This is a genomic window from Bradyrhizobium oropedii (assembly GCF_020889685.1).
Lineage (GTDB): Bacteria > Pseudomonadota > Alphaproteobacteria > Rhizobiales > Xanthobacteraceae > Bradyrhizobium > Bradyrhizobium oropedii.
The window spans coordinates 1-50,814 of sequence record NZ_JACMYO010000047.1; the positions used below are offsets into that span (position 1 = coordinate 1).

At 64.6% G+C, this 50,814-nt stretch carries 42 protein-coding genes and 1 riboswitch; of the genes, 17 read left to right on the plus strand and 25 right to left on the minus strand.

The genetic code is table 11. The features are described from left to right. Both H8A95_RS15360 and H8A95_RS15365 read right to left on the minus strand, forming a co-directional pair. Positions 1-429 (minus strand): glutamate--tRNA ligase family protein (locus H8A95_RS15360; protein WP_229183899.1); only part of this gene is annotated, 429 nt, incomplete at its 3' end. Next, positions 429-1,295, minus strand: coding sequence for a nucleotidyltransferase domain-containing protein (locus H8A95_RS15365; protein WP_229183900.1), 867 nt, complete (start codon positions 1,293-1,295; stop codon positions 429-431). The genes H8A95_RS15360 and H8A95_RS15365, both read right to left, overlap by 1 nt. A gap of 111 nt (positions 1,296-1,406) precedes the next feature. On the opposite strand from H8A95_RS15365, the gene H8A95_RS15370 reads away from it, so the two are divergent. Then, the gene (locus tag H8A95_RS15370) at positions 1,407-2,060 is read left to right on the plus strand and encodes a DNA-3-methyladenine glycosylase family protein (RefSeq protein ID WP_229183901.1); all 654 of its coding nucleotides are present in this window, start codon (positions 1,407-1,409) and stop codon (positions 2,058-2,060) included. 128 nt (positions 2,061-2,188) lie between these two features. Then, complete coding sequence (locus H8A95_RS15375; protein WP_420839394.1) at positions 2,189-3,793, plus strand: glycoside hydrolase family 17 protein; 1,605 nt, start codon at positions 2,189-2,191, stop codon at positions 3,791-3,793. A 9-nt stretch (positions 3,794-3,802) separates the two neighbouring features. Here H8A95_RS15375 and H8A95_RS15380 read toward each other — a convergent pair whose 3' ends face one another. Next, the gene (locus H8A95_RS15380) at positions 3,803-4,690 is read right to left on the minus strand and encodes a LysR family transcriptional regulator (RefSeq protein ID WP_229183902.1); all 888 of its coding nucleotides are present in this window, start codon (positions 4,688-4,690) and stop codon (positions 3,803-3,805) included. A 186-nt stretch (positions 4,691-4,876) separates the two neighbouring features. Between H8A95_RS15380 and H8A95_RS15385 the strand changes: the two genes are divergently transcribed. From H8A95_RS15385 to H8A95_RS15405, 5 genes are all read left to right on the plus strand, one after another. After that, positions 4,877-5,848, plus strand: a complete 972-nt coding sequence (locus H8A95_RS15385) for an NAD(P)H-dependent flavin oxidoreductase (RefSeq protein WP_229183903.1) — start codon at positions 4,877-4,879, stop codon at positions 5,846-5,848. A 29-nt stretch (positions 5,849-5,877) separates the two neighbouring features. Next, positions 5,878-7,395 (plus strand): acyl-CoA synthetase, encoded by a 1,518-nt coding sequence (locus H8A95_RS15390; RefSeq protein WP_229183904.1) that lies wholly within the window; start codon positions 5,878-5,880, stop codon positions 7,393-7,395. A 104-nt stretch (positions 7,396-7,499) separates the two neighbouring features. Beyond that, positions 7,500-8,585, plus strand: coding sequence for a DUF2855 family protein (locus H8A95_RS15395; protein ID WP_229183905.1), 1,086 nt, complete (start codon positions 7,500-7,502; stop codon positions 8,583-8,585). Between the two features lie 110 nt (positions 8,586-8,695). After that, entirely contained in the window at positions 8,696-10,483 is a 1,788-nt protein-coding gene (locus H8A95_RS15400; RefSeq protein ID WP_229183906.1) for a flavin-containing monooxygenase, read from the plus strand. Positions 10,484-10,610: 127 nt separating this feature from the next. Continuing rightward, positions 10,611-11,588 carry a peptidyl-alpha-hydroxyglycine alpha-amidating lyase family protein gene (locus H8A95_RS15405; protein ID WP_229183907.1) on the plus strand — a complete coding sequence of 326 codons (978 nt, stop codon included), beginning with the start codon at positions 10,611-10,613 and terminating at the stop codon, positions 11,586-11,588. A gap of 165 nt (positions 11,589-11,753) precedes the next feature. Here the strand turns inward: H8A95_RS15405 and H8A95_RS15410 are convergent, their stop codons facing one another. After that, entirely contained in the window at positions 11,754-13,514 is a 1,761-nt protein-coding gene (locus H8A95_RS15410; protein WP_229183908.1) for a chloride channel protein, read from the minus strand. Between the two features lie 190 nt (positions 13,515-13,704). On the opposite strand from H8A95_RS15410, the gene H8A95_RS15415 reads away from it, so the two are divergent. Continuing rightward, on the plus strand, positions 13,705-14,262 hold the full coding sequence (locus H8A95_RS15415) for an HNH endonuclease (protein ID WP_139486795.1): 558 nt from the start codon (positions 13,705-13,707) through the stop codon (positions 14,260-14,262). 37 nt (positions 14,263-14,299) lie between these two features. On the opposite strand, the gene H8A95_RS15420 is transcribed toward H8A95_RS15415, so the two are convergent. Continuing rightward, positions 14,300-15,577: an MFS transporter gene (locus H8A95_RS15420; protein ID WP_229183909.1), complete on the minus strand. Its 1,278-nt coding sequence runs from the start codon at positions 15,575-15,577 to the stop codon at positions 14,300-14,302. Between the two features lie 90 nt (positions 15,578-15,667). On the opposite strand from H8A95_RS15420, the gene H8A95_RS15425 reads away from it, so the two are divergent. Genes H8A95_RS15425 through H8A95_RS15440 form a run of 4 tightly spaced genes read left to right on the plus strand, consistent with a single transcriptional unit; the run spans position 15,668 to position 19,291 of the window. Continuing rightward, on the plus strand, positions 15,668-16,171 hold the full coding sequence (locus H8A95_RS15425; RefSeq protein ID WP_229183910.1) for a MarR family winged helix-turn-helix transcriptional regulator: 504 nt from the start codon (positions 15,668-15,670) through the stop codon (positions 16,169-16,171). A 2-nt stretch (positions 16,172-16,173) separates the two neighbouring features. Then, positions 16,174-18,225: an FUSC family protein gene (locus tag H8A95_RS15430; protein WP_229183911.1), complete on the plus strand. Its 2,052-nt coding sequence runs from the start codon at positions 16,174-16,176 to the stop codon at positions 18,223-18,225. Beyond that, a complete protein-coding gene (locus tag H8A95_RS15435) occupies positions 18,222-18,428 on the plus strand; it encodes a DUF1656 domain-containing protein (protein WP_163157577.1) in 207 nt (68 codons plus the stop codon). The genes H8A95_RS15430 and H8A95_RS15435 overlap by 4 nt, the downstream gene beginning before the upstream one ends. Continuing rightward, on the plus strand, positions 18,425-19,291 hold the full coding sequence (locus H8A95_RS15440) for an efflux RND transporter periplasmic adaptor subunit (RefSeq protein WP_229183912.1): 867 nt from the start codon (positions 18,425-18,427) through the stop codon (positions 19,289-19,291). The genes H8A95_RS15435 and H8A95_RS15440 overlap by 4 nt, the downstream gene beginning before the upstream one ends. Before the next feature lie 71 nt (positions 19,292-19,362). Here the strand turns inward: H8A95_RS15440 and H8A95_RS15445 are convergent, their stop codons facing one another. Together H8A95_RS15445 and H8A95_RS15450 are read right to left on the minus strand one after the other, a co-directional pair. Continuing rightward, the gene (locus H8A95_RS15445; RefSeq protein ID WP_229183913.1) at positions 19,363-20,229 is read right to left on the minus strand and encodes a tetratricopeptide repeat protein; all 867 of its coding nucleotides are present in this window, start codon (positions 20,227-20,229) and stop codon (positions 19,363-19,365) included. A gap of 74 nt (positions 20,230-20,303) precedes the next feature. Next, positions 20,304-21,050, minus strand: a complete 747-nt coding sequence (locus H8A95_RS15450) for a FecR family protein (RefSeq protein WP_229183914.1) — start codon at positions 21,048-21,050, stop codon at positions 20,304-20,306. Positions 21,051-21,370: 320 nt separating this feature from the next. Between H8A95_RS15450 and H8A95_RS15455 the strand changes: the two genes are divergently transcribed. Continuing rightward, positions 21,371-24,904, plus strand: a complete 3,534-nt coding sequence (locus H8A95_RS15455; RefSeq protein ID WP_229183915.1) for a DUF5801 repeats-in-toxin domain-containing protein — start codon at positions 21,371-21,373, stop codon at positions 24,902-24,904. Between the two features lie 68 nt (positions 24,905-24,972). On the opposite strand, the gene H8A95_RS15460 is transcribed toward H8A95_RS15455, so the two are convergent. Further along, positions 24,973-26,733 carry an alkaline phosphatase family protein gene (locus H8A95_RS15460; RefSeq protein ID WP_229183916.1) on the minus strand — a complete coding sequence of 587 codons (1,761 nt, stop codon included), beginning with the start codon at positions 26,731-26,733 and terminating at the stop codon, positions 24,973-24,975. A gap of 405 nt (positions 26,734-27,138) precedes the next feature. Between H8A95_RS15460 and H8A95_RS15465 the strand changes: the two genes are divergently transcribed. Continuing rightward, positions 27,139-28,470: a cytochrome c peroxidase gene (locus tag H8A95_RS15465; RefSeq protein WP_229183917.1), complete on the plus strand. Its 1,332-nt coding sequence runs from the start codon at positions 27,139-27,141 to the stop codon at positions 28,468-28,470. Positions 28,471-28,482: 12 nt separating this feature from the next. On the opposite strand, the gene H8A95_RS15470 is transcribed toward H8A95_RS15465, so the two are convergent. From H8A95_RS15470 to H8A95_RS15485, 4 genes are all read right to left on the minus strand, one after another. Further along, a complete protein-coding gene (locus tag H8A95_RS15470; RefSeq protein WP_229183918.1) occupies positions 28,483-29,169 on the minus strand; it encodes a hypothetical protein in 687 nt (228 codons plus the stop codon). Positions 29,170-29,289: 120 nt separating this feature from the next. Beyond that, on the minus strand, positions 29,290-31,353 hold the full coding sequence (locus H8A95_RS15475) for a phospholipase C (RefSeq protein ID WP_229183919.1): 2,064 nt from the start codon (positions 31,351-31,353) through the stop codon (positions 29,290-29,292). A 239-nt stretch (positions 31,354-31,592) separates the two neighbouring features. Further along, positions 31,593-32,969, minus strand: coding sequence for a cytochrome c peroxidase (locus H8A95_RS15480; protein ID WP_229183920.1), 1,377 nt, complete (start codon positions 32,967-32,969; stop codon positions 31,593-31,595). Further along, positions 32,966-33,751, minus strand: coding sequence for an EfeM/EfeO family lipoprotein (locus H8A95_RS15485; RefSeq protein WP_229183921.1), 786 nt, complete (start codon positions 33,749-33,751; stop codon positions 32,966-32,968). The genes H8A95_RS15480 and H8A95_RS15485 overlap by 4 nt, the downstream gene beginning before the upstream one ends. Positions 33,752-33,869: 118 nt before the next feature. Here H8A95_RS15485 and H8A95_RS15490 point away from each other — a divergent pair, with 118 nt between their 5' ends. Continuing rightward, a complete protein-coding gene (locus H8A95_RS15490; RefSeq protein ID WP_229183922.1) occupies positions 33,870-34,487 on the plus strand; it encodes a prepilin peptidase in 618 nt (205 codons plus the stop codon). A gap of 1 nt (position 34,488) precedes the next feature. On the opposite strand, the gene H8A95_RS15495 is transcribed toward H8A95_RS15490, so the two are convergent. From H8A95_RS15495 to H8A95_RS15540, 10 genes are read right to left on the minus strand one after another with little or no spacing between them, the layout of a single operon-like run. Then, positions 34,489-35,130 (minus strand): hypothetical protein, encoded by a 642-nt coding sequence (locus H8A95_RS15495; RefSeq protein WP_229183923.1) that lies wholly within the window; start codon positions 35,128-35,130, stop codon positions 34,489-34,491. Further along, positions 35,130-35,693 carry a type II secretion system protein GspM gene (gene gspM / locus H8A95_RS15500; RefSeq protein WP_076865371.1) on the minus strand — a complete coding sequence of 188 codons (564 nt, stop codon included), beginning with the start codon at positions 35,691-35,693 and terminating at the stop codon, positions 35,130-35,132. Before gspM ends, H8A95_RS15495 begins: the two co-directional genes overlap by 1 nt. Beyond that, positions 35,690-36,763 (minus strand): PilN domain-containing protein, encoded by a 1,074-nt coding sequence (locus H8A95_RS15505; RefSeq protein WP_229183924.1) that lies wholly within the window; start codon positions 36,761-36,763, stop codon positions 35,690-35,692. The genes gspM and H8A95_RS15505 overlap by 4 nt, the downstream gene beginning before the upstream one ends. Continuing rightward, the gene (locus H8A95_RS15510) at positions 36,763-37,698 is read right to left on the minus strand and encodes a type II secretion system minor pseudopilin (RefSeq protein WP_229183925.1); all 936 of its coding nucleotides are present in this window, start codon (positions 37,696-37,698) and stop codon (positions 36,763-36,765) included. Before H8A95_RS15510 ends, H8A95_RS15505 begins: the two co-directional genes overlap by 1 nt. Further along, the gene (locus H8A95_RS15515; protein ID WP_229183926.1) at positions 37,698-38,420 is read right to left on the minus strand and encodes a PulJ/GspJ family protein; all 723 of its coding nucleotides are present in this window, start codon (positions 38,418-38,420) and stop codon (positions 37,698-37,700) included. The genes H8A95_RS15510 and H8A95_RS15515 overlap by 1 nt, the downstream gene beginning before the upstream one ends. Further along, positions 38,417-38,869: a prepilin-type N-terminal cleavage/methylation domain-containing protein gene (locus tag H8A95_RS15520; protein ID WP_420839391.1), complete on the minus strand. Its 453-nt coding sequence runs from the start codon at positions 38,867-38,869 to the stop codon at positions 38,417-38,419. The genes H8A95_RS15515 and H8A95_RS15520 overlap by 4 nt, the downstream gene beginning before the upstream one ends. Continuing rightward, positions 38,802-39,266, minus strand: a complete 465-nt coding sequence (locus tag H8A95_RS15525; RefSeq protein WP_163157103.1) for a type II secretion system protein — start codon at positions 39,264-39,266, stop codon at positions 38,802-38,804. The genes H8A95_RS15520 and H8A95_RS15525 overlap by 68 nt, the downstream gene beginning before the upstream one ends. Positions 39,267-39,288: 22 nt before the next feature. Next, positions 39,289-39,807 (minus strand): type II secretion system major pseudopilin GspG, encoded by a 519-nt coding sequence (gene gspG / locus H8A95_RS15530; protein ID WP_229183928.1) that lies wholly within the window; start codon positions 39,805-39,807, stop codon positions 39,289-39,291. A gap of 17 nt (positions 39,808-39,824) precedes the next feature. Continuing rightward, entirely contained in the window at positions 39,825-41,036 is a 1,212-nt protein-coding gene (locus tag H8A95_RS15535) for a type II secretion system F family protein (protein ID WP_229183929.1), read from the minus strand. 4 nt (positions 41,037-41,040) lie between these two features. After that, entirely contained in the window at positions 41,041-42,717 is a 1,677-nt protein-coding gene (locus tag H8A95_RS15540; protein ID WP_229183930.1) for a GspE/PulE family protein, read from the minus strand. A 334-nt stretch (positions 42,718-43,051) separates the two neighbouring features. On the opposite strand from H8A95_RS15540, the gene gspD reads away from it, so the two are divergent. Continuing rightward, positions 43,052-45,439 (plus strand): type II secretion system secretin GspD, encoded by a 2,388-nt coding sequence (gspD, locus tag H8A95_RS15545; protein WP_420839392.1) that lies wholly within the window; start codon positions 43,052-43,054, stop codon positions 45,437-45,439. Positions 45,440-45,461: 22 nt separating this feature from the next. Beyond that, positions 45,462-45,989, plus strand: a complete 528-nt coding sequence (locus H8A95_RS15550; RefSeq protein WP_420839393.1) for a tetratricopeptide repeat protein — start codon at positions 45,462-45,464, stop codon at positions 45,987-45,989. A gap of 6 nt (positions 45,990-45,995) precedes the next feature. Here the strand turns inward: H8A95_RS15550 and H8A95_RS15555 are convergent, their stop codons facing one another. From H8A95_RS15555 to H8A95_RS15565, 3 genes are all read right to left on the minus strand, one after another. After that, positions 45,996-47,507, minus strand: a complete 1,512-nt coding sequence (locus H8A95_RS15555; protein WP_229183931.1) for a cytochrome b family protein — start codon at positions 47,505-47,507, stop codon at positions 45,996-45,998. Between the two features lie 2 nt (positions 47,508-47,509). Beyond that, on the minus strand, positions 47,510-49,792 hold the full coding sequence (locus tag H8A95_RS15560) for a TonB-dependent receptor (RefSeq protein WP_229183932.1): 2,283 nt from the start codon (positions 49,790-49,792) through the stop codon (positions 47,510-47,512). A 106-nt stretch (positions 49,793-49,898) separates the two neighbouring features. Beyond that, positions 49,899-50,094, minus strand: a riboswitch (cobalamin riboswitch). A gap of 237 nt (positions 50,095-50,331) precedes the next feature. Continuing rightward, on the minus strand, positions 50,332-50,814 hold a 483-nt coding region (locus H8A95_RS15565), incomplete at its 5' end, for a GTP-binding protein (protein ID WP_229183933.1).

A 50,814-nucleotide genomic window follows, 5' to 3' on the forward strand; every position in this document is an offset into this window, starting at 1 on the left:
CCGGTCGCGCGCCTCGGCCGACAGCGATTTCGCCGTCCCCGGATAGAGCGGCGCGCCATCCGGATCGCGCGGCCACGCGCCGCCGGCCTCTCTCTCGGCGACCAGCCGCGCGATGTCGGCGCGGCTCTCGAAACTCGGATAGACCAGCCCCTGCGCCGACAGGCGGTCGATCGCCGCGCCGTAGGCGGCAAAATGCTCCGACTGCCGCCGCACCGGGGTCTCCCAGGTGATCCCAAGCCAGGCGAGATCCTCATAGATCGCCCGCTCGAATTCCGGTCGGCAGCGCGACGCGTCGATATCCTCGATCCGCAGCAGCAAGCGTCCGCCCGCGTCACGCGCCAAATCGTGGTTGAGCAGCGCCGAATAAGCGTGGCCGAGATGCAGGTGGCCGTTCGGACTCGGGGCAAATCGGAAAACGGGTGGCGGCATCAGATCGAGCCGATGCGACGAAACATGTCGGAGGCGGCTCCTGACTCCCGTTCCAACCGCTCGACGACCATTCGGTAGAACCGTCCGGCCTCCAGCATCATCTCCTCGGAGGTCTCTGCCCCGCCGTTCTCGAACGCGTTACGTGCAATTTCGAACTCCGAATCGATGAAGCTCGCAACCGCAGGCGACAGCGGCGTGGCTCCCAGTTCGTGCGTGACAGCCTTGCGGGCCATAAGTTCACGCACTTCCTCCGCCAACTCCGCCGGAGGCGCGCATTCCGCCATCAGTGTGGGGAAATGCATCGGTGCCACAGCCTCAGTCGGATGCATCCGCAGCCAGCGCAGCGCCGCCGCCGGCCGTAACGCATAGAAGACCTTCTTCTGCGGAATGCTGCTCTCGTCAGCGAAATAGACCCTGCGCTGCCGTTCACCGAGATGCAGGTAGTGGCGGCAGATCGCCTCCCGGCTTGCCGCATGCCGTGCAAACGCGAGAAAGCTGTCGCGGAACCAAGCCTGCCCGCGATAGACCACAGGAGAGCACAGCCATTCCACAATAACCGCGTTGCCTTTCAGCAGCAGTTGGAGCGCCTTGCGCAAATCCCAACCGTTCGCGTCCAGATCGCCCTCAAGCGGAAGCTCGATCACGTCCCGCACCGTCCAGGGCGTAATGTGATCGATGGCGCGGCGGACATAAACGAAGCGGCAATCGTAGTCGCTATCGGGTGACGAAAAGCCCCACGCACGGCTCCCACTCTCGACAGCCAGCGGCAAGTAAACGTGGTGTTCATACGCGATGCGATCGAGCATCGCATCGATCGCCGCAACCTTTCCTGCGTCCATGTCGGCAGGAATGCTTCTCAAGCTCATCGAGCACTTCCGAAATCAATGAATGTTGTCATACTCTGAAATCTCCTGAACCGTCCACAAGGCGTGGAGCCCGAGCTGTTGCGAGCGCCCGTCTGAGGAAGCCATCCCGCAATGCTGATTCATCTCCAAACCCAGGCCGACCTCGACGAAGCGGTCCAGAAGCTGGTCGACCAGGACCGTCGCCTGCGCCCGATCCTCGAATCGACCGGCATGCCGGCGATCCGGCAGCGGGAGCCCGGGTTTCCGGGGCTTGCCGCGATCATCTGCGGCCAGCAGCTCTCGACCGCGAGTGCTGCGGCGATCTGGGGACGCGTCAGCAAGGCGTTCGATCCGTTCCACCATGAAGCGATCCGCAAGGCGCGCGCCGACCGGCTTGGCCGGCTCGGGCTATCGGCGGCCAAGATCAAGACGCTGAAGCACATTGCGCGCGAGCTCGCCGAGGAGCGGCTGAACCTCGACGTGCTCGCCAACGAGGAGGCCGATGCCGCGCACAACACGCTGACCGCGCTGCCCGGAATCGGCCCGTGGACCGCCGACGTCTATCTGCTGTTCTGCCTCGGCCATGGCGATGCCTGGCCCGCGGGCGACCTCGCCGTGCAGGAGGCGGTCAAGGTCGGGCTTGGGCTGAAGGAGCGGCCGACGCCGAAGCAGATGGCGCCGCTTGCGGAGCCGTGGCGCCCGCTGCGCGGCGCCGCCGCCCATCTGTGGTGGGCCTATTACCGCGTGCTCAAGAATCGCGAGGGTGTGATCGCCGGTGCGAAGTAGAGTGTCGTCAAGAAAAACGCACCAATGGTATGATCGCGTGATATAGCATCAGCAACGGATATTTATTCAATTTGCCTGCCTCGCCCATTTTGCACACCCAGCACATCCTTCCTGCAAGGAGGACAGACCTGGTTTCTCTCCGCATCCCGCTGACGCTTCTCTCGATATCGCTCGGCGCTGTCGCCGCGGTCTGGTGGTGGCTGGGCATCCCGGTCAACCTGGTGCGCGCGCCGATCGATCCGAACGATAAGGTTCAGTGCATCTCCTACGCCCCGTTCCGAAACAATCAGACATCACTTTCGCCGGAAACGCAGGTCTCGCCGGAACAGATCGCGGAGGATCTCGCCCAGCTTGCGAAGATTTCCCACTGCATCCGGACCTATGCGACCGATCTCGGTCTCGATCAGATTCCCGGACTCGCGGCCAAGGCCGGGCTGAAAGTCATCCAGGGCATTTTTCTCGACCGGGACCGCAAGAAAAACGCGGCGCAGGTTGAAACGGCGATCCGCCTCGCCAAGGAATACCCGGACACGATCATCGCGCTCGTGGTCGGCAACGAGGTCCTGTTACGCAAGGAGATGTCGGCGTCCGACCTCGCCGCCCTGATCCGCTCGATCAAGGCGCAGGTCTCGATCCCCGTCACCTATGCCGACGTCTGGGAGTTCTGGCTGAGCAACCGCGAGCTGGCCGACGTCGTCGACTTCGTCACGATTCACATCCTGCCGTACTGGGAGAATATTCCGATCGCAGCGGAACACGCCGCCGCGCACGCCGACGAGATGCGCCGGCAGGTCGCGGCGGTTTTTCCGGGCAAGGAAATCTTCATCGGCGAAATCGGTTGGCCGAGCGAGGGACGGATGCGCGAGTCCGCGCTGCCGTCGCGCATCAATCAGGCACGGGTGGTCTCGGAGGTGCTCGACCTTGCCCGCCGCGAGCATTTCCGCGTCAACCTGTTCGAGGCCTATGATGAAGGCTGGAAGCGCGAGATCGAGGGCACCATCGGCGGATCCTGGGGCCTGTTCGATTCCGAAGAACGCACGCTGAAATATCCGGCTGGCGTGCCGATCAGCAATTTTCCGTCCTGGAAATTGCAGATGGGCAGCGGAATGGCGCTGGCGATCCTGGTGTTCGGCGCGGCATGGCTGACCTTGCGCCGCAAGCCGAGGACGCCCGGATTCGCATCATGGCTTGCGGTCGGAGTATCGGCGACCACCGCCGGGATCCTGTTCGGGGTCGCCGCCCAGCGGATGATCTATGAAAGCTACGGAACGGGCGGCTGGCTTATTTGGGGCTCGCTTCTGGTGGCGGCAACCGCCTCGCCGGTGTTCGGCGCCAACGCCCTGATGTCGGGTCGCGCACCGCCCAGTTTCCAGGAGTTGTTGGGGCCGAAGGGCTACCACACCGAAACGGTTCTGGTGACGTTGCACGGATTGGCCCTGATCGTCACCGTCGTGATCGGGACGGCGGCGGCCGTCGGCCTTGTGTTCGATCCGCGCTTCATCGATTTTCCGTTTGCGCCGCTCACCATGGCGGCGGTGCCGTTTGCAGCGATGACGCTGCTCAATCCTCCTACGAAGGGAATCCGCCCGCTGGCGGAATCGATCTTTGCCGGCATCTTTGTCGGAGCCGCCGTCTATACGCTCCTCAACGAAGGGCTCGAGAACTGGCAGGCGCTGTGGACTTGCGCGGTCTTTGTCCTGCTTGCGGTGACGCTGTGGCGGGCGCGGACCTGAACCTGCGTTCTAGCCGCGCAGCCTGACGCGGTCCTCGCGCGCGCAGTCGGTGACGAAGCCGATCACGGCCCGCACCGAGGGAAGCTCGACCAGATCGGGATGGGCGAGCAGCCAGAGATCGGAGAGGCTCGAGAGCTTTTGCGGCGCGACCCGAACCAGATCGGGATAATCGGCGCCGACCAGGCAGGACAGCGCGCAAATCCCGAGCCCGGCCCGCGCCGCCGCCAGCATGTCGCCCTGCGAGGAACAACGCATCACCAGCGTGCCCTGCCGTGTGATGACATCGCTCCACCGCGCCAGCCGCACATTCGAGGCTTGGTCGGCAAACCCGATCACGCTGTGGCCTTTCCATTCATCCGGCCGCTCAGGAAGCTTGCGCCCGGCCGCATAGAGGCGCGAAGCATAGAAGCCGGCGCCGAGCCGCCCGATCCTGCGGCCGATCAGGTTCTCGTCTCCCGCATCGACCGGCCGCAGCACCACGTCGGCCTCGCGGCGGCGTACGCTCGTCGGAAACGGATGGGTGATGATCTCCAACTGGATGTTGGCATGATCGCGCAGGAACGGACCGAGCCGCGGCATCAGCCAGTGCGCGGCAAGCGTCGCGCCGATCGAGAGTTTCACGACGCCACGGGCTTGCTCACCGGTCGCAGACGCCGAGGCTTCCGCGCGCAAGGCCGCCGCGGCCATCGCTTCAGCGTGCTCGCGGAACTTGCGGCCGTGCGAGGTCAGTGACAACCCATCGTTGGAACGCGCGAACAGTCGGGTCCCAAGCTGCTTCTCCAGCGCCGCGACGTTGCGGCCGACGGTGGGGTGGCTGATGCGCAGCCGCCGGGCAGCCGCGGCGAGGCTGCGCGTCTCCGCCACCGCGACGAACGTCTTGCAAAGCTCCCAGTCCATGCCGCTCGCCTTCCCAGCGCGCCACCGTTCATTTCTGGCCTATCTGCCGTTCAATATTGAACGTCATAACGCAGCCGTCCAGCCTTATATTGCCGCGCAAGAGAGCCTGGCGCTCCAGCCATCACAACGCATCGCGATCCGCTCCGGCTACCCGGCCGGGCGGTCCACCCATGGAGGATCCGAGACATGTCGCTGCCTGCTTCGCTCGCCAACAAGCTTGAACTGCCGGTCGTCGGCTCCCCGCTGTTCATCGTCTCGGGACCGGAGCTCGTGATCGCGCAGTGCAAGGCCGGCATCGTCGGCTCGTTCCCGGCGCTGAATGCCCGCCCGGTCGAGAAGCTCGGCGAGTGGCTGACGCAGATCGAGAACGAGCTCGGCGAGTACCAGGCGCTGCATCCGGAGAAGAAGGTCGCGCCCTACGCGGTCAACCAGATCTGCCACGCCTCCAACGACCGGCTGATGCACGACATGGAAACCTGCGTGAAGCACAAGGTGCCTGTGATCATCACCTCGCTACGCCCGCCGTCCGAGATCGTCGAGGCCGCGCATTCCTATGGCGGCGTGGTGTTCCACGACGTCATCAATGTGAAGCACGCGCGCAAGGCCGCCGAGCAGGGCGTCGACGGATTGATCCTGGTTTGCGCCGGCGCCGGCGGCCATGCCGGCACGCTGTCGCCGTTCGCGCTGGTGCGCGAGGTCAAGCAATGGTTCAAGGGCACGATCCTGCTGTCGGGCGCGATCTCCGACGGCTGGAGCATCGCATCGGCGCTCGCGCTCGGCGCCGACCTCGCCTATGTCGGCACCCGCTTCATCGCCACCGAGGAAGCCAACGCCGACATCAGGTACAAGCAGGCGCTGACCGAATATGCTGCGCACGACATCGTCTATTCGAACCTGTTCACCGGCGTGCACGGCAACTACCTCGGACCGTCGATCGCGGCCGCCGGGCTCGATCCGGCCAACCTGCCGGTCGCCGACAAGACCAAGATGAATTTCGGCTCCGGCGGCAACACCAAGGCCAAGGCCTGGCGCGACATCTGGGGTTCGGGCCAGGGCATCGGCCAGATCGTCGACGCCCCGCCGGTCGCCGAGCTGGTGGCGCGGCTGAAGGCGGAGTACACCGAGGCCCGCAACGATTTCCTGCGGGCCAGCGCCTGACCTTGGACGATCGCCTGGAGAAGCGCAGCATGATCATCAGCGGCGACAGACAGATCAGCTATGGCGACATTCACGCCCGCATCGCGCGGGCGGCCACCGGCTTCCGCGCGCTCGGCGTACGCGACGGCAAACCGGTCGGCATGATGCTGCGCAACGATTTTGCGCTGTTCGAGGTGGTCGCGGCCTCAGCCGCGCTCGGCAGTCCGGTGGTGCCGATCAACTGGCATCTGAAGGCCGACGAGGTCGCCTACATCCTCACGGACAGCGGCGCCGACACGCTGGTTTGCCACGCCGACCTGCTGCCGCAGATCCGCGACGGGCTGCCGCCGGGAATCGCATTGCTGGTTGTGACCACGCCACCCGAGATCGCCACGGCCTATGGCGTCGCACCGGCGCTCACGCGCGTGCCTGACGACCTGACCGATTGGGACATCTGGCGTGAGACGCACCAACCGCTGGCCGACGCACCGATCGGCGCAGCGCCGATGTTCTACACCTCGGGCACAACCGGACTGCCGAAGGGCGTCAAGCGCAAGCCGATGCGGCCCGAGCAGCAGGCGGCGGCCGCGCGCGTCGGGGCCCTCACCTACGGCGTCAAGCCGAACGAGGACCAGGTGATCCTGATGAACGGCCCGATGTACCATTCGGCGCCGCACTCCTATGGCATGCTCGCCTTTCGCAACGGCTGCACGATCGTGCTGGAACCGCGCTTCGATCCCGAGGATCTGCTGCAACTGATCGAGCGCCATCATGTCACGCATATGCACATGGTGCCGACCATGTTCGTGCGGCTGCTGCGGTTGCCCGAGGAGACGCGCCGCCGCTACGACCTGTCGTCGCTGCGCTTCATCGTGCATGGCGCGGCGCCCTGCCCGGTCGACGTCAAGCGGGCGATGATCGAGTGGTGGGGACCCGTCATCAACGAATATCTCGGCTCGACCGAGACCGGCATCCCGGTCTGGCACTCGGCCGCCGAGGCGCTGGCCAAGCCCGGCACGGTCGGCCGCGCGATCGAGGGCGGCATCGTCAAGATCTTCCGGCCCGACGGCACGCAATGCGACATCGGCGAGCCCGGCGAGATCTTCATGCGCCAGACCGCGATCTCGGATTTCGATTACCATGGCAACGCCAAGGCGCGCGCCGAGGCCGACCGCGACGACCTGATCAGCGTCGGCGATGTCGGCTATCTCGACGCGGACGGCTATCTGTTCCTGTGCGACCGCAAGCGCGACATGGTGATCTCGGGCGGCGTCAACATCTATCCCGCCGAGATCGAGAATGCCCTGATCGGAATGGCAGGCGTCCGCGACTGCGCGGTGTTCGGCGTTCCCGACGACGAGTATGGCGAGCGGCTGTTCGCCTGCGTCGAGCCGGAGGCAGGCAGCGCACTGTCGGCTGCAGCGATCCAGGATTTTCTGCGCGGCAAGCTCGCCAATTTCAAGGTGCCGCGCGACATCCGCTTCATGGACGCGCTGCCGCGCGAGGCGACCGGCAAGATATTCAAGCGCAAGCTGCGCGACCTCTACCGCGAGGGTCAGCTCAGCTGAGCAGGGCGACCGCGGAACAAACGGCGTTTGAAACTTAGTTGCTGTTGCAAAAGGCCGGCAATCGACGCAACGATGCGCCCGCATCCGAAGCTGGGATCATCGCCATGAACTCGACCGACTTCATCGTCATCCGCAACGACCTGCGGCAGTGCAAGGTGATCGAGACGCAGCTGCCCGATGCCGCGGCGCTGCCGGCCGACGCGCTGCTGGTGAAGGTCACCCGCTTCGCCTTCACCGCCAACAACATCACCTACGCCGTGATCGGCGAGCAGCTGAAATACTGGCATCTGTTCCCGGCGCCCGAAGGCTACGGCATCATCCCGGTATGGGGCTTTGGCGAGGTGCTGGCCTCGAAGCATCCGGCTGTCGCAGCCGGAGAAACGCTGTTCGGCTATTTCCCGATGGCGACCCATCTGGTGATCGAGGCGGCCGACGTCAGCAAGCGCGGCTTGCGCGATGGCGCCGCACACCGGCAGGAGGTCTCGCCGGTCTACAACAACTATGCCCGCGTCTCCGGCGATCCCACTTATGCCGGCCGGCAGGGCGATTTCCGCGCACTGCTGCTGCCTTTGTTCATGCTGTCGTTCCTGGTCGACGACGCCCTCGCCGAGAACGCGTTCTACGGCGCACGCCGCGTCATCCTGTCGTCGGCCTCGAGCAAGACCGCATTCGGCCTCGCCCATCTCCTGCACAGACGCAGCATCCCCGTGATCGGGCTGACCTCCAAGGGCAATGTCGATTTCGTCAGCTCGCTCGGCTGCTACGACGAGGTCGTCACCTATGACCAGGTCGCCACGATCCCGTCGGCCGAGCCGGTTGCCTATGTCGACATGGCCGGCAACAGCGCGCTGCGCGAGAGCCTGCACCGGCACTTCGGCGCGCAAATGGTCTATTCCGGCCGGGTCGGCCTCACGCATCGCGCGAGCGAGCCGGACGAGCCGACGCTGCCCGGCGCCAAGCCGGTGTGGTTCTTCGCGCCGGACCAGATCCGCAAGCGCGCCAAGGAATGGGGTCCCGGCGGCATCGACCAGCGCTTCGGCGCCGCATGGACGGAGCTCGTGCCGCATCTGCCCAACTGGCTCGATGTCGTCGAGCGCCGCGGCCCGGCCGCGGTGCGCGAGGCCTATCTCGATACCCTGCAAGGCCGCGTTCCGCCGGATCAAGGCTTGATCCTGTCGCTGGCCGAATAGGCGCTATCCCGTCACGCCCTTTCTGCAGCCTCGCCAATGGGTATAGGCTTGCAGCCAAGGGAACGCCGCCAAGAAAATGTCACCAAGCGGCCGATGACGAGAAACGCCCAATGCTCGACAAGACGGACGATATTTCGGTCGCCGCCGACAATTGGCTTGTGCAGTTCGAGGATGCGCTGGCCGGCCCCGACGATGTGCTGCTGAAGCCGCTGTTCCATCCCGACAGCTACTGGCGCGACGTGCTGGCGCTGAGCTGGAACATCCAGACCGTCAGCCGCGCCTTTGCCATCATCGAGGAACTGCCCGCGCATGCGCGTCGCACCGCGCCGTACGACTTCCGCATCGATGCCGATCGTGCCGCGCCGCGCCGGGTGATGCGCGCCGGCACCGACGCGATCGAGGCGATCTTCAAATTCGAGACGGCCATTGGCCGCGGCCATGGCATCGTGCGACTGATCGCCGACGCAGCCGATGGCGACCGCTTGAAAGCCTGGACATTGCTGACGGCACTCGAGGAGCTGAAGGGCTTTGAGGAGCAGCAGGGCCACAACCGGCCGCGCGGACAGGCCCATTCCCGCGACTTTCGTGGACCGAACTGGCTCGACCTGCGCAAGGCATCCGCCGAATATGCCGACCGCGATCCTGATGTGCTGGTGGTCGGCGGCGGACAGGCCGGGCTTGCGATCGCCGCGCGGCTGCAAGCGCTCAAGATCGACGCGCTGATCGTCGACCGCGAGGCGCGCGTCGGCGACAATTGGCGCAAGCGCTATCATGCGCTGACCCTGCACAACCAGGTGCAGGTCAATCACCTGCCTTACATGCCGTTCCCGCCGAACTGGCCGACCTACATCCCGAAGGACAAGCTCGCCAACTGGTTCGAATCCTATGTCGACGCGATGGAGCTGAACTTCTGGACCGGTACGGAATTCGCCGGCGGCAGCTATGACGACGCGCAGGGTCGCTGGAATGTCGAACTGCGCCGCGCCGATGGCTCGACACGGAAGATGCAGCCGCGCCATGTCGTGATGGCAACCGGCGTCAGCGGCATCCCCAACCTGCCCGATATCCCTGGCCTGAAGAATTTTGCCGGCAAGGTCATGCATTCCAGCCGCTACGAGGACGGCGAGACCTGGATCGGCAGACGTGCGCTGGTGGTCGGCACCGGCAACAGCGGCCACGACATTGCGCAGGACCTGCACTCCTCCGGCGCCGAGGTGACGCTGGTGCAGCGCTCCTCGACGCTGATCACCAATATCGAGCCGTCGGCGCAGCTTGCCTATGCCGCCTACAATGAAGGGACGCTCGAGGACAACGATTTGATCGCGACCTCGATGCCGCTGGCGCTCGCCAAGCGCAGCCACGTGCTGATCACCGAGCAGTCGAAGGAGCTCGACAGACCGCTGCTCGACGGCCTGGCGCGCAAGGGCTTCAAGCTCGATTTCGGCGACGGTGGGACGGGTTGGCAGTTCAAGTACCTGACCCGCGGCGGCGGCTATTATTTCAACGTCGGCTGCTCCGATCTCGTCGCAAGCGGCGCGGTCAAACTGCAGCAATTCGCCGATATCGAGACTTTCGTGAGCGAAGGCGCGCGGCTGAAGAACGGCGAGACGATGGCGGCCGACCTCATCGTGCTCGCGACCGGCTACCGGCCGCAGGAGGAGCTGGTGAAGAAGCTGTTCGGCGAGGCGATGGCCGCGCGCGTCGGCCCGATCTGGGGCTTCGGCGACGGCCAGGAGCTGCGCAACATGTACACCCGCACGCCGCAGCCCGGCCTGTGGTTCATCGCCGGCAGCCTCGCGCAATGCCGCATCAACTCGCGTTATCTCGCGCTGCAGATCAAGGCGATCGAGGAAGACCTGTTGCCGCGCGACGTCGGGCCGGTGGCGAGCCTACCATAACCGATCGTCATTCCGGGGCGCGCGCAGCGCGAGCCCGGAATCCATCAAGCCACAAACTCTGCGGATAGATGGATTCCGGGCCTGCGCTACGCGCATCCCGGAATGACGAAAGCAAGGAGACGAGTCAATGCCAACCATCCTCGGCACCGGCGAGCACCGTTATCGTGTCGTCGAGAACTTCGCGAGATTGCCCGATGGCTGGAGCCTGACGGATGTCGCCTCCGTCGCGGTCGACAGCAAGGACCGCGTCTATGTCTTCAATCGCGGCGAGCATCCGATGGTGGTGCTCGACCGCCAGGGGAATTTCATCCGGAGCTGGGGCGAAGGCGTGTTCTCGCGCGCCCACGGCCTGCACATCGACGCCGACGACAATCTCTATTGCACCGATGACGGCGACCACACTGTGCGCAAATGCTCAACCGACGGCAAGGTGCTGCTGACGATCGGCATCCCGAACAAGCCGGCGCCGTTCATGAGCGGCGAGCCGTTCCACCGCTGCACCCACACCGCGCTGTCGCCAAAGGGTGAGATCTACGTCTCGGACGGTTACGGCAATGCCTGCGTCCACAAATACACGCCGGACGGCAAATTGATCAAAACCTGGGGCGAGCCCGGCACCGATCCCGGCCAGTTCAACATCGTGCACAACATCGCGACCGATGCCGACGGCTTCGTCTACGTCGCCGACCGCGAGAACCACCGTGTCCAGGTGTTCGACGGCAACGGCAGATACGAGACGCAGTGGAACAACCTGCACCGGCCCTGCGCGCTATGCTGCTGCGGTGGCGGCAAGCAGCCGAACTTCGTGATCGGCGAGCTCGGCCCCGGCATGGCGGTCAACCGCAAGGTGCCCAATCTCGGCCCGCGGCTGTCGATCGTCGATCACACCGGCAAGCGCATCGCCCGGCTCGGCGGCGAGCACGGCCCCGGCGTCGAGACCGGCAAATTCCTGGCGCCGCACGGCCTGGCGCTGGATTCGCGCGGCGACATCTATGTCGGCGAGGTCGGCGTCACCGACTGGAAGACCAGCTTTCCGGACACCGAGATGCCCGCCGCGGTGCGCGTGACGCGGTGCCTGCAGAAGCTGGAGCGGGTGACGGGGTAGCGTCGAGTACCACCCTCACTCCGTCACCCTGAGGAGCGCGCATTGCGCGCGTCTCGAAGGGTCGACGGCCCGGCTGGTGGCCGTGCATCCTTCGAGGCTCGCTGCGCTCGCACCTCAGGATGACGGGTCTAACAGCTTTGCGACGGGCCAGATTGCCGCCGAAAATCAAACCTCGCCGATCACCTCGCGGCGGCGCTGCTCGGATTCTTCCGCATAGCGCCGCATCGCGTGGGCTTCGGTGAGCAGGCCGATCGGCCGCCGGTCGCCATCGCCCTCGATCACGGCGAGCGACTCCGCTTCGGCCGCATCGAACACCGCGATCGCCTCCTGCACGTTCATGCCGGGATGCAGCACCACGTCGGCATAGCGCAGGATGGCGGCAAGATCCTTGCCGGCCTCGAGATCGGGTGCGTGCGCTTCCGCCACCAGCGCCAGCCCTGCGTAGCGTCCCTCGCCGTCGAGCGCGACGACCTGGGTCTTCGAGCCCGGCGGAAATTCCTCGCGGAACGCCTCGATCGGCATTGCCGCGGCGACCGTGATCATGTCCTGGCGCATCATCTTGCCGACGGTGAGATCGCGGATCCAGCCGATATCGGCGGCGCTGCGGATGGTCTCGCCGCGCAGATGCAGCCGCCAGGTCGCGAACGAATAGCCGAACAGCTCGCGCGTGATCGTGGTCGAGATGATGACCGCGACCAGCACCGCGGTGGTGAGCCAGAGGTTGCCGGTGGATTCCAGCGCGATGAACGACATCGTCAGCGGACCGCCGATCACCGAGGCCGACAGCGCGCTCATGCCGATCACCGCATAGGCATTGGGATCGAGGTTGAGCCCCGGCCACACAATGTCGACGCCGGCCGCAAACAGCCGGCCGCCGAGCGCGCCCATGAACAGCGTGGCGAAGAACAATCCGCCGCGAAAGCCGGAGCCGAGCGAGACGATCGAGGCGATCGCCTTCAATACGAACACGCCGGCGATGAAGGTGAGCGGCATCGCCACGATGCCGGCGAAACGCAACGCGCCGTGGCCCGACGACATCACCTGCGGTGTCAGCAGCGCCATCGCGCCGACCGCAAGCCCGCCGAGCGCCGGCCGCAGCGGCGTCCAGAGCCGGGTCTTGGTGAGCAGCGCCTCGCACAGCGTCACCCCGCGCATGATCGCAATGCCGGTCAGCGCTGCGACCATGCCGAGCAGCGCGGCAATCGCAAGATCCCGCCCGAGCACGTCGCCGACGGTTCCGACACCGACGCCGAGCGGCAGCGGCTCGAAGGCATGGGCGACGAAGTATCCGGTCACCGCCGCCACGCCGACCGGGGTCAGGCTCGCCGGCGTGTAGCCGCCGATCACAAGTTCGAAAGCATAGAATGCGCCCGCCAGCGGCGCGCTGAAGGCCCCGGCGATCGCCGCCGCCGCGCCGCAGCCGACCATGATTCGCTGGTCGTTGCGGCGGAGGTGAAAGCCGCGGCCGAGCGAGGCGGCCAGGCCGCTGGACAATTGTGTGTAGCCGGCCTCGAGCCCGACCGAGCCGCCGACGCCGCTCGACCAGATCGTCTGCAGCGCCACGATCACGCTGCCGCGGAACGACATTCGCCCGCCATACAGCGCGTTGGCCTCGATCGGGTCGATCTCGCGGGCCGGGCGGACCCGGAGCAGCAGCAGGAACGCAATTCCCAGCAGCAGGCCGCCGACCGTGGGAACCAGAAGCGCACGCACCGGATCGATGCTCATCTGGCTCGACAGCCGTTCGCCCAGCGGGATATTGAACAGCACCGAATGCAGCACCGTGACGAGGCTGCTCATGACCGCCACCACGAGGCCGCCAATGGCGCCGATCAGCACCGCCAGCACCACGAGACTCGTCTCGTGCGCGCGGACGAATGCACGCAACCGGCGCGGGGCCTCGAGATAGCTTGTGGTCGTGGTCATCGGCAGGGGTCCGTCACTGGCCGAGGGGTTTGCGGCTCCCTTTACGGGCCTCGCGGGCAGGAGGCAATCGGGGCAGGAACATGGCAGGGGACGGCGGATAAGCTGCTCATTGCTCTTCACAATCCCGTCACGCTGCCTGTAGTATGTGAGTGCATGCTGCTTCGCAGCTAATGGGAGTCAGGAGCGTTATTTGAACGCACATGTCTCACAAGGCGGTTGGCCGGTGCTGGTGCTGAATGCGGACTTCCGGCCGCTGAGTTATTACCCGCTGTCGCTCTGGTCCTGGCAGGACGCGATCAAGGCGGTGTTCCTCGATCGTGTCAACATCGTCGAATATTACGACCGGGCGGTCCGAAGTCCGTCCTTCGAAATCCAGTTACCGAGCGTCGTATCCCTCAAGTCCTTCGTCAAGCCGACCACCCACCCCGCCTTCACCCGGTTCAACGTTTTCCTGCGCGACCGATTCAGCTGCCAATATTGCCTGTCGGCCGACGACCTCACCTTCGATCACATCATCCCGCGCAGCAAGGGTGGCCAGACCACCTGGGAGAACGTCGTCGCCGCCTGCTCGCCGTGCAATCTGCGCAAGGGCAATCTGACGCCGCAGCAGGCCAAGATGTTTCCGAAGCAGACGCCCTATGCACCCACCGTGCATCAGCTCCACCGCAACGGCCGGCTGTTCCCGCCGAACTATCTGCACGAGAGCTGGCTCGATTATCTCTACTGGGATACTGAGCTCGATCCGTAGATCAATCGGCGGCTCAGGGACCGATTCGAGCACAGCATTACCCGCCTGCATGTTCTGGAAGCGCTGCCGGCCGCCATGCGGGGCACTCGGGCGCTGGCTGCCCCGGCGGGAGGAGTTGTCCGGCCAGGACCACGCCGAATATTGCAATCGCCGCCATCGCTAGCGTCCAGCTGACATATAACTGGTGACCGATCAGCGCACCGCTCAGCAGCGGCGCGCAGATGTTGGCGCCCGACATCAGCGATTGGTTGAGGCCCATGATCATGCCTTGCCGGTTGATCGCCGTGCTGCGCGACAATTCGGCGGTCAGCGTGCTGCGTGCGAACATCATGCCGACGATGATCAGCGTCAGGAAGGCCACAAGCAGGCTGATCCGCTCTACGAATGCCAATCCCGAAAGCCCGATCGCCATGCAGGCAAACGCGGCCAGGACAATGACCCGGTCAGACGCGAAAATGTTCGCACGCGTGATCAGGAGGCATTGCACGACCATGTTGATGAAGCCGGCATAGGCGAATACGGCGCCGAGCTCGCGTGCGCCGAAGGAATGTCCATCCCAGCTGAACCGCGCCGACAGGAACAGGCCGATCTGCGACAGGAACATCGAATTCACGAAGAAGAACACGATGAGCAGGCCGAGCACGCGCCACGCATAGCGTAGCCCGACGATCATGCGCGCCGGCGTCGGCTCGGGCACCCGCTGCTGGTAGAGCGGCTCGGCGGCCGGATGGTCCGGCGACAGCAGAACGATGGTGGCAACAATGCTGATCAGGGACAATGCCGCGGCAGCCCATACCGGTACGGTGTCGCCGTAATGGACAAGGAGGCCCGAGAGCGCAGGGCCGACCAGCAGGCCGGTCCCGATTGCGCCGCTGGTCATGCCAAGCGCCTGCTTGCGGGCCTGCGGCGCACTGTGCTCGGCCGCATAGGCGTGAGCCACCGAGATGTTGCCGGATGTCAGCCCGTCGATGATCCGGGCCAGGAACACAAGCGTCAGATTGCCCGCAACGGCGAGCAAGACGAAGCCGATGCAGGTGCCAATCTGACTCACGACCAGCACGTTGCGGCGGCCGTAGCGGTCGGAGAGCACGCCGACAATCGGACCGGCGATCAGCTGGCAGACTGCATAGACCGAGATCAGCGCGCCGATCACGAATGGCGTCGCGCCAAGCCGTTGCGAGTAGAACGGCAGCAACGGCAGGATGATGCCTAATCCCGTGGCGTCCACGGCCACGACGATGAAGGTCGGGAACAGCGCAAGGCTGCCCTCGCCCCGAAATTCTTCGCCCGTTCCTGCCGTGGAGCTCTTGCCCATTGCCGCTTGCTCGATCGCTTTTGCGTGATAACCCGGACTATTCAAGGTTATATAGTTGCATCCTAATAGTTCGTATCCTATCTAATTTGCATGCCTCCTTCGCAATCCCATATCCACGCCGAGATCGGCCGCCTGATCACCTGGCTCGCCCGGATCTGGCGTCGCGAGTCGGATCAGGCGCTATCCGATCACGGCCTGTCCTACGCGACGGCGATTCCGCTGCTGGTGCTGTCGCGGCAGGGAGAGAACGTCCGCCAGGGCGTGCTGGCCGACGAATTGGGGATCGAGGGGCCTTCACTGGTGCGGCTGATCGATCTGCTCGAGTCTGAAGGGCTGGTCGAGCGTCGCGAGGATTCGACGGATCGGCGCGCCAAGACCCTGCATCTCACCGCGCCCGGCGATACCAAGGTCGAGGAGATCAACCGGGTGCTGCGCCGCGTGCGGGCCAGCCTGCTGAAGGATATCGGCAGCGAGGAACTTGCGATAACCTTCGAGACGCTCCAGCGCATCGAGCAACGGGCGCGCCGCCTGCAGGACGCCAACACTACTGCAGCCAAGACCGCTCCGGCCAGGACTGCTCAAGAGGCGAAATAGTCATGCGCGCGGAAGAGCCGTTCCTGGTCCGCCACGCGGACCTCATCTTCGCGTTGAAGACGTTCGCCGCGTCGATGCTGGCGCTCGTCATCGCATTGGCGATTGATCTGCCGCGCCCCTATTGGGCGATGGCGACGGTCTACATCACGTCACAGCCGCTGGCCGGCGCGACGAGCTCAAAGGCGTTCTTCCGCGTGATCGGCACCCTGGTCGGCGCGACCATGACGGTCGCCATGGTGCCGAACCTGATCAATGCGCCGGAGCTGCTGTGCCTCGCGATCGCGCTCTGGGTCGGACTCTGCCTTTATCTGTCGCTGCTCGACGGCACGCCGCGCAGCTATGTCTTCATGCTGGGCGGATACACCGTCGCGCTGATCGGCTTTCCGTCGGTGGCCGCGCCTGGCAGCATCTTCGACGTCGCGCTGGCGCGGGTCGAGGAGATCTCGCTCGGCATCATCTGTGCGAGCCTGGTCTCGACCGTGGTGTTTCCCCGCAGCGTCGCGCCGGCGGTCGGCGGCCGCGTCAGAAGCTGGCTATCGGATGCGCGACGCCTGTCCCGCGACGTGCTGCTGGATCGCGGAACCAGCGAGACGCGCCGGGCCCAACGCCTCCGCCTTGCGACCGACATCGTCGAGATCGACACGCTGGCGACCCATCTCGCCTATGACAGGTTGGCCGACGTCGGCACCGTGCGTGGCCTCGGAGAAGTCCGGCTGCGCATGCTGATGCTGTTGCCGATCATCACGTCGATCGAAGACCGGCTTGCCGCACTCGGCGAGGCGGCCCTGCAAAGGCAGCCGGAGCTCCGGCGGCGGATCGACGATCTCGCGGCATGGATCGTCGACGATGATCGCCAGCGGCAATCTGGCGAGCAGATCCGCGCCGCGATCGCCGAGCGGCAATCCGCGCTCGACGGCGTCGCGCCGCGCGAGCGCATCATCACGATCAGCCTGCTGCTCCGGCTACGTGAGCTCGTCGACATCTCGGCCGACTGCCGCGCAGTGGGCGATGCGATTGCCGCGGGCCAGGATATCTCCACCGTGCCGCTGGCGTTCCACCCGGAGTTGGGGGCTGCGCCGGTCCGTCATCGCGACCACGGCATGGCGCTGTGGTCGGCCGCGGGAGCGGCGGTCGCTATCCTGATCTGCTGCGGCCTGTGGATCGCGACCGGGTGGGCCGATGGCGCCTCGGCGCCGATGATGGCGGCGGTCGCCTGCTCCTTCTTTGCAGCGCAGGATGAGCCGGCGCGCAGCATCCGGGCCTTCGGCCTGTTTTCGCTGGTCGCCATCGTCGTCGTCGCGATCTATCAGTTCGCGCTGGTGCCGGGCATCTCCCATATCGAGGTCCTGATCGCCGCGCTGGCGCCGACCTTCCTCTTGTACGGTTTCCTGATCGCGCGGCCCAAGACCGCGCCGATCGGCATGGCCCTCGCCGCCAACACCGCGACGCTGCTCGCGCTGCAATCGACCTACAGCGCGGATTTTGCCAGCTTTGCCAACACCTCCGTCGCCTTCTTCATCGGTGTCGTCATCGCCGAGATCGTGACGCGGATCGCGCGCGGCGTCGGCGCCGAATGGATCGCCAAACGGCTGATGACCTCGAGCTGGCAGACGCTCGCTGTCGCTGCCGAGCGGCGCGGCCGCGGCGATCGCGCGCAGTTTGCCGGCCTGATGCTGCATCGGCTCGGACTATTGGTTCAGCGTATCGCCTTCATCTCCGAGAGCGACCGCCGCGATGCCGACAGCCTGGTGCAGCTGCGCATCGGGCTCAACATCATCGACCTCAGGCGAGCCCGTTACGGCCTCGCCGCGTTGACCGTGCGTGCCATCGACGACATGCTGGACGACCTCGCGGCGGCGTTTCGCGCCCATGCGGACGAGGCAATGCCGACCGAACTGCTGACATGCATCGATGCGGCGCTGACCGCCGTCGTCAAGGATCCCAATGCGCGTGCGCGGGACCATGCGTTGCTCGGCCTCGTCGGTATCCGCCGCGGCCTGTTTCCGGATGCACCCGCGTATCGATCGCAGCCCGAGGAGAGTTTTGCTGCATGAGGTATGAGATCGACATCTACGGCGTACTGGTCCCGGCGCTGCTGCTGTGGCTCATCGTTGCCTACGCGCTGAGTGCCGGGATCAGCCGGATCATGCAGCGCTTCGGGCTCTACCGGCTGGTCTGGCATCGCGCGCTGTTCAATTTCGCACTGTACGTATGCCTCTTGGGCGTCGTCGTTTATCTTTCGGAGTTTCTGCCATGAAGGGGAATTTCGCCTGGCTCGGCCGGGTCGCGCTGACCGCGATCGCGCTCGTCGCCGCGCTCGCCGTCGCTCACGGGCTCTGGGTCTATTATATGGAATCGCCCTGGACCCGCGACGGCAGGGTCCGCGCCGACGTGGTTCAGGTTGCTCCCGATGTATCCGGCTTCGTGACCGACGTGCTGGTCAAGGACAATCAGCAAGTGCATCGTGGCGATATCCTGTTCCGGATCGATCGGGCACGCTTTGCCCTGGCATTGCAGCAGGCCGATGCCGCGGTCGCCGGTCATCGCGCGACGCTGGATCAGGCCGAATCCGATCTCAAGCGCTACAGCGCGCTGACCACCGATGCGGTGTCGCAGCAGAAGCAGGAGCAGGTTCTGGCCACGCAGTTGCAGGCCAAGGCCGCCTACGATCAGGCGGTCGCCGATCGTGCCGTCGCGCAGCTCAACCTGGATCGCAGCGAAGTACACGCATCGGTGAACGGCACCATCACCAATATGGACCTGCGGCCCGGCGCCTACGTCACCGCGGGCAAGGGTGTGATGGCCCTGGTCGACAGCGATACGCTGCATGTGGAAGGCTATTTCGAGGAGACCAAGCTCGCGCGCATTCGCGTCGGCGACAAGGCAGAGGTCCGTCTAATGGGCGAGCCGGTCCGGCTCACCGGACATGTCGAGAGCATTGCGGCGGGCATCGAGGATCGCGACCGCGGACAAGGCGCGAACCTGCTCGCGAACGTCAATCCGACCTTCAGCTGGGTCCGGCTCGCACAGCGCGTCCCGGTACGCATCGCGCTCGATCGCCTGCCGGATCGGATCGCGCTGGTCGCCGGCCGTTCGGCAACGGTCGAGATCATGAACTAGCCGGCCGCGCCGCACAGGCGGCTACGGCCTCAAGCCGGCGCCCTTGCTGCGGCCTCCGTCAGCAAGCGCGTCTACGGCACGCCGTAACGTTTGAAATCGTCGCCGATGCCGTCTTGAATAGCCTTTGCCGCCGAGATGTCGACATTGCCGCCGGCCTTGTCGCCCTGTTTCAGCTTGGCCAGCCCGCGTCCATAGAGCGCGCTGGCCAGCTTCGGATCGATGCGAAGCGCGGAACTATAGTCGTCGACGGCCGCGCGCAGCTCGCCGGTCTTCAGATAGATCAGGCCACGTGAGTCGTAAGTCGCGGCGTCGGCCGACCCCGATTGCAGCGCCTTGTTGCAATCCTCCAGCGCCGCCTGCAACTCGCCGAGGATAGCCCGGCTCCAGCAGCGTCCGTTCCACACGCCGTCGAGCTTCGGCTCGAGGCGAATGGCCTGATCGTAATCCTGCGCCGCGCGGTCATATTCGTGTTTCTTCAGATAGGCCCGGGCACGGTTGGCAAAGGCTTCGCCGTAGTTCGGGTTGAGCTTGATGGCCTGATCGAAGGCATCGGTCGCGCGGTCGTAGTCGCGTTTCCTGAAATAGGCCACGCCACGGTTGTTGAACGGCTTGGTGTAGGTTGGATTGAGCTCGATCGATCGATCAAAATCCCGGATGGCGCGGTCGTAGTCCGCCTTGGCGGCATAGGCATTGCCACGGTTGTTGTAGGCGATCGCGAGGCCGGCCGGCGTCATGTCCTGCTCCGCATCGATCAGCGCCGTGCACGCACCAATGCGCGTGTCGGCCTCCGCGTGGTCGAGGCCGCTGCACAGCTCGATGTTCCGCAGATAGTTGCTCTTTTGCTTCAGGTTCTGCGCGACCGCCGGCGATGCAAGCAACAGCAGGATCAGAAGCGGCGCCAAGCCGCCATTCCCCTCGGAACCTGCACGAGGCTTCATGTCGGGCTCCGGTCTTGACGACGCAGCATCGCTGATTTCCATGAGAAGCCGCTCACGGCCGCCGCCCTGCTCGCCTAGCACCCTCGGCAAATATTCGGATTGAACCTGTGGGAGGTGCCTTGCTCGGGCTGCGGCGCCACGCGCGTTGCCGGCTTCCTGAGCAGCTTGCTCTTACCCTCTTCCACGAGCGTCGCGAACCTGACGGTTCCATCGTCAGATATTTCGATACGCGGCGTGGTGCCTCGAATTCCCATCGTCGCGGCGGGGGTGTCGATCTTCATGTCACCGGTCTTCGCGACGTTGCCTGCAACGAACGTGAACGTTCCGTTGGCCAGCTTGAACAACGTGGAATTCGATTTTCCGTTCGGGTCGTATACGAACTCGGTCATGGTCATCTTGGCGTTGCTCGACAGGTTGAACGAGGTGCCATCGGTGAAGTTGATCCCGACCCGTCCATCGGCTCCGGTCTGCACCACGTCGCCCATATAGACGAGGTCGCCGACCTTCGCCTGGGGCAATTGATCCGACAGCGCGGCCTGAACGACGGCTGCGCTTGGATGTTCGATCGTGACCGAACCGGTGGCCATCACGACCTTCCCGATGGACTTCGCCGAGGAATTCTGAATGGCGGGTTGGGCCGGCTCGGTTTGCGCGTGCATTTGGCCCGGCATGAAAATGGCGAGCGCGAAGACGAAGCTTGCGAGCGATTGAATAACCAAATGAATGCGCACGATCCCCTCCCTTTCGAGAAGATCTTGTGGTGTCACGGCGTGATGGCGATCTGGATCGCCCGGCCGAAACCGCAGGACCTTTCGTGCCAAACGAGTTGCAGAAAACAGGCCTAAAGGCCTGACGTAGCTCGAATAAGAATTAATATCTGGACAATTTACTCCGTAATTATACTATTATTCTAGTGGGGCTGCACCCCGCGATAAAGGACAGTCATTCTGCCCTTTTTGCGGTTGCTTTGTGCGGTGCTGGAATTCGATTTGCACTTCCGAATTTAGTTTCAATCAGGACGTTTCGGCGGACAAGCCTATGGCTACCGGTGCGGGGATTTTGACCTCGCGGCGCGAATGAGCCAGACCAAAAAAAATGCGGCACCACCTTCTGCCTGAGCTGTTCAGCAGGCGAAAAGCCAATGTCAGTTGCGTCCGGCGTCGCGTTCGGGGACGCGTGCACGGCCGTCTTAGGCCGCCTGCCCCGAGTGGTTGGCATTGTTCAGGCGGCGATCGGCCGCAGCACCGTCGCGCGTGCGCGCGGCGTTGCCGGCCTCATGATGGCCGGCGATCCCATTCACCAGGGTGACGTCATCGAAATCGCAGCCGGCGGGCGGGCCGAGATCCGCTTGCTTGACGGTACCGTGCTCAATTTGCCGGCTGGCACACGCCTAGAGTTGGGCAATTTCGCGCACGTGTCCGGCGGCGGCTTGGGCCTGTTCGCAAAAGCCAGAAGCATCTTGCGCATGATTGGCAGCCGGCTGGCAGGGTCAAGCGTCCTGGCGGCGGACACGCCTGTTGGCACCATTCGCGCCAGCGGCCTCGGCATGTTGTCGTTCGCCGCGCTGACCCTCTCGCTTTTGGAGGACGCCCGGGCTGCGGAGCCGAACGTCACGTTCCTCGACGACGACAACATCAACTACAAAGACCTCCACCACGGCATATTCGAGCTCGTGACCAAGGAGGCCAATCCCCGGCATATCATCGTCGATGATCCCGGACAGACGATCATCCTGACCGCAAGAGGGTCGTCGGTCAGCGTGAGCCAGGTCACCAATAGCCCGGCGCACATGGAGGAATTGCGGGACGCGCAGCAGGAGGCGCTTGCCAATTTCGAGAAGGGATCGGGATCAAAAGGTTCCAGCACGCCCGCCTATCAAGGGTCGCCCCTGCTGCAACCGATCAATTTCACTGCGCCTGACCCTTCGCAGGCGCCAAATCAGCTCGCACCTCTGCCGGTGGTCCCCCCCGAGTTCATCGTCACTTTCAAGCCGCCACCACCGACACCGCCCAAGCTGACTTTCGGAGCTGCGCCGTCACTGACGCTGAGCACGACGCATCTGACGGCGACGGAGCTGGACGACAACATTGCCGGTTCCGCGCCGAACGTCGCGCTGACGACGACATCAGGGGACTTCTCGGTGAAATTCGCCAGCGCACAGGACGCGGCGGGCGCGACGGTCAGCTATGCGCTGACAATCGGCGGCGGCAACGGCATGGCGTCGGGGGTGATCGACTCGCACACCGGCCTCGCCGACGTGCTGGTTCTGAACAGCAACACCGTTGAAGGCCGCGTCGGTTCGGCCGGCGGCACGCTCGCATTCACCATCACGCTCGATCCAGCCACGGGGTACGTGACCTTCACCGAGTACCGGGCGGCGATGGCGCCGCCTGGCACCAACACCGACGACAACGAAGCCGTGTCACTGGCGACCGGAATCGTAACCCTGATTGCGACCGTGATAAAGGACGGCCTCTCCCAGGATGTGACCCTCGACCTCGGCAGCAGGTTGACCTTCATCGAAGATGACCCAAGCATCAGCACAAGCGGAACAGCTCCCTCGCTGATGCTGAGTGAGATGCATCTGACGGCAACGCCGCTGGACGACAACATCGCCGGCTCTGCACCCGATGCAGCGCTGACGACGACCTCCGCCGACTTCTCGACGGCATTCCACACGGTCCAAGGCGCAGGCGGCGCGACGATCAGCTATGCGCTGACGATCGCGGGTGGCAGCGGGACCGCGTCGGGCCTGATCGACTCCCACACCGGCCTCGCCGACGTATTGGTTCTGAATGGTAGCAGCATCGAAGGCCACGTCGGTACGACCACCGGCACACTGGCGTTCACCATCGCGCTCGATCCGCTCACCGGGCAAGTGACCTTCACCGAGTACCGCGCCGTGAAGCAGCCGCTCGGCACCAGTCCGGACAGCGGGGAAGCTGTGGCGTTGAACGTCGGCCTCATAAGCCTGGTCGCGACGATCACGGACAAGGACGGAGATTTCCGGAGCGCGAGTATTGACCTTGGCAAGCAGCTCACGATCACGGACGACGGCCCGAGCATCAAGGCGAGCGGGACCGCGCCATCGCTGCCGTTGAGCGAGTCACATCTGACGGCGACGGCGCTGGACGATCACATCGCGGGCACGGCGCCGGATGCAGCGCTGACGACGACGTCAGCCAATTTCTCGACGGCGTTCACCTCGGTTCAAGGCGCCGACGGCGCGACCGTCCGCTACGCGTTGACGATCGCCGGCGGCAACGGCACCCCGTCGGGCCTCATCGACTCGCACACCGGCTGCGCCGACGTGCTGGTTCTGAATGGCAACACCATCGAAGGTCATGTCGGCAACACGAACGGCACACTGGCGTTCACCATCACGCTCGATCCGGCCACAGGGGGCGTGAGGTTCACCGAGTATCGGGCGGTGGAGGAGCCGTTTTGCACCAGCCCCGACGACACCAATGGCGTGTCGCTTGCGGCCGGTATTATCGGCCTGACTGCAACGATCACGGACAATGACGGCGACTTCCAGAGCGCCAGTATTGATCTCGGTAAGCAGCTGTCGATTACGGAAGACAATCCGACAATCGGCGGCTTCCCGGTGACCGTCATCGCCGCTCACGACAATCAGGCCGCGACCGGCACCTACGATGTCAATTTCGGCGCGGATGGTGAGGCGGCAATGCACGTCGCCATCCACGACGGCGAGGTCGGCAGCACGGGATATGACCTGGCGACCTCAAGCCTCGGCGAGGGCGTCACCTCTGCGCATGTGACCGGACATGGCGATGACTACACGTTCTACTATTCGACTCATGCGGCCGGTGGCGGCGTCGAACTGGACGCCTACCGTACGGATTCAGGCGGTACGCTGTGCGATCCGCTCTTTGCACTCCTGATCAATCCGGACGGCACCTATTGCTTTAATTTCGAGAAGGTCGAGCAGTTGAAGGACGTCACCGTGACCGGCTCCGATTTCGGCGCCTCGGACGGCGGCTCGCCGCAACTCACGGCTCCGGACGCACAACTCGTTGTCACAGGGTCTGACTGCGCCGGTCATCCCATTGACGTCACGGCATCGAGCGACGGCATCGCGGTAGGCGATGACGGCCAGCAAATCGACCCCACCGAGCGGCTGAATCTCGCATTCACCGAGAAACAGTCACAGGTCGATTTCACTCTCGCACACTGGCAGGATTGCGGCACTGCGACGCTGACTTTCAAGGTACTCGATGGCAGCACCTGCGTTCACGACTTCAGCATCTGTGTTCCCAAACCAGCCAGCGGCTGCGCCGGCATCGTAGTACAGGAAACGAATAACACGTCGTTGATCAACACCTACACCTTCGACAACGCGACGCAGACATACACGCTCTACGTTGGAAAGGCGTTCAATCAGGTTCAGATCGACTATGATCGAGCGGAATCCGGCCATCCCACCTTCACGGTCAACAACATCACCTACGACGAGAAGACGAGCATTCCGAGCACGGACCTTCTGTTCGATGTATCCGCCGTTGACAAGGACGGCCATTCGGCCACGACCGGCCTTCAGGTCGACATCCAGGGCGCGACACATGCCCTGCCATTCGCCCCCGGTCCGGAAAGCGACGCGCTGGCCGGCGGCAACATCGTTCCAGATCATGTACGACATGATCTGATCATTTAGTGGCCCTGAGCCGTAGCGAGGGCCCGGCCCGCGTCGGATGTTGACGCGGGCCGGGACTGGTTCTTACCTCAGCGCCAGCCCTCGCCGGCCTTCAGCGCCGCCGACAGGCTGCGCACCGGACGGGTCACCAGCGGCTCCAGATCGAAGCGCTTCTCGAGCAGCCGGAGGATCGACGTGGTGTCGAAGTCCTCATGCGCGACACCCGACTTGTTGAAGCGCTTGGCAATCAGCAGCGCCGGAATGCGGGTACCCGGCCCCCACTGATCCGCGGCCTTGGCTTCGGCGCCGCGACGGTTGTGCGGCGGGGGCGGAACGTGATCCCACTGCCCACCGAACTCGTCATAGGTGATGACGATCAGCGTGTTCTTGCCGTCCGGCCCTTCGACGATCGCCTTGACGAGATCGACGAGATGCTGGCTGCCTTCGGATTCGCTGGTGTAGCCGGGATGCTCATTCTCCTCGCCGATCGGCTTGATGAAGCTGACCTGCTTCAGCCGGCCGTTCTTGGCTGCCTGGATGAACTCTGCCTCATCCTTCAGGTGATCCCTGCGGGCCTGCGTTCCGGGGGCATAGGAGGCGAAGTAATTGAGCGCCTGATGGTGGTACTGGAAATCCACGTCCGGGCAATTCGGGAACACCGCCGTGGAGACATGGTTCGGATCGGTGCAGGTCGTGCCGTTGCCGTTGGTCCAGCCGGAGGCGCCGACGTCGCCATTGGCATTCGACCAGCCGCCCGAATACCAGGCCCAGTCAACATGCTTGGCCGACAGCCGGTCGCCGATATTCGGCGTGTGCAGCGGCGGCAGGCGCTTGATGTCGGGGGTGCCCGGGGCATAGGGCTGGTAGGTCGGCTGCGTGGTGTTGACCGCATAGTCGCCGCAGGCGAGGCCGGCCGGCAGCCCGGTCTGGTTGCACTTCGCCGTCAGCTGCGCGTCCTTCACCGTGGAGGTCGGCGTGTAGAGCGGCGTGCTGGTCGGCATGCCGTTCGCATCGACGATCGCGTGGAAGTCGTTGGCGCTGCCGTCGTTCAAGGCACCGACGAACTGCGGCGCCGCAGCCGCGACCAGGAACTGGTGATTGAGGAACGAACCACCGAAGGCGCCCTGGAAGAAGCTGTCGGCGATGACGTAGTTCGGCGCACCGTGGCCGTGGAGATAGGTGTAGATCGGCAGCTTCTTGGTGTCGTAGTAACCCATCACCAGACCCGCCGCGTCGCTGCCGGTCATGTAGCGGTTCTGCCGGCCGCCATTGAGCTGGTACTGCTCGCTGTAGAACCGATGCACGATGTCCGCGGTGCAGCCGCCGGGCGCGCCGGTGCCGTTGAGGAAGCCGTGTGCCGCGAACGAGCCGAGCGGCTTCGGACAGGTGGTCGCCGAGGTCGGAATGAAATCGTTGATTTCGAACGGTTTGTTCTTGAAGGCGCTGAGGATCGCGACCGAGCCCGTATTGTCGGTGCAGCTCGTCGGCTGCGGCGACGGAGAGGTCAGGTTGACGTCGTTCTGCAACAGACAGGCATAGACGGTCTGATTGTCCTGCCGGACCTGCAAGGTATGAGCCTGGTCGGCATCGGACGTGCCGTTGATCTGGTCACGGCCGACATCGCCCCAGTGACCGTAGAGGTTATCGAAGCTGTGGTTTTCCTGATAGATGACGACGATGTGCTTGTACTGATGCACACCCTCATGGCCACGGTCACGTAGCTCGTCACGCACCTCGTGCTTGAACTCATCAACGATCTTTTCGACCAAATTCTCGGCGTTTGCCACCGGCGAGATGGCAACGGCGCCAGCAACAACTGCGAGCGCCGGAATGGCTCCCCAAAGCCGCATAGTGCTCTCCTGATTTCAGAAAGAAATAGAAATGGAGTTACACGCTATGCAAAACACATTTCGCCGGGATGACTGTTTTTCGACGCGCGCACAAACCCGTGAAAAGATCGCTCGTGCACCGACGAATTTTCGCCCTGTCGGACACAGATCGGTTGCGGTTCGTTGATCGAACGTCATCAAACCGCAATCAACAGTCGTCTATCCAAACAGATGGTCATTGATCCTGCCGACAGGAAACTGTCACCTCCGTGACATCTTCCGACGCACGGCAGCGCATATGCTTTGTGACAGGGGCGTTTTCTCGCAATGGCTTGGGATATTCTGGCGTCACACTCCGGGAAAAGTCGTTCAACATCCACCGAACGTGACAGGAGGCCGGCGCGGGTCGCGCTGCTGGCGCTCGTCGTGGCCCTTGTCCCGTTGCGCGCGATGGCGTTCCCGCTGGGCGGCGACCAGACCGTGCTGCCGGCCGGAACTGAATTTTCAGAGGAGGCGCTGGCGCGGCCGCGCGAAATCTTTCATTCCGAAGCGATGGGCGGGCGAAAGTCCTATCTGGTCAATCTCGGCGATCTCGCCTTCAATTCGCCCTCTATCCTCGGCGGCAAGGCGCGCCAGGCCGAGATGAGCTGCGGCACCTGCCACGTCAACGGTGCATCGAACCCAAAACTGTTCGTTCCGGGCGCGTCCTCCCGCCCCGGCACGTTCGACACCACCAGCCTCGTCTTCAACGCGAAGACTTTCAACAGCATCCTCGATCCGGTCCGGATTCCAAGTCTGCGGGGCGCCCGCTACCTCGCCCCCTACGGACATGACGGGCGCGTCACCTCGCTGCGCGACTTCATATACAATGTCATCGTCAACGAGTTTTCCGGGCCGCGGCCGCGCGACGAGGTTCTCGACGGCCTCGTCGCCTATATCAACGATATCGATTTCCTCCCCAATCCGAAGATTGCGCCTGGCGGCAGGCTCGCCGCGCAGGCCAGCCTCGCCGAGCGCCGTGGCGAAGCGCTGTTCTTCAAGCCGTTCCCGAAGCAGGCCGAGTTGAGCTGTGCCGGCTGTCATAGTCCCGCCGGAACCTTCAACGACCAGGTACGCCACGACGTCGGATCCGGCGGACTGGTCAAGACCCCCACGTTGCTGAACGCCAATTTCAATGCGCCGTACTTCCATGACGGTCGCTACGACACCTACGAACAGGTGGTCGATCATTTCGATCGGGTGTTCGACCTCGAACTGTCGACCCAGGATACGCAGGACCTCGTGGCCTATCTGAATGCGGCCGGCGACGGCGAACGCCCCTTCGACAAGGACGGCGTGGTGCTTCGGATGAAGGAGGTGCTTGAGCTCTCGAGCGTCCTCGAGGCCACGATCCCGGCCGCCGATACCGCCGTGGTGTCGCTGGCCGTGACCGGCGTCGGCGCCGAACTGCGTGAATTGACCGAGCATATCCCCGACATCAGGAATGTTTCGATCGGCGGCAAGGACGAGCGGCTGGCGGCGCGCGCGATCCTGAAGGAGCTCGTCCTCACCTTGCGCCGCATCGATCTCGAAGTCGGGGCCGGCCATATCGACGAAGCGATGGCGGAATATCGCAAATTTGCCCAGCTGGTGCATTTCGACGTGCCCGTCGCCCTGAAAAAGGCCGAGCCCTGGTCGCTGTTCAACGGCAACGTGCATCAGTCGCACTACACGGCGCTCGGCCGAATGCTGCCGGTGACAAGCCGGCAATCGCAGTAGCGCACTGCACGATCACTGCGAGGCCGGCTGCTCGACCCAGACGTCGCTCTGCTGGATCCTGCGGATCAGCACCTGCGGGTCGAATTTGCGCAGACCTGCGGGCATTTCGAAGCTCTGCGCCGGCTGGGGTTCGTCGCGGATATGATCTGCCGCGATCACCGTCCCGTCAGCGGTTCTAACCTGCACCGGAAACCTGCGCTCGCGGTCGATCCAGCCGACAAAGCCGGAACCCGACGGCACCGTGATTCGATAAACGTCAGTGTCGCGGCCCGCTAACGCCTCCGCCCCGTCGCGTTGGCAATGCCAGGTCGCGAGATCGACCGGCGCGGATAGCTGGGCGATTGCCTGCCATTGCCGGCAGGGATCGCTCGGATCGACCGGCACGAACATCCGGGTCAGCGGGCTGGACTGCCTCGCATCCATGAACACGCGTGCGGCGGGACGGACGAAATACGCCGTGGGCTTGGCCGTGTCGATCAGGAAGAAACCATCCGGCAACGCCCTCGCCTCGATTCGCGCCTTCTGTTGCGAGACCCGCAGCGTTCCCAGACTGGTCGTCGTTTCGTCCTTCCGCGCAACCAGCTCGGCGGAAAACTGCTGCGCCATGGCCGCTGTCGGAGCATCGGCCAGGATGACGACGGCAAGCAGGCAGCCTGCGGCCCTCCGGTCTCTCGAGCAAGTCTTCGCGTTGCGCTTCATCGCATGGTCCCGGTCGATCAGGTGGTCGGCAGGCAAAACATGACGGCGCCGACCGAACCATCGGTTCGATCGGCGCCGGCCGTGGATGAAATCAAGACCTCGTGCTGGACGAGAGCTCGATCACTCGGTGTAGGACAGCGTGACGGGCTTGCTGAAGTCGAACGCGTCGAACAGGTCGGAAAGCGCCGGGCTGTTGGTCGGGACGTACTCGTTGTTCTTCGCGTAGGACGGGTTCGGCAGGTTGTCGCGGCTGCGGTTCGTGAGCGGCTGGAGTGCCCAGTTGCGCTCGATGAACTTCAGCAGCGAAACGTGGTCGGCGTAGTTGTGGTTGACCTTGCCGCCCGTCGAATAGGGCGAGAGGATCAGGGTCGGAATTCGCGGTCCGTCGCCGAAGAAGTCGATCGACTGCGTGTAACCGGAGTCCCAATAGCCGCCGGCTTCGTCCCAGGTGATGAAGACGGCGGTGTCCGCCTTCAGCTCCGGATTGTTCTCCAGCGCGCTGAGCACGTTGAGGACATAGGCCTCGAACAGATCAACCTTCGAGCTCTGCGGATGACCGTCGAGCAGGCCGTCCGGCTTGCCGAACGACACCGCAGGCAGCTTGTTGTTCTGGATCGCCGTGATCAGATCGGCAGTGTCCTTGATGTGAGCCTGACGCACGGCCGGGTTGGCCATGATCGAGGTCGCATACTGGAACGGATTGCAGATCTGGCAGTAGGCAACACCGAGCGCGTGCGCCGGATCGGCGACCGCAGCGGCGCCGAGGTTGGGGTTCGACGGATTGGCGGCAACCGCAGCGTTGGAGAGCGCCACGGCGTCGTTATACGCGCCACCATAGAACGCCCAGGAGATGTTCTTCTCCATCAGCGCATCGCCGATCGTGCGAACCGACGACGGCGGCACGTTGTTGCCACCCGAGAGCGCGCCGTTCGGCAGATAGCCCGGATTGACGTTGTTGAGCATGTAGTAGTGGTTGGGCTTGCAGTTCGGCTCCGCCGCGTACGGCAGGTTGTTGAGGTAGGTGACGATCGGCTTCACGCCGGGTTGGAAGACATCAGAGCAATTGCTCCAATTGCCATCGACGGTGTAGCGGTTGACCGAACCGGCGACCGGGTTCGGGTTGGCGATCAGGTTGGCCGGCGGCGTCACCGGATTGCCCTTGCCGTCGCTCCAGAACTCCGCGTCGCCGGTGCCGAGCATGAAGTGGTTCGCGCCGGTGCCACCGTGGAACGACTGGTGGAAGTTGTCGCTCAGGGTGAAGCGGTCGGCGAGCATCTTCAGAACGGGAGCCTGACCCTGCTGGGCGTTGTAGAAGCCCATCGAGTTGGCCATGCTCTTGTTGGACGCCGAATACGTCGCCATCACGAACGGGAACAGGTCGTTGAGGCAGCCCGAATTGTTCTTCCTAGTGGCGCTGGCGGCGCTGCAGTCTTCCTGCTGCCAGTCCTGATAGAAGCGATGGGTCGAGTCGCCGGTGTAGTCGTCGTCGCTGATCTGCTCGCCCTGCAGCGGGAACGGTCCGTTCAGGCCGCCGGCGCCGGGAACGCGGGTATCGAGCACACCGGTCGGCAGGCCGCTGAAGCCGGTGGTGAGGATGTCGAGATCAGCCGGATCCATGTCCTTCTCGACGCTGGCTTCGGTGATCGTCTTGAACGGAGGCGAAGTGTCGTTCTGCGCGGTCGGCGTGCCGTTGGTGTTCGGCTGCGGCATCACATTGGTCGCGTTGTAGGGCGACTTCGAGATGGTCGGCGCACCGATATAGTAGGCCGTCTGGCCCGCGACCGAATACTGCTGCGCCTGCGCAAAGTTCGGTCCCGGCGTTCCGTCCTCGTTGACAATGCCCTTCGACAACAGGTTGGAGATCGTCTGGCCCTTGCCCTTCGGCTTGTACACACCGAAGGTGTGATCCAGGCCGCGGTTCTCACCGATCAGAATGATGACGTGCTTGATCGGCGTAGCGGTCTTCACCTTGCCGCCGCGATCCTTGTCACCATGATTTTCATGATCCTCATGGTTCGCACGAATGCCCTCTTCGTGCGCCTGACGATTGTGATGCGAACGCTTGTCCCAATCACTGCGACCGCCCGGATAGTGCGCGGCATAGGCGGCTGTTGCGACGAGCACCGTTGACGCAACGCAGAGCGCCGTGCTGGTTCGCCAGTGCTTTTTGTAATTCAAACCCATTGTCGACCTCAGGTGTTTTGCGGTTAGCAACACACACTGCTTAGTGCGACAGTATGACGCATGGTTTTCGCTTACGTGAAAGCGCGCGAGAAATTTCGAAACGTTCAAAGATTTTCCGTGGAGACATCTGCTGCTGCACGCAGCATCACCACGATTCGACTCTTCAACTGAAGATCGACAATTGATTGAGCAATCCACGCAACGATGCGGATCGCAAAATGCACTACAATAGAGCTCAATCAGCGCGAGATGTGCCTGGAGCGCATCACCTGACGAAGCGCAGCATAATGCTGGTCATGCACGTCTTGATTGAACAACGACCACGGCTCGGCGCTGGCCAATAGCGCAGGCACTGCAGCAGCCATCAGATTGCGATAATTCCTCAACTCGGTTGCAGCATCCGCGTTGCGACCCGCAGCAACTGCCATCTCGATTCGCCGCAGCGTGAGCACCAGCTCTTTGAGGCCGTTGCGCGCAAGCACACGCTGCTGCTCGCCGCCCGACACGCTCGTGTTCTTGCGATCGGGATATTGCTCGGTCAACTCGCGCAGCTCGCGGCCGATCGTATCGACCGCCAGCGCAACGATGTCCTTGTCGCCGGCAGGGATCGCAGTCGCAAGCACCGTCGAGAAATCGTTGATCTCCTTCAGCGTCGCACCGGCACCGTCGCGCTCATAGGGCTGCACGCCATCGCCGACGGCCGTGAGATAAGCGACGAGGTCGCCTTTGTCCTGCACCGAGAGGTCGAGCTGAAAGGTCCGGTCGAAATAATCGACGACCTGGTTGTAATTGTCGAAGCGGCCGTCGTGAAAGTACGGCGCGTTGAAGTCGGCGTTGCGCAGCGTCGGCGTCTTGAACAGGCCGCCCGAACCGACGTCATGCTGCTCGTGATCGACAAAGCCGGACGATGGAGCGTGGCAGCCCGCACAGCTCAGCGCCGGATCGTGCGGGAACGGCTTCGCGAACAACGCTTCGCCGCGACGCTCCGCCTCGGTGATCTTGCCGGCCAGCCGTCCGGCGGGACCAAGGCTCGGATTGGGCAGAAAGTCGATGTCGTGAATATAGGCCACGATCGCATCGAGCGTCGCGGGCGACGGCTCGGGTCCTGCGAACTCGTTGGTGATGACGTTGTGAACGAAGTCGCGCAGCGAAGCGAACCGGCCGTCGGCGCCATAAGGCGCAAGATAGCGGGCGCCGCGCAGGCTCGGGATCCGCACCGGATCGAACGCCAGATTGTTGGCCTTCGGATTGAACAAGGGACCTGTGGTGTCGAACGTGCCGGGCCGGCTCGACATCTTCGGCATGAAGAATTTGGCGTTGTTCGCGCCGTTGACATGGCAGGTGCCGCAGCTCACGCCGGCCTGCCGCGCCACCTCGCCGAGCAGCCCCGGCGAATTGAAGGCGAGATCACCGAGATTGACCAGATATGACTTGGCTCCGGTCCGCTCGGACTGAAACACCTCGCGCGGCTTGTCGAGCGCATCCTCGTTCAGCTCGGTCGCGACCGGCAACACGGTCTTGTCGCCATCGACCGGAAACGCCGCCGCGCGCCCGAGCAGTGCCAGAACGATGACACCGGAGAGCAGCGCAGCCAGACGCCGGTGAAGCGAGGTCATCGCGCCTGCGCCTCCAGGGTCGGGCGCTGCAACCCGAGCTTCGCCGAGGCGCTCTGCAACGCAATGACCAGTTCCTCACTGGTCTGGCGCAGATCGGCAATGTTGACATGCGGCAGGTCGGGCGTGGCGACGATCGCTTCGAGCTGTTCGATCCGGTTCGTCACCATCTCGTCGAGCTTGCCGTCGACCGTATTGAGGGCGGTCGAGAAGATCGTGTGGTAGGCGAAATCGATGCCTGCGATGTTGTTGCGCATATCATCCAGCGAAGTGCCGCTGATGCGCGACTCGCCGCCATCCGCCTTGCTCTCGCCGACTTCGTAGGCGAGCCGCACCGTGCCATCCAGCAGGCCCTGCGTCGTCAGCTTGATGTCCTTGAGCTTGCGGTGAAGATCATTCAAGTGCTCGACAAGCCCCGTCGCATCGGCGGCAACGTCGGTATTGCCGGCTCCGAACAGTTTCGCCTCGATGGCATGAAACCCGCTGTCCGCGTTCGGCCAGGCATCGATCTGCGCGTCGAGCTCCGGCACGAAGCCCGCGGTGAAGACCTCCGAACGCTCCCAGCCTGCGCGCGCCGACAGCCAGGCCTTCTTTGCACCGGGCAAGTCCGCAGCAGCGGCGCGCTCGCGCAAGGCGCGCGCGCCTTCCAGCGCGCTGGCAACGCCCTCGATCAGATACGGCCGATAGCGCTCGGCGCCGTCCTCGAGGGCGCCCGCATTCGCGGCGCGCACGCCTGCCGACGCCGCCAGCAAAGCCAGGCACGCCGCCACTCGCATCTTGTGCATAGTCTACCCACTGATCTGTCACGAAGGGCTCGTGGCACGTAGCGGGGCGAACTATTGTCGGCATCCTATGCGGATTTGTGACAGCGCAGACTTTTTGTCGCATCTTTTCCACTTTGCGATGGTGCTCGACGATCACAATCGCGCAAACCCGTCACGCGACGACGGATCAATTGAAAATAGACTGTTCAACGCGCGCGAGTTGTTGCAACACAGTGTGGGCACGCGTCACACTTGTCCCGCCACCATGCCGATCGATCGCGAAGCTCTTTATTTCATTGGATCTTACGGCGCGCTTTGCGTGCTGTGCTGTGCCGTCGCGCTGATCGATCTGCGCCACGGCGTCATTCCCAGTTGGCTGAACCTTGCAATCGCGGCGCTCGGGCTTGCGAACGTCGTCATCACTGACGGCACAACGGCCGCGTTCACTGCCATGGCGATCGCCACACTCGTCGGCATGCTGTTCTGGCTGTTGCAGCGCCTTTACTTCGCCGTGCGGGGCGTGGACGGATTGGGACTGGGCGACGTCAAGTTTCTTGCCGCCGCGGCGATCTGGGTCGGCGCCCTGGGAGTTCCGACCCTGCTGCTGATCGCGGCGCTCGCGGCACTTGCTGTTGCCGGTGGCCTGCAACTCGCTGGACGTGAGATGAAGCGCCAGACGTCGATTCCGTTCGGTCCCTTTCTGGCGCTCGGGCTTCTCCTGACGCCGGCCCTTCAGAGCTTGCTCGGGTTCAGCTAGCTCACTTCTGGCGCCGCGCGGCCAATGGCATCCTCTCTGTGCTCACCGGAACGAGGTGGGCATCGCTGCTCTCCTCGCCGCCGGGCTGGGGCAATGTGAGTACGGCGCCCTGCTCGTCCTTCTGCATCGTGACTTCGCGCCCCTTGATGGTTCGCAGCTTCCACCCCTGGAACTCGTCACCGATTTTCAGTCGCAGCGCGGTCTTGTTCGACTGATCGAGAAAGATCCCGAAGCTTTCATCGTCGCCGGAGATCGTGCCGACAAGTGACAGCGGCGGCGGCTCGATCGCGACCCTGCGCGGCGGCGGTGGCGGCTTGCTGACTTCCGGTTCCGCAACGACGGCAGGCGGAGGTCGCCGCGATGGCGAGAACACCGGGCGATCGCGCGTGTTGGGCAGTGTCTTGAGCGGAATGCCCCACAACGGATTTGCGCTGAGCGGCCGAGGCGTCGGTGCCGGCGCAGGCGTCACCCGAACCGATGTCACAGGCTCGGACGGCGGCGGTGAATTCAGCACCGGTCCGCCGAGACGGGTGTCGTCGAGCATGCCGGCGTCCAGTGCGTCGCCGGCCCGATCAGGCACGGCCGCCGGCGCTGAATAGGCCGACACCATCAACAGCACGATGGTCGCTGCGAAGCGTCGCATCATTTGGCTCCTCGCCATTGTCCGGATACGCCGAGCAGCACGCGGAGCTTGCCGGGGTCGGCTCCTTTGGCGGCCTCGTCTGCGACGGGTTGCACGACCAACTGGTCGATGAACAGGAACGGCATGCCGGCCTCGAGATCGTAGAGCACCTGCTGCAATTGCGCCTGCTCGATCTCAGAGCTCGCGACCATGCTAATGAAGCCCGCCTTGGCCGGGGCGTTGGGAACGTCGAGCTGCGTCGACAGCACGTTGCCGCCGGCCTTGATCACCGCGCCCGACACACGTTGCAACAGGGTGGCGCCGGCAACGGTGACGGTCGCGCCTTCGAGATAGGCCGAGCCGGTCGGCATGGCGGGCTGGCCGGGCGCGGTATTCGCTTTGGATCGACCTTCGAGCTGCTCCAGCATTCCGGCCGATGCCGCAACATCGCTGCGCAGGCCGATGATATCCGAGAGCGACGAGATGACGACAAAGAGCAGCAGCACGAACAAGCCGAGATAGCTCGCGGTCGCAACCAGGGGCGAGGTGCTGACGGCGGTCAGCGATCGGGATGCTGCGCTCATGAGCCGGACCCAAAATAGGCTGAGATGTTGGCCTCGACGTGGAACCGCTCCGCCGATTCATTCGCCGCGCGCGTCGTCGGCGCAAAGAAGGTTGCGCGGGTGAACTGCGGCGACTGCTCCAGCAGGCGGATCAGGGACGGCGCATCCTGGGTCAGCCCCACCACCTGCACCTTGTTGCCCTCGACGCGGAGCTCCGTCACATAGGTCGTGTCGGGCAGGACACGCGAGATCGCTTCCAGAACCATGACGCTCGATGGCGTCGTCTGCTTGCGCTTGGCCAGCAGGCCGAGACCGGACGCGTCGCCATTGGCATCGAGACGCAATGCGGCGCGCCGCTGCGAGATCCGGTGTTGCAAATCTTCCTGCTCGGATTGCAGCCATCCACCGAGATAGATGTTCAGCAGCAGGGAGACCGCGGCAGCGACCGCCGTCGAAACCAGGCCGATGCGCAACAGCCGCGGAAGCTGAGGGCCAGCGAGGCCGCGCAGCGATTTGTCGAGCAGCGTCACTTGCTGCGGGGCGCCATCGCTGCCAACTGCCGGCGCCGAAACCGCAACGGAGGCGGCGCCGAGCTGCCTCGCCATCCGGACCAACGGATCGACCTTGGTCGCCGCGGTCGCACTGAACGCGACCTCGATGCGGTCATTGGCGATCGGCTGCGGCGGGCCCCAGCCGAAGACGGCATCGGCGGCGGTCCATGGCGTCAGCCGGTCGACCTGCGCGCGGATCATGCCGTCGAGAAAGTCGCCGGCCTGGCTCGGGAAATCGAGCATGCGGCTGACGATGTGATCCGACCGCAACCGCACCTCGACGCGGCTGCCGTCGAACACGGTCTTCCACTCCGCCGACAGCGGAGGCTGCGGCGCATCGTGATCGAGCCGGAACGAAACCGGAGCTGACGGCGCGCCGTCCTTCGCCACCGCGAGGCGGGCAGTAAACGTGCCGTCGCCATTCTCGTCCAGCTCGACGCCGCGCCGGCGCATGAACCTGCCCGCGACGCCGTCAACTGCAGTCGCGACCGCGCCAATCCATTGCTCGAACCATTGCCGTGCCTCGGCAAGCATCGCCATCAACCTCTCTTGCGCGGCAGAACCGTCATTCGCGGCTCGACATCGTTCTGCCAGGACAACACACGATAGGGCTCGGCCTTGTCGCCGAGTGCAATCACCGCCTCGGAATTGGTGCGGTGACCGTTGCGGAATCGGATCGAGATTGCGATCCGGTAGCAAGGGCTTTGCGCGGTCGATGCCGCAGTTTGCGCGGTCGGTGCCTGCGATGATCCAGCGGAAAGGCCACCGTTCGGCGAGGGAGCGCTCGCCCCGAGAGCAGACGAGCCGAAGCCGTCCTGATCCTTCCCCGATACCTTGTTCACGGCGAGCGCGACTTCCGGCGCGGCGATGGTCGGATCGACATCCGGACCGCCGTTGAACACCGTCACGAACGGCAGCACACGATCGACAAAGGCTTCGGGAATGCCGGCGACCAGCGCCAGCTCGTTGACATGGGTGAACAGCCCCTGTCGCGGTGAATAGCCAAGCGCGTTGTAGCGCGCGGCCTCTACATTCTCGCTGCCCTGCGCCGGCCGCGTTCGCCAGCCGACGATCCGGTCGGCGTACTCGCTGGCCGCGTCCTTCCCGGCGCCGAGCACCACGAAGAGGCCGATCAACATCTCCTTCGACGCGTAGTTCAGATCAAGACGTCCCGCCTCCGACGTGAAGCTCACGTTGACGCTGGCATCGTCCAGCCCGAAATGAAACGCCCCGTATTGCGGCCTCGTCTTCTCGTCCGTCAGCGTCAGCTGGTAGGCCGTGAGCTCGAGCCCGGCCGACACCAATGCCTCGGTCTGCAACGCGATATCGCTCGCCGCCAATGCGCGCGCCGATGCGGCAAGATAGGCCGAGAAGATGATCGCCAGCGACGACAGCGCCAGCAGGATCCAGAGCACTGCAACGATGACGAAGCCGCGATTGGCCGGCGTGCGGCCGATATTGCCGGACGCGCCCATCAGGTCTTCCCCTGGTCGGGGACAACATTGGGACCACCGGGCTTGTCGCCGCAATTGCCATCCGGCTTGGTGCAGTCGCTTGGAATCTGAACGTGGAGCGGTGCGATGGTCGACACCGACAGCACGCGCTGGCTCGCCGCGTCACGCACGGTCAATCGGATCATCGCCGGCAGCTTGTCGGCATCCTTCCACACGCCCTTCCAGGCCCGGTCGGCGCCGGCATAAGCGAACGAGAGGCGATAGGGCGCACGCAGCAGCACGACGGGGCTGCCGAGATGCACCTGCTCCGACAGCGACACGCCGTCGGCCAGCGGCGTGAAGCGCGCCTGCGACCGAACCGTGACGAACTCGCCGCGATCCCTGGTCTCGCCAAGGCGCACCACGTCGAGCCCCGGCCCCGCATTCGGCCCCAGCGACGTTCGCACGAACATGACGGATAATTCCGATCCGTCGAACAGCGGCTTGTGGGTATCGCGGTTGGCGGCAACGAACTCCGCCGCGGCAAGATCGGCGCCGATCCGCTCCAGCGCGATCCCGATCAATTCGCTGCGCTGGATCCGGTCGAGCCCCTTGTTCCAGCTCGGCAGCCATTGTGCCGTGATGCTGGCGAGCGCCGACAGCAACAGCCCCATCAGCGCCAGCGCAACGATGGTTTCGATCAGCGTGAAACCGCGCTCATGCGTTCGCGTTGCTGTCCTTGTTGTTGTCTTGGCCGGGGTCATTCCGATGACCTCGGCATCAGGCGCACGGTGCGGATATCGGACAATGCACCGCCCGGGGATTTGACGCGGATCCTCACCAGTTCCGGCGCCCAGGGCACGTTGCCTTCGGGCACCGCCCAGTCGCCACCGAGCGGACTGACCTCGATGGTCCAGCGGTAGCCCTCCGCCTGCCCCGTCGAGGTTCCCGATTGCAATTCCGCGCGCGGCGGAATGCCGACCGTCATCAATGTGCGCACCGCCTGCATCAGCGCCACGTGCTGTTCCATGGCCTTTACGCCGCGCGTCTTGACGCCCATGACGGCGCCGATCGCGACGACCGAGACGGCCACCAGCGCCAGCGCCACCAGCACCTCGATCATGGTGAACCCCGCTTCAGAGCGGTTAGTTGGCGGCGACATCGCGAGCAACGATTTCAACCCTTCCGGTGAGCCAGTTGACGCGAACCTCATATCCCGCATCGAGCCGCGTCAGCGCGATGGAGCCGCCGCAGGAACCGCCATTGGCGAAGAAGCGGATGGTCGACAGCGCCGCGCGGTGCTGACAGCTTTGCGGCAGCACCGCATCGAACCGCACGTCATCGGGAATCCGCACCGTCATGCGCGAGGCCCCCGAATGGATCACCCGGCTCGACGCATCGACCAGCGTCGCAACGCTGGTGCTGCGCTCGATGGCGGCATTCCGATCGGCCTTCAGCAAGGTCGCGGCCTGCAACGCATAGGCCTGCAGGCGCGACCGCGAGGTTTGGTGCGGAATGAACGGAAGCAGCACGGCCGCCAGCAGCGCGATGATGGCGAGCACGCACACCATCTCGAGCAGGGTGAAACCGCGCTGCGTCGCGTCATTCATGCTTGCCGTGCATCCCTATTGATCATTGTTGGTCGTTGTTGGCGGCTGTCGTCTTCTCCAGCGAGATGTCGGCAGAGGTGCCGCTGCCGCCCTCCTGACCGTCGGAGCCATAGGAGACGATGTCGTAGGGCCCATGTTCGCCCGGCGAGCGATAGAGATAGGGGTGATTCCAAGGATCGTTCGGAACGTTGCCGCCCTTCAGATACGGGCCGTTCCAGGCGGCAACCCCCGGCGTGCGCCGGACCAGTGCGGCAAGCCCCTCCGCCGTGGACGGGAAGCGGCCGGCGTCGAGATAGAACAAATCGAGCGCGCTGGAGAAGCTCTGCAACTGAATGCGCGCGGTCTTGACCTTGGATTCGCTGAGATAGTTGAGCACGCGCGGCCCGATCAGTCCCATGATGAGGCCGATGATCGCGATCACCACCAGCATCTCGACCAGGGTGAAGCCGGCCTCGCCCGAACGCCTTGGCTCTTGCGATCGGGCGCGATGGCGTCCCGCTCGCGTGGAAAATGCCTCGATGATGCTGTTGCGCGATATCATGACCGATGACCCCTGCTCTAACCGACTAGCTGCGTGACCGAGAGCAGCGCCGTCATGACCGACACGATCAATCCGCCGACCACGGTGCTGATCGTGATGATCGCCAGCGGACCGACGATGCCGACGACACGGTCCAGGCTGCGCTGCAATTTTGCTTCGTAGAATTCCGCGACCCGCCCGGCCAGCACCGGCAGTTGCCCGGTCTCTTCGCCGAGCCGCAGCATGCGCACCGCCATCGGCGGCAGGCTGTCCGCCACGGCGAGCGCTTCCGATAATTTCCCGCCATGTCGGACGCGGTCGGCGGCGGCGGTCCAGTCCGCCTCGCTCCCGGTCACCGCCATGATGTCGACGAGGATGCGCAATGCGGCCGTAAGATTCACGCCGCTGCCGAGCAGGACACCCAGATTGCGGCAGAACAGGCTGGCGCGATAGAACTGGAAGGCGCTGCTGATGCCCGGCACCCGCGAGATCGCGTTGACCAGCGCGGCGCGCACCCGCGCCTGCCGCAGCAGCCACCACGAAAGGGCGATCACAGCCGCACTGATCAGGCATGCGGCCGTGGCATTGGCGCGCAGGAAATCCGACAGCGCGATGAAGCTGGCGAGTGCCGTATCCGACTTGCCGCCGAAATCGCCCAGCACGGTCGAGAATTGCGGCAGCACGAACAGCAGGAAGAACAGCATCACGCCTGATGCCGCGACCAGCACGAAGGCCGGATACTGCATCGCATCGGTCAGCTTCCGCCGCATCTGCTCGGACCGCGCGCGTTCGGTCCCCAGCATCTCCAGCACGGAATCCAGCGTGCCGGAGATCTCGCCTACGCGAACCAGCGCGATATACATCGGCTGGAACAGGGTTGGATGATCCGCCACTGCATCGGCAAAGCTCTCGCCGGTGAGCAGGGCGGCGCGAATCTTGGCCACCACCGGACGCATCCGGCCGACATCGGCATCGCCGGACAGAAGCTCCAGCGCATCGTCGAGACGCGCGCCGGCTTTCAGCAGCAGTGCGAGATCGCGCGTGAACGTGGTGACCTCGGCAGCACTCGGCCCGCCGAACAGGCTGCGGCCGCCGGCTGTGCCGGATGCGCGCTTGTCCTCGGTGGTTTCGATCGGCAGCAGCTTGAGGTATTCGATCCGCCGCGCCACCTCGGCCGCGGTCGGGGCCGAGATCGTGCCGTTCACGATCTCTCCGGCCTGGGTCAAAGCGCGATAGCGATAATTCGGCACGGCGTCACCGCACGGTCGCGACGCGGAGGATCTCGGCGGGCGAGGTCAGTCCGGCGCGGCATTTGGCGACCCCGTCATCGAGCATCGTGGTCATGCCCGCCCGGATCGCCATCGTATCGATCTTCAGCCCGTCGGTTCGCTCTCCGATCAGTTCACGCAATTCATTGGACAGTTCGAGCAGCTCGAATGCGCCGAGGCGGCCGCGATAGCCGGTTCCACCACAACGCTCGCAGCCGCAGGGCTCGTGAATGATCTCGCCGGCCTTAAAGCCGATCGCCGCGAGCCGGGGATCCTCGGTGAGATCGGCGGTCGCGAGCGGCCGCGCCGTCTTGCAGCGCTCGCACAATTGCCGGACCAGGCGCTGCGCGATCACGCCGCGCAACACTGAGCGCAGCAGATAGCCTTCGACCCCGAGATCGAGCAGGCGCGGCACCGCGGCCGCCGCGGTCTCCGTGTGCAGCGTCGTCAGCACCAGATGCCCGGTCAGCGCCGCATGCACCGCGACATGCGCGGTCTCCGAATCCCTGATTTCACCGACCATGATCACGTCAGGGTCCTGGCGAACGAAGGACCGCAGCGCGGTGGCGAAGGTCAAACCGATCGCGGGCTTGATCTGGGACTGGTTGACACCCGGAATCTCGTATTCGACCGGATCCTCGATCGTCAGGATCTTGCGGCTGGGCTCATTGAGAATCGATAGGATCGTCGCCAGGGTCGTGGTCTTGCCGCTGCCGGTCGGCCCCGTGATCACGACCATGCCGTGTGGCAGCTTCAAGAGCCGCCGCAGCTTGCTTTCGTCCGACTCAGAGAATCCCAGCTTTTCGACGACCAGCAGGCCGCGATCCTTGGGCAGGATACGGATGACACAGGATTCGCCGTGCTGCGTCGGCATGATCGCGACGCGGATATCGATGTCGGTGCGCCCGGCCCGCAGCCGCGCCGCGCCGTCCTGCGGCAGGCGGCGCTCGGCGATGTTGAGATTGGCGATGATCTTGATGCGGGAGACCACCGCCTGCGGCAGCACGCCCGACAGCGCCGCGACCGGCCGCAGCAGGCCATCGATCCGCAAGCGGACCATGAGGCCGGCGGAAAACGGCTCGATATGGATGTCGCTGGCACGAAGCTCGACCGCCTTCTCGATCAGATCATTGACCGCGCGCACCACCGGTGCGCCGCTGGCAAGGTCGCGCAGGCTCTCGATGTCGTCTTCGCGGGGCAGCGCCGCCGCCGTATCGGTGGCTTCGGCCTCCTCGGCACTGGAGGAGTTGTTCAGCGCGATGGCGACGTCTTCCGACGACGCCACCTTCACGCTGATGCCGGCGCCAAGCACGATCTGCGCTGCCCGCAGCGTCGCCTGGTCGGTCGGATCGACCACCGCGAGGACCGTGCTCCCGTCGGCCGCCCGGCATGGAAAGACCATGGTCTCGCGCAGGAAACGCGCCGAGAACGACCCGACAAGCGGTTCAGCCGAGGTCATGTCCTGGAGCGTCAGGCGGCCAAGCGCGAAGAAGCGCGCGGCTTCGTCTGCGAATTCGGTCGGTGAGAGACTGGTGATCTCCCACAGCTTCAACTGCCTGACGTCGGCGCCCTGCCCGGTCCGCTCCGCCGATCCATCGATCGGCGCCAGGTGATTGTTCTGACGCAGATAATCCACGAACCGAACGGACAGGTCGTTCGCCATCCCTTATATCCCGCCACACTATCCCGGATCGGTCCGTGCCAAGGGCCGCTGCGTGCCGTCGCGTTCGGCTCCCGGCAATTCTGCGGTTATCGATCCGAAGTGTGACAGCTGTGCGAAGTCACATGGTTTGCCGCGTTCAAGAAATCCGGACGTGGCATCGCGGACACGACGCGCGCCGGCTGCACAATTTTGGTGCGATGCGATAGGGCAGGTCGCGAACGACAATCATGTAACCAATTTATTTCTGTCATGTTCGATCGCTAAGAGTCCGTGCGGGGTAGGACCGATCGTCGCAAGCAATCGAAATTTCAGTTAGTCAGAGCGAAGGGCCTTCATGCAACGCGTAGGCACAGTGGGCCGCTGCCCGACGATCCGTGGCGGCCTCGCAGCCATTTTTGCCTTGGCGTCAATGGGGTTGCTGGCGTCCTGCAATTCCGCGACGGTCGGCGAGAGCGTGGACGCGTCCCAGGTCGACGTCACCGACAAGGTGCGATCGCTCGATCTGCTGCCGCGCCAGCCGCAGCCGGTGAGCGCGCTGGCGGCGACAGGCGGCAGCCAGAGCGGCAGCGTCCGCGCGGCAATGTATGAGGGAAGCGAAGTCACGGCGGTCGTGGACGCGCGGCCACAGCCGGCGTCGAACGGCAACGGCTTCGACCTGAATTTCGAAAGCACGCCGGTGGCGACCGTCGCCAAGGTCGTGCTCGGCGACATCCTGCATGTCGGCTACACCATCGACCCGCGGGTGCAGGGCACGGTGAGCCTGGTGTCGGTCCGACCGGTGCCGAAATCCGACATGGTCTTCGTGCTTGAAAACGCGCTGCGCCTGAGCGGCGTGGTGCTGCTCAAGGATACGGCGGGCTACCGCCTGACGCCGCTCGGCGACGCCGTCGGCGGCGGCCGCGTCGATGCCGCGGCGGCCAATCCGGAAGCCGGCTTCGGCATCTCGGTGGTCCCCCTGCAATATGTGTCGGCCCAGACCCTGCTGAAACTGACCGACAGCTTCGCCACCAGGGCCGGCGCGATCCGCGCCGACACGACGCGGAATCTGCTTCTGATCCAGGGCACCGGCGCCGAGCGCCGCACCGCCGTCGACACGGTGCTGAGCTTCGACGTCGACTGGATGCGCGGCCAATCGGTCGGCATCTTCCCGATCTCGAGCGGGTCGCCCGCGCCCGTGATTGCCGAACTGGAGAAGATCGTCGATTCCGGTGAGAACGGCCTCAGCCAGAACGTCATCAAGTTCATGCCGATCGTGCGCCTCAACGCGATCCTGGTCGTGACCAAGAAGCCGGACATGCTGCACACGGCCGCGACCTGGATCAAGCGTCTCGATCGCAACGACACGGCGCGAACCACGGTCCACGTCTACCGCGTCAAATACGGCGATGCGCGCCAGATCGCGCGGGTCCTGACCGACATGTTCCTCGGCGGTTCGTCCGGCAACCTGCTCGACAGTGCCGACAGCCAGCTCGCGCCCGGCTCCGGCACCTCGTCAACGTCAAGCGTGGCCGATCGTCTGTCGCTCAACAACAACAACGGCTCGAATCCGAGCATGGGCGGCTTCGCGTCCCGCGGCACTTCAGGGACAGGCGCGACGGGCCAGGGCCTCGGCCAGGGATTTGGCGCCGGAGGGCAAGCGAACAATCCCAACAATCCAGGCCAGGGCAACAATGCCGCGCTGGATAGCGGACGCGGTTCTGGTACCGGCTCCGGCAACGGCCAGCCCGTCATGCAGGATGTGCGGATCACGCCCGATGTCGTGAACAACAATCTCCTGATCTATGCCGACCAGGCCAACTACCGCATCATCGAGTCGACGCTGCTGCAGATCGACGAGCCGCAGCTCCAGGTCGCGATCGATGCGACGATCGCCGAGGTCACGCTCAACAACACCTTGTCCTATGGCGTGCAGAGCTATCTCACCAGCCGGAACCTCGGCCTGAAGCCGAACACCGGCTCGATCCTCGGCACCCAGGCCACCGCGGCGCCAGCGACCACCACGGACGCGACCACCGGGGCCGTCTCCGTCGCCGGCTCGCTCACCAATGCCTTCATCAACCGGGCTTTCCCGGGCTTCAATTTCCTGATCGGGTCCGAGACCCAGCCGAGCCTGATCCTGGACGCGCTGCATGCCGTCACCAGCGTCAAGGTGCTCTCCAATCCCTCGCTGGTCGTGATCAACAACCAGGTCGCGACGCTGCAGGTCGGCGACGTCGTCCCGGTGTCGACCGGCAGCGCGACGGTGCTGACCACGAGCAATACCGTGGTCAACACCATCGACTATCGCAACACCGGCATCATCCTGCGGGTTTCGCCGCGCGTCAGCGTGAACGGCACGGTGCGGCTCGATGTCGAGCAGGAGATCAGCAACGTCCCCCAAAGCAGCACGGTCAACCTGACCCCGACCGTGTCGGAGCGGCGGGTCAAGAGCCAGATCGCGGTCGCCAATGGCCAGACCGTGCTGCTGGCGGGCCTGATCAGCGAACAGCAGAGCGGCGGCCGCAATGCGCTTCCCGTGCTTGACCAGATTCCCGGCCTCGGTGACGCCTTCGGGCACCAGAGCAACGGCACCCAGCGCACCGAGTTGATCATCTTCATCCGCCCGCAGATCATCCGCAACGGTTCCGACGCCCAGGTCGTTGCCGAGGAACTCCGATCGAAATTGCGCGGCAGCATCGCCACGACATCGACCAATGCGCCGATCACCACCAGCTTCCACTGAACCGGGCAACAGGACGCTCCGCATGCTCGCGCAACGGACAAGCCTCGGCGCGCCGCTCGCAATCGTGCTTTGGGCCATGACGGTGTCGGTTGCGAGCGCCGACAGCGTCGCACGCGGAACGGCCGCCTTCCAACGCGGCGATTATCTCAGGGCGGCCCGGGAGCTCTCGCCCGCCGCCGAGCGCGGCAACCCAAGAGCCCTCGGCATGCTCGGCTTCATGTATGAGCACGGCTTCGGGGTCCCGCAGGCCTATGACGCCTCCGCCGATCTCTACTATCGCGGCGCCGTGCAGGGAGACCCGTTCGCACAAGCCATGCTCGGCATGATGTACGACAAGGGCCACGGCGTTCCGAACGACTACGTGCTCGCGTACAAATGGCTCAATCTGGCGGCGGCCCGCACCGGCGGGCGGCAGCGCGATGCCTATCTCCGGTTCCGGGATGCGGTCGCATTGAAGCTCTCGAGGAATGAGATCATCGCCGGCCAGCGGTTTGCATTGGACTGGGTCCCCAGCCGGCCGGAGCCGGACGTGCACCTGACGGTCAGATAGCCGGGATTACGAGGGCGACCGCGCGAGGTTCGCAGACGTGCGCCTCCTTCGCACCTTCGGCCGCCGCAGCCGGCGCCAGCCGACCACAATGCCGCTGATCGAAACGATCGCGCCGATTGCCGACAACAGCCAGACCACGACATCGCGCACCGGCCAGAAGCTGAGCAGCAGCGGGAAGTCCAGGCTGTGCAGCGCGTTGAACAGCCAGCGATAGGAGCGGCGGCTGTCGTCGCTGCGGTCGAGGATATCGCCGGTAACGGGAGAGATGTGCAACCAGGTGTGGGCGGGATCGTCGAAACCGACCCGCAGCACGGGAAGCTCGCGCACATGGTGCAGCGTGTACCAATAGGCATCCGGTTCATCGAGCTGTCGCGATGAGATCACCGCAGCGCCCGGCATCGCGCGCCGGGCGGCCGCGATGATCTCGTCGCGCGCGAGCGTCACGGGAGCGCCGGTCGCGGGATCGGCGACGCTGCGCCGGCCGCCACGGTCGTCGAGCAGCATCAGCCGGCGTCCGCCGATCCAGACGAAGCGCGCCTCCACAGCCGATATCGACGGCGATGACCGGAAGCCGGCGACGATATCGGGCGTGTCGTGGCCGCTGTAACCGGCCGCGATCTCGCGCGTGAGCCCGCGGCCAGAGAACGCGCCGCCGGGATTGAGCGACAGCCAGCCGCTGAACATCCAGGTGAAGACGAAGACGCCGCCGATCAGCCCGGCGATATGGTGCCAGGCCATCCAGCCGCGATAGGGCGAGACGGCGCTATCAGCGTAGCGGCGCGTCAGCCGCAGGCGCAGGCGCAGGCGCAGGGTACCAATCCAGAAACCGGTGACCGCGACCACGAGGCAGACGCCCGAGATCCACAGCACCACGTCTCGCCACAGCGGACCATCTTTGCGCAGCACCGTCGGATAGATCCAGTGCGGGATCGAGCCGAGCCAGTTCCAAACGCGCTCCCGCCGCGTGGTGTCGAGCACGATCTCGCCGCTGCGCGAGGAGACATAGAGCTCGGTGCCATCGGTATCGCCGAGGCCGATCAGATAGAGCGGCCGCAACGGATCGAAGCGTGCCGTCACCGACCATTGGTCGCGGGTCACGGTTTCGAGCAATTGCGGCTGCACCGCCTGCGGATGATGGCCGGCAACGGCAAGTGCCTGGTCCGGCGTGATGCGATCGATCACACGACCATCGATTGCCGAAATGGTGACGGCGCTCCCCTTCCAGCCGGTCACGCGATAGACGGGCGTGTCGTCCATCATCGAGAGGCGGAGATCGCGTGGATAATGCTCCATCCCCGCGATCGCCATCGCGCTGTCAGGTGCCACCTGCACCTTGTTCCAGAGAATGGCAGGAAGCGCGGCGAGGCGCTCGCTGTCGGTGAGGCGTGGAAACGCCACGTACATCATGACGAGGCCGGAGATGAACCACATCGCGAACAAGAGACACGTCGCAATGCCGATCCAGCGATGGACGACATAGAGCCAGCGCCGCCCCCGCCGGATCAGAGCGTTGCGCATGGTCAGAACTTCACGTTGACGGACAATTCGGCGGTGCGCGGCATGCCGAGCAGCCACTGCCCCGTCCCGTTCGAGGTCACCGCGTAGACCTTGTCGAACAGATTGTAGAGGCGGAACGCGACCGTGGTGCGGTCATCCGGCTTCCATTTGATGCCGCCGTTGACCACATTGTAGTCCGGCCGCAACTGGGTGTTGGCGAGATCGGAGTACATCGCTCCGACGATCTGCACGCCGCCATAGACCGACCAATTGGGTGCGAAGTCCCAGGTCAGCCAGACGTTCGAGACCTGCTGCGGCACGTTGACCGGGACATTGCCGTTGTAGCTGACGATCTTGCCGCCGACCACCTGGCTGTTGTTGTCGTATCGGGCGCGCAGCAGCGCAAGATTGGCGTCGACGCGCCAGCCATCGTTCAGCACAAGCCCGATCGATCCTTCGACGCCGCGAGATGACTGTTGGCCGATCTGCAATGCGAGGCCCGCGGTTGGATTACTGGGATCGGGAATGGTCAAGCCGGTCTTGACGATCTCGTAAGCAGCCAGCGACCACTCGCCGCGGCCGCCCCAGAACGACTGCTTGACTCCGATCTCGGTCTGCTTGCCGGTCGCAAGCTGGAAGGTCTTCTGCGAGGTCGACAGCGAAATGAGGTTGCTGACCGGATCGACCCCGACTGCGTACTGGCCATAGAACGCGAGGTTCTTGATCGGTTCGTACACCAGCCCGGTGCGCCAGCTGGTGCCCGATAGCGAGACGTCGAAGCTGTTCGCGGGCGTCTTGTAGTCGGTGCGATCGACCTCGGGACGGTCATACCGGACGCCGGTGACGAGCGACAGCTGATCGGTCAGCGACAGGCGATCTTCCGCAAACAGTGCGCATTGATTGACCATCGCGTTGAAGCCGGGCGTGGTCGCCGTCGTCGTTGCGAAGAATGATCCGGGATCGAAGGCGTAGGGATTGACCGACGACGCGCCGCCATAGGGCGAGTTGTTGGTGTGGGTGAAATCGATCCGGTTGACGTCGAATCCGGCGACAAACTGATTCGCGAGCCCGAAGACGTGACCGCTGAAGGTCGTATCCATGCGGTTACCGAGCTGCTTCTGGTCGTGGAATATCTCGATGTAGCTGGAGCGATCGATCAGCTGGGACTTGGGATTCCAGGTGTAGTTCTCGATGTCGCGCCAGTGCCGTTCGCTGGTCAGATAGTACAGCGTGTTGTTGACCTTGATGCCGTCGGCGACGTCCCACTCGGTCTTGAACTGGGTCCAGCTGTCCTGATAGCGGATCGCGCTGTCCGACGCATTGTAGTTCTTGAAGCGCAGCGTATCCTGGATCGAGCCGTTGATCAGCGGCGTGCCGAAATAGCGTGACGGGCTGCGGTCGCCATAGTCCTCGGACAGCGTGAAGGCGAGATTGTCCGATGCCTGCACCCGCACGGCGGCGGAGACCACCGCATTCGAGGTCTTGTCGCGATCGACCCAGCCGTCCGACATGTTGCCGGTGGCGTTGATGCGGTACGACACATTGGGATTGATCGGACCGGTGCTGTCCACCGACAGCCGTCGCGTCATGTTGCTGTCGAGCGAGACCTCGGCCTCGTTGTACGGCGTGCCCTGCGGCTTCTTCGGAACGACGTTGACAACGCCACCGATCGCGCCTTCGCCGTACAGCACCGAGGCCGGGCCGCGCAGCACCTCGATGCGTTGCGTCGACCAGGTGTCGTAGGGGAACGTCAGGGTGCCGGAGCCGATATAGAAGCGCGTGCCGTCATACAGCGTCATCACCGAGTTGCTGCCGGCAAAGCCGCGGGTGCTGAACGACAGGCCGCCGTTGCCGGGCGCCGGCGTTGCGATGAACCCGGCCGCATTCTGGGTGACGGCATCCAGCACATTGTGCTGGCCGCGCTCGGCAATGGTCTGCGCCGTGACGATCTCGACGCTCGCCGGCGTCTGCAGCGGCGTCAGGTTGAGACGGCTGCCGGTGCTGCCCTGCGTGGTGGCGTTGAGCGTCGGCGACGCCGCCCCCGATGCACTTGACGCTGCGGCGCGCGGCGTGTTGCCGATCGCAGCTGACGTTGCCGATCTGGAGCGGGGCCGCGCCGTCGCGGCGGTGTTGCTGCTTCGCGCCGCAGGCTTGGGCTTTGCGGATGCCGAAGGCGAGACCTCGACCGGATCGAGCGTGGTCGGTGGAGGCGTTTGTGCCGAGCCTTCGGCCGGCAACAGCAGTGATGACAGGGAGCAGACGAGACCGAGGCGCCATTTGCGCGCAGCGGGAGAAGACGGAGACATGAAACGACTCGCGGTAACGTGGCACGTCACCGCGAACGCGGACTGGCGCATTGCCCGAAAGGCAGTGCTCCGATCCCACCAGGACGCCCCCGCCCGATGTGCTCGCGTGTGACCACGACTGACGGCAGGTCTCCTGGCTCACGGGTCATCGCCTGTCGACGCCTTCCCGGGCTGAACAGCCCAGTGGCAAATTGACGAAAGGCTCGCCGTTTACAGTTGCGGGGACAGCTGCGGCATTGGGGTTACCCTCGCACCGCATTCCCTTTTGATCCCCGAAGGGAACCGTCGGCAAAAACGATAGGTGGCGCCGGTACGGCTGTCAATTCGACGCGATTGTCGCACGCATGCTTTGCGGGATGGTGCTGCGGCAACGACACAGCGACATCTGCATTTGCCGATGACGCGGAGGCTTTCTAGACCCGTCATCCTGAGGAGCCGTGAAACGGCGTCTCGAAGGATCGACGGCCACCGACCGGGCCGCGCATCCTTCGAGGCTCGCTCCGCTCGCACCTCAGGATGACGGGAAACGCAAGCTCGCATCACTCCGCTTCGACGCAGCCCTGCATCACCTCATCGATCTCGGTACGCGACAACGCACCCATCTCGGCGATGAATACGATTCGCGTGCGCGGCACGCCGGGCGCGGGCACGCCGCCCGCGGCCAATGTCGCGCGTCCACCGGCAAGTTGAAATACCGTCAGCCGTCCGGGCTGCTCCATTGTCTCGAACAATCCCTTCGCCCGCGCCAGCTTCGGCGCAAGTTTGCTGATCGCCTGCTGCAAGCGCGGCAGCCGCACCGGCCGCTCGGACGTCCAGCTCAAGGTCTCAAATCGGTCCGACGCCGGCCGTCGCGGCGCGGTCTCCCGCGGCGACGGCACATGATCGAGATCGGCCGGAAACAGCAGCGCGGCCGGCACCTCGCCATGCAGCGCATCGACGACCACGGCCGCCGGACGCACCGCGCGCACGGCGTCGCGGATCGCGGCGCACGCGGCCGCATCGGCGAGATCGACCTTGCTCAG

Bases quoted from the DNA above. Each gene is read 5' to 3' on its own strand.
- H8A95_RS15365 (WP_229183900.1), bottom strand. From the start codon at position 1,295: ATGAGCTTGAGAAGCATTCCTGCCGACATGGACGCAGGAAAGGTTGCG.
- H8A95_RS15370 (WP_229183901.1), top strand. From the start codon at position 1,407: ATGCTGATTCATCTCCAAACCCAGGCCGACCTCGACGAAGCGGTCCAG.
- H8A95_RS15380 (WP_229183902.1), bottom strand. From the start codon at position 4,690: ATGGACTGGGAGCTTTGCAAGACGTTCGTCGCGGTGGCGGAGACGCGC.
- H8A95_RS15385 (WP_229183903.1), top strand. From the start codon at position 4,877: ATGTCGCTGCCTGCTTCGCTCGCCAACAAGCTTGAACTGCCGGTCGTC.
- H8A95_RS15390 (WP_229183904.1), top strand. From the start codon at position 5,878: ATGATCATCAGCGGCGACAGACAGATCAGCTATGGCGACATTCACGCC.
- H8A95_RS15395 (WP_229183905.1), top strand. From the start codon at position 7,500: ATGAACTCGACCGACTTCATCGTCATCCGCAACGACCTGCGGCAGTGC.
- H8A95_RS15400 (WP_229183906.1), top strand. From the start codon at position 8,696: ATGCTCGACAAGACGGACGATATTTCGGTCGCCGCCGACAATTGGCTT.
- H8A95_RS15405 (WP_229183907.1), top strand. From the start codon at position 10,611: ATGCCAACCATCCTCGGCACCGGCGAGCACCGTTATCGTGTCGTCGAG.
- H8A95_RS15410 (WP_229183908.1), bottom strand. From the start codon at position 13,514: ATGACCACGACCACAAGCTATCTCGAGGCCCCGCGCCGGTTGCGTGCA.
- H8A95_RS15420 (WP_229183909.1), bottom strand. From the start codon at position 15,577: ATGGGCAAGAGCTCCACGGCAGGAACGGGCGAAGAATTTCGGGGCGAG.
- H8A95_RS15425 (WP_229183910.1), top strand. From the start codon at position 15,668: ATGCCTCCTTCGCAATCCCATATCCACGCCGAGATCGGCCGCCTGATC.
- H8A95_RS15430 (WP_229183911.1), top strand. From the start codon at position 16,174: ATGCGCGCGGAAGAGCCGTTCCTGGTCCGCCACGCGGACCTCATCTTC.
- H8A95_RS15435 (WP_163157577.1), top strand. From the start codon at position 18,222: ATGAGGTATGAGATCGACATCTACGGCGTACTGGTCCCGGCGCTGCTG.
- H8A95_RS15440 (WP_229183912.1), top strand. From the start codon at position 18,425: ATGAAGGGGAATTTCGCCTGGCTCGGCCGGGTCGCGCTGACCGCGATC.
- H8A95_RS15445 (WP_229183913.1), bottom strand. From the start codon at position 20,229: ATGAAGCCTCGTGCAGGTTCCGAGGGGAATGGCGGCTTGGCGCCGCTT.
- H8A95_RS15455 (WP_229183915.1), top strand. From the start codon at position 21,371: ATGTCAGTTGCGTCCGGCGTCGCGTTCGGGGACGCGTGCACGGCCGTC.
- H8A95_RS15460 (WP_229183916.1), bottom strand. From the start codon at position 26,733: ATGCGGCTTTGGGGAGCCATTCCGGCGCTCGCAGTTGTTGCTGGCGCC.
- H8A95_RS15470 (WP_229183918.1), bottom strand. From the start codon at position 29,169: ATGAAGCGCAACGCGAAGACTTGCTCGAGAGACCGGAGGGCCGCAGGC.
- H8A95_RS15475 (WP_229183919.1), bottom strand. From the start codon at position 31,353: ATGGGTTTGAATTACAAAAAGCACTGGCGAACCAGCACGGCGCTCTGC.
- H8A95_RS15480 (WP_229183920.1), bottom strand. From the start codon at position 32,969: ATGACCTCGCTTCACCGGCGTCTGGCTGCGCTGCTCTCCGGTGTCATC.
- H8A95_RS15485 (WP_229183921.1), bottom strand. From the start codon at position 33,751: ATGCACAAGATGCGAGTGGCGGCGTGCCTGGCTTTGCTGGCGGCGTCG.
- H8A95_RS15490 (WP_229183922.1), top strand. From the start codon at position 33,870: ATGGTGCTCGACGATCACAATCGCGCAAACCCGTCACGCGACGACGGA.
- H8A95_RS15495 (WP_229183923.1), bottom strand. From the start codon at position 35,130: ATGCGACGCTTCGCAGCGACCATCGTGCTGTTGATGGTGTCGGCCTAT.
- gspM (WP_076865371.1), bottom strand. From the start codon at position 35,693: ATGAGCGCAGCATCCCGATCGCTGACCGCCGTCAGCACCTCGCCCCTG.
- H8A95_RS15505 (WP_229183924.1), bottom strand. From the start codon at position 36,763: ATGGCGATGCTTGCCGAGGCACGGCAATGGTTCGAGCAATGGATTGGC.
- H8A95_RS15510 (WP_229183925.1), bottom strand. From the start codon at position 37,698: ATGGGCGCGTCCGGCAATATCGGCCGCACGCCGGCCAATCGCGGCTTC.
- H8A95_RS15515 (WP_229183926.1), bottom strand. From the start codon at position 38,420: ATGACCCCGGCCAAGACAACAACAAGGACAGCAACGCGAACGCATGAG.
- H8A95_RS15520 (WP_420839391.1), bottom strand. From the start codon at position 38,869: ATGAGGTTCGCGTCAACTGGCTCACCGGAAGGGTTGAAATCGTTGCTC.
- H8A95_RS15525 (WP_163157103.1), bottom strand. From the start codon at position 39,266: ATGAATGACGCGACGCAGCGCGGTTTCACCCTGCTCGAGATGGTGTGC.
- gspG (WP_229183928.1), bottom strand. From the start codon at position 39,807: ATGATATCGCGCAACAGCATCATCGAGGCATTTTCCACGCGAGCGGGA.
- H8A95_RS15540 (WP_229183930.1), bottom strand. From the start codon at position 42,717: ATGGCGAACGACCTGTCCGTTCGGTTCGTGGATTATCTGCGTCAGAAC.
- gspD (WP_420839392.1), top strand. From the start codon at position 43,052: ATGCAACGCGTAGGCACAGTGGGCCGCTGCCCGACGATCCGTGGCGGC.
- H8A95_RS15550 (WP_420839393.1), top strand. From the start codon at position 45,462: ATGCTCGCGCAACGGACAAGCCTCGGCGCGCCGCTCGCAATCGTGCTT.
- H8A95_RS15555 (WP_229183931.1), bottom strand. From the start codon at position 47,507: ATGCGCAACGCTCTGATCCGGCGGGGGCGGCGCTGGCTCTATGTCGTC.
- H8A95_RS15560 (WP_229183932.1), bottom strand. From the start codon at position 49,792: ATGTCTCCGTCTTCTCCCGCTGCGCGCAAATGGCGCCTCGGTCTCGTC.